This is a genomic window from Gottfriedia acidiceleris (genome assembly GCF_004138285.1).
Classification (GTDB): domain Bacteria; phylum Bacillota; class Bacilli; order Bacillales; family Bacillaceae_G; genus Gottfriedia; species Gottfriedia acidiceleris_A.
In genome coordinates, this window is sequence record NZ_SCFN01000005.1 from 634,385 (window position 1) to 692,055 (window position 57,671).

At 33.0% G+C, this 57,671-nt stretch carries 58 protein-coding genes, 4 pseudogenes and 1 riboswitch (2 of these 63 running past the window's edge); of the genes and pseudogenes, 45 read left to right on the top strand and 17 right to left on the bottom strand.

Going from position 1 to position 57,671, the window contains the following annotated elements:
- The 7 genes from EP747_RS11470 to EP747_RS11500 all read left to right on the top strand — a co-directional run.
- Positions 1-335, top strand: the final stretch of a protein-coding gene (locus EP747_RS11470; protein WP_129690033.1) for an ABC transporter ATP-binding protein. It extends 550 nt beyond the left edge of the window; 335 of the gene's 885 nt are visible here — the last part of the coding sequence; its start codon lies off the left edge, out of view; the stop codon is at positions 333-335.
- A gap of 6 nt (positions 336-341) precedes the next feature.
- Positions 342-1,139, top strand: a complete 798-nt coding sequence (locus tag EP747_RS11475; protein ID WP_129690035.1) for an ABC transporter permease subunit — start codon at positions 342-344, stop codon at positions 1,137-1,139.
- A gap of 23 nt (positions 1,140-1,162) precedes the next feature.
- Positions 1,163-1,957 carry an ABC transporter permease subunit gene (locus EP747_RS11480; RefSeq protein ID WP_129690037.1) on the top strand — a complete coding sequence of 265 codons (795 nt, stop codon included), beginning with the start codon at positions 1,163-1,165 and terminating at the stop codon, positions 1,955-1,957.
- A 172-nt stretch (positions 1,958-2,129) separates the two neighbouring features.
- Positions 2,130-3,404, top strand: coding sequence for a kynureninase (gene kynU, locus EP747_RS11485; RefSeq protein ID WP_129690039.1), 1,275 nt, complete (start codon positions 2,130-2,132; stop codon positions 3,402-3,404).
- A 13-nt stretch (positions 3,405-3,417) separates the two neighbouring features.
- Positions 3,418-4,041, top strand: a complete 624-nt coding sequence (kynB, locus tag EP747_RS11490; protein ID WP_129690041.1) for an arylformamidase — start codon at positions 3,418-3,420, stop codon at positions 4,039-4,041.
- A 13-nt stretch (positions 4,042-4,054) separates the two neighbouring features.
- On the top strand, positions 4,055-4,753 hold the full coding sequence (locus EP747_RS11495; protein WP_129690043.1) for a tryptophan 2,3-dioxygenase family protein: 699 nt from the start codon (positions 4,055-4,057) through the stop codon (positions 4,751-4,753).
- A 126-nt stretch (positions 4,754-4,879) separates the two neighbouring features.
- Entirely contained in the window at positions 4,880-5,764 is an 885-nt protein-coding gene (locus tag EP747_RS11500) for a cation diffusion facilitator family transporter (RefSeq protein WP_129690045.1), read from the top strand.
- A gap of 61 nt (positions 5,765-5,825) precedes the next feature.
- On the opposite strand, the gene EP747_RS11505 is transcribed toward EP747_RS11500, so the two are convergent.
- The 4 genes from EP747_RS11505 to EP747_RS11520 all read right to left on the bottom strand — a co-directional run bounded on the left by EP747_RS11505 (position 5,826) and on the right by EP747_RS11520 (position 9,457).
- On the bottom strand, positions 5,826-6,785 hold the full coding sequence (locus tag EP747_RS11505; RefSeq protein WP_268895629.1) for an ABC transporter permease subunit: 960 nt from the start codon (positions 6,783-6,785) through the stop codon (positions 5,826-5,828).
- Positions 6,786-6,810: 25 nt separating this feature from the next.
- Positions 6,811-7,728, bottom strand: coding sequence for an ABC transporter ATP-binding protein (locus EP747_RS11510; RefSeq protein WP_129690049.1), 918 nt, complete (start codon positions 7,726-7,728; stop codon positions 6,811-6,813).
- A complete protein-coding gene (locus tag EP747_RS11515) occupies positions 7,721-8,539 on the bottom strand; it encodes a GDSL-type esterase/lipase family protein (protein ID WP_129690051.1) in 819 nt (272 codons plus the stop codon). The genes EP747_RS11510 and EP747_RS11515 overlap by 8 nt, the downstream gene beginning before the upstream one ends.
- A 114-nt stretch (positions 8,540-8,653) precedes the next feature.
- A complete protein-coding gene (locus tag EP747_RS11520; RefSeq protein ID WP_129690053.1) occupies positions 8,654-9,457 on the bottom strand; it encodes a formate/nitrite transporter family protein in 804 nt (267 codons plus the stop codon).
- A 264-nt stretch (positions 9,458-9,721) separates the two neighbouring features.
- On the opposite strand from EP747_RS11520, the gene EP747_RS11525 reads away from it, so the two are divergent.
- Together EP747_RS11525 and EP747_RS11530 are read left to right on the top strand one after the other, a co-directional pair.
- Positions 9,722-9,985 carry a DUF2573 family protein gene (locus EP747_RS11525; RefSeq protein ID WP_129690055.1) on the top strand — a complete coding sequence of 88 codons (264 nt, stop codon included), beginning with the start codon at positions 9,722-9,724 and terminating at the stop codon, positions 9,983-9,985.
- Positions 9,986-10,174: 189 nt separating this feature from the next.
- Positions 10,175-11,092 carry a proline dehydrogenase family protein gene (locus EP747_RS11530; RefSeq protein WP_129690058.1) on the top strand — a complete coding sequence of 306 codons (918 nt, stop codon included), beginning with the start codon at positions 10,175-10,177 and terminating at the stop codon, positions 11,090-11,092.
- Positions 11,093-11,268: 176 nt separating this feature from the next.
- Here the strand turns inward: EP747_RS11530 and EP747_RS11535 are convergent, their stop codons facing one another.
- On the bottom strand, positions 11,269-11,409 hold the full coding sequence (locus EP747_RS11535) for a YuzL family protein (protein ID WP_098232476.1): 141 nt from the start codon (positions 11,407-11,409) through the stop codon (positions 11,269-11,271).
- Between the two features lie 249 nt (positions 11,410-11,658).
- Between EP747_RS11535 and EP747_RS11540 the strand changes: the two genes are divergently transcribed.
- The 11 genes from EP747_RS11540 (at position 11,659) to metQ (ending at position 22,550) form a co-directional block, all read left to right on the top strand.
- Entirely contained in the window at positions 11,659-14,040 is a 2,382-nt protein-coding gene (locus EP747_RS11540) for a 3-hydroxyacyl-CoA dehydrogenase/enoyl-CoA hydratase family protein (RefSeq protein ID WP_205753824.1), read from the top strand.
- Positions 14,041-14,060: 20 nt separating this feature from the next.
- Positions 14,061-15,236, top strand: coding sequence for an acetyl-CoA C-acetyltransferase (locus EP747_RS11545; RefSeq protein ID WP_129690062.1), 1,176 nt, complete (start codon positions 14,061-14,063; stop codon positions 15,234-15,236).
- 86 nt (positions 15,237-15,322) lie between these two features.
- The gene (locus EP747_RS11550) at positions 15,323-17,107 is read left to right on the top strand and encodes an acyl-CoA dehydrogenase family protein (protein ID WP_129690064.1); all 1,785 of its coding nucleotides are present in this window, start codon (positions 15,323-15,325) and stop codon (positions 17,105-17,107) included.
- 330 nt (positions 17,108-17,437) lie between these two features.
- Entirely contained in the window at positions 17,438-17,794 is a 357-nt protein-coding gene (locus EP747_RS11555) for an arsenate reductase family protein (RefSeq protein ID WP_129690066.1), read from the top strand.
- 46 nt (positions 17,795-17,840) lie between these two features.
- Entirely contained in the window at positions 17,841-18,224 is a 384-nt protein-coding gene (gene gcvH, locus EP747_RS11560) for a glycine cleavage system protein GcvH (RefSeq protein ID WP_069034848.1), read from the top strand.
- A gap of 214 nt (positions 18,225-18,438) precedes the next feature.
- The gene (locus EP747_RS11565) at positions 18,439-18,789 is read left to right on the top strand and encodes a toprim domain-containing protein (protein WP_129690200.1); all 351 of its coding nucleotides are present in this window, start codon (positions 18,439-18,441) and stop codon (positions 18,787-18,789) included.
- Positions 18,790-18,804: 15 nt separating this feature from the next.
- The gene (locus EP747_RS11570) at positions 18,805-19,128 is read left to right on the top strand and encodes a thioredoxin family protein (protein WP_129690068.1); all 324 of its coding nucleotides are present in this window, start codon (positions 18,805-18,807) and stop codon (positions 19,126-19,128) included.
- Positions 19,129-19,330: 202 nt separating this feature from the next.
- Entirely contained in the window at positions 19,331-19,693 is a 363-nt protein-coding gene (locus tag EP747_RS11575; RefSeq protein ID WP_129690070.1) for a hypothetical protein, read from the top strand.
- Between the two features lie 79 nt (positions 19,694-19,772).
- Positions 19,773-19,883, top strand: a riboswitch (SAM riboswitch).
- 139 nt (positions 19,884-20,022) lie between these two features.
- Complete coding sequence (locus tag EP747_RS11580; protein WP_129690072.1) at positions 20,023-21,036, top strand: methionine ABC transporter ATP-binding protein; 1,014 nt, start codon at positions 20,023-20,025, stop codon at positions 21,034-21,036.
- A gap of 1 nt (position 21,037) precedes the next feature.
- Positions 21,038-21,706: a methionine ABC transporter permease gene (locus EP747_RS11585; RefSeq protein WP_129690074.1), complete on the top strand. Its 669-nt coding sequence runs from the start codon at positions 21,038-21,040 to the stop codon at positions 21,704-21,706.
- A 22-nt stretch (positions 21,707-21,728) separates the two neighbouring features.
- Positions 21,729-22,550: a methionine ABC transporter substrate-binding lipoprotein MetQ gene (gene metQ, locus EP747_RS11590; RefSeq protein WP_129690076.1), complete on the top strand. Its 822-nt coding sequence runs from the start codon at positions 21,729-21,731 to the stop codon at positions 22,548-22,550.
- Positions 22,551-22,674: 124 nt separating this feature from the next.
- On the opposite strand, the gene EP747_RS11595 is transcribed toward metQ, so the two are convergent.
- The 6 genes from EP747_RS11595 to dltX all read right to left on the bottom strand — a co-directional run bounded on the left by EP747_RS11595 (position 22,675) and on the right by dltX (position 28,573).
- Positions 22,675-23,646: a 2-hydroxyacid dehydrogenase family protein gene (locus tag EP747_RS11595; protein ID WP_129690078.1), complete on the bottom strand. Its 972-nt coding sequence runs from the start codon at positions 23,644-23,646 to the stop codon at positions 22,675-22,677.
- Between the two features lie 643 nt (positions 23,647-24,289).
- A complete protein-coding gene (gene dltD / locus EP747_RS11600; protein WP_235832823.1) occupies positions 24,290-25,504 on the bottom strand; it encodes a D-alanyl-lipoteichoic acid biosynthesis protein DltD in 1,215 nt (404 codons plus the stop codon).
- Complete coding sequence (gene dltC, locus EP747_RS11605) at positions 25,501-25,740, bottom strand: D-alanine--poly(phosphoribitol) ligase subunit 2 (protein WP_129690080.1); 240 nt, start codon at positions 25,738-25,740, stop codon at positions 25,501-25,503. The genes dltD and dltC overlap by 4 nt, the downstream gene beginning before the upstream one ends.
- A gap of 15 nt (positions 25,741-25,755) precedes the next feature.
- Positions 25,756-26,907 (bottom strand): D-alanyl-lipoteichoic acid biosynthesis protein DltB, encoded by a 1,152-nt coding sequence (dltB, locus tag EP747_RS11610; protein ID WP_129690082.1) that lies wholly within the window; start codon positions 26,905-26,907, stop codon positions 25,756-25,758.
- Positions 26,904-28,418, bottom strand: coding sequence for a D-alanine--poly(phosphoribitol) ligase subunit DltA (gene dltA / locus EP747_RS11615; RefSeq protein WP_129690084.1), 1,515 nt, complete (start codon positions 28,416-28,418; stop codon positions 26,904-26,906). The genes dltB and dltA overlap by 4 nt, the downstream gene beginning before the upstream one ends.
- A gap of 11 nt (positions 28,419-28,429) precedes the next feature.
- A complete protein-coding gene (gene dltX, locus EP747_RS11620) occupies positions 28,430-28,573 on the bottom strand; it encodes a teichoic acid D-Ala incorporation-associated protein DltX (protein WP_082459405.1) in 144 nt (47 codons plus the stop codon).
- Positions 28,574-28,923: 350 nt separating this feature from the next.
- On the opposite strand from dltX, the gene EP747_RS11625 reads away from it, so the two are divergent.
- On the top strand, positions 28,924-30,015 hold the full coding sequence (locus EP747_RS11625; RefSeq protein WP_129690086.1) for a serine hydrolase domain-containing protein: 1,092 nt from the start codon (positions 28,924-28,926) through the stop codon (positions 30,013-30,015).
- Between the two features lie 107 nt (positions 30,016-30,122).
- Positions 30,123-30,839, top strand: coding sequence for a DUF3298 and DUF4163 domain-containing protein (locus tag EP747_RS11630; RefSeq protein WP_129690088.1), 717 nt, complete (start codon positions 30,123-30,125; stop codon positions 30,837-30,839).
- Positions 30,840-31,757: 918 nt separating this feature from the next.
- Here the strand turns inward: EP747_RS11630 and EP747_RS11635 are convergent.
- The gene (locus EP747_RS11635) at positions 31,758-32,003 is read right to left on the bottom strand and encodes a DUF2164 domain-containing protein (RefSeq protein WP_129690090.1); all 246 of its coding nucleotides are present in this window, start codon (positions 32,001-32,003) and stop codon (positions 31,758-31,760) included.
- Positions 32,004-32,246: 243 nt separating this feature from the next.
- On the opposite strand from EP747_RS11635, the gene sufC reads away from it, so the two are divergent.
- The 19 genes and pseudogenes from sufC to yunB all read left to right on the top strand — a co-directional run bounded on the left by sufC (position 32,247) and on the right by yunB (position 51,722).
- The gene (gene sufC / locus EP747_RS11640; protein WP_056468759.1) at positions 32,247-33,032 is read left to right on the top strand and encodes a Fe-S cluster assembly ATPase SufC; all 786 of its coding nucleotides are present in this window, start codon (positions 32,247-32,249) and stop codon (positions 33,030-33,032) included.
- 19 nt (positions 33,033-33,051) lie between these two features.
- Entirely contained in the window at positions 33,052-34,359 is a 1,308-nt protein-coding gene (sufD, locus tag EP747_RS11645; protein WP_129690092.1) for a Fe-S cluster assembly protein SufD, read from the top strand.
- Positions 34,359-35,579 (top strand): cysteine desulfurase, encoded by a 1,221-nt coding sequence (locus EP747_RS11650; protein WP_098861061.1) that lies wholly within the window; start codon positions 34,359-34,361, stop codon positions 35,577-35,579. The genes sufD and EP747_RS11650 overlap by 1 nt, the downstream gene beginning before the upstream one ends.
- Positions 35,569-36,015, top strand: coding sequence for a Fe-S cluster assembly sulfur transfer protein SufU (gene sufU, locus EP747_RS11655; RefSeq protein WP_098428627.1), 447 nt, complete (start codon positions 35,569-35,571; stop codon positions 36,013-36,015). The genes EP747_RS11650 and sufU overlap by 11 nt, the downstream gene beginning before the upstream one ends.
- A gap of 46 nt (positions 36,016-36,061) precedes the next feature.
- Positions 36,062-37,459: a Fe-S cluster assembly protein SufB gene (gene sufB, locus EP747_RS11660; protein ID WP_098428628.1), complete on the top strand. Its 1,398-nt coding sequence runs from the start codon at positions 36,062-36,064 to the stop codon at positions 37,457-37,459.
- A gap of 189 nt (positions 37,460-37,648) precedes the next feature.
- On the top strand, positions 37,649-38,167 hold the full coding sequence (locus tag EP747_RS11665) for an AAA family ATPase (RefSeq protein WP_129690094.1): 519 nt from the start codon (positions 37,649-37,651) through the stop codon (positions 38,165-38,167).
- A 233-nt stretch (positions 38,168-38,400) separates the two neighbouring features.
- Positions 38,401-39,181, top strand: a pseudogene (gene rfbF, locus EP747_RS11670) (glucose-1-phosphate cytidylyltransferase).
- 78 nt (positions 39,182-39,259) lie between these two features.
- Complete coding sequence (locus EP747_RS11675; protein ID WP_235832824.1) at positions 39,260-40,360, top strand: NAD-dependent epimerase/dehydratase family protein; 1,101 nt, start codon at positions 39,260-39,262, stop codon at positions 40,358-40,360.
- Entirely contained in the window at positions 40,357-41,610 is a 1,254-nt protein-coding gene (locus tag EP747_RS11680; protein WP_129690098.1) for a UDP-glucose dehydrogenase family protein, read from the top strand. The genes EP747_RS11675 and EP747_RS11680 overlap by 4 nt, the downstream gene beginning before the upstream one ends.
- A gap of 63 nt (positions 41,611-41,673) precedes the next feature.
- The gene (locus EP747_RS11685) at positions 41,674-43,272 is read left to right on the top strand and encodes a glycosyltransferase (protein WP_129690100.1); all 1,599 of its coding nucleotides are present in this window, start codon (positions 41,674-41,676) and stop codon (positions 43,270-43,272) included.
- Positions 43,273-43,286: 14 nt separating this feature from the next.
- Entirely contained in the window at positions 43,287-44,258 is a 972-nt protein-coding gene (locus tag EP747_RS11690; RefSeq protein WP_235832825.1) for an NAD-dependent epimerase/dehydratase family protein, read from the top strand.
- Positions 44,259-44,294: 36 nt separating this feature from the next.
- Positions 44,295-44,702, top strand: coding sequence for a WxcM-like domain-containing protein (locus EP747_RS11695; protein WP_165347003.1), 408 nt, complete (start codon positions 44,295-44,297; stop codon positions 44,700-44,702).
- 565 nt (positions 44,703-45,267) lie between these two features.
- Positions 45,268-45,861, top strand: a pseudogene (locus EP747_RS11700) (histidinol dehydrogenase); the annotation flags it as partial.
- A gap of 216 nt (positions 45,862-46,077) precedes the next feature.
- Positions 46,078-46,602, top strand: a complete 525-nt coding sequence (locus tag EP747_RS11705; protein ID WP_129690104.1) for a DinB family protein — start codon at positions 46,078-46,080, stop codon at positions 46,600-46,602.
- Between the two features lie 130 nt (positions 46,603-46,732).
- Entirely contained in the window at positions 46,733-47,554 is an 822-nt protein-coding gene (locus EP747_RS11710; RefSeq protein WP_129690204.1) for a sulfite exporter TauE/SafE family protein, read from the top strand.
- A gap of 16 nt (positions 47,555-47,570) precedes the next feature.
- Complete coding sequence (locus EP747_RS11715) at positions 47,571-48,974, top strand: bifunctional metallophosphatase/5'-nucleotidase (protein ID WP_129690106.1); 1,404 nt, start codon at positions 47,571-47,573, stop codon at positions 48,972-48,974.
- Between the two features lie 72 nt (positions 48,975-49,046).
- Positions 49,047-49,349, top strand: a complete 303-nt coding sequence (locus tag EP747_RS11720; RefSeq protein WP_129690108.1) for a YunC family protein — start codon at positions 49,047-49,049, stop codon at positions 49,347-49,349.
- Between the two features lie 167 nt (positions 49,350-49,516).
- Complete coding sequence (locus tag EP747_RS11725; protein ID WP_129690110.1) at positions 49,517-50,647, top strand: HD-GYP domain-containing protein; 1,131 nt, start codon at positions 49,517-49,519, stop codon at positions 50,645-50,647.
- A gap of 238 nt (positions 50,648-50,885) precedes the next feature.
- On the top strand, positions 50,886-51,722 hold the full coding sequence (yunB, locus tag EP747_RS11730) for a sporulation protein YunB (protein WP_165347005.1): 837 nt from the start codon (positions 50,886-50,888) through the stop codon (positions 51,720-51,722).
- A 108-nt stretch (positions 51,723-51,830) separates the two neighbouring features.
- Here the strand turns inward: yunB and EP747_RS11735 are convergent, their stop codons facing one another.
- Positions 51,831-52,820: a M23 family metallopeptidase gene (locus EP747_RS11735; RefSeq protein ID WP_129690114.1), complete on the bottom strand. Its 990-nt coding sequence runs from the start codon at positions 52,818-52,820 to the stop codon at positions 51,831-51,833.
- A 186-nt stretch (positions 52,821-53,006) separates the two neighbouring features.
- On the opposite strand from EP747_RS11735, the gene lipA reads away from it, so the two are divergent.
- Entirely contained in the window at positions 53,007-53,891 is an 885-nt protein-coding gene (gene lipA, locus EP747_RS11740) for a lipoyl synthase (protein ID WP_088014947.1), read from the top strand.
- 570 nt (positions 53,892-54,461) lie between these two features.
- On the opposite strand, the gene EP747_RS24230 is transcribed toward lipA, so the two are convergent.
- Positions 54,462-55,073 (bottom strand): YhcN/YlaJ family sporulation lipoprotein, encoded by a 612-nt coding sequence (locus EP747_RS24230; RefSeq protein WP_165347006.1) that lies wholly within the window; start codon positions 55,071-55,073, stop codon positions 54,462-54,464.
- Between the two features lie 91 nt (positions 55,074-55,164).
- On the opposite strand from EP747_RS24230, the gene EP747_RS11750 reads away from it, so the two are divergent.
- Entirely contained in the window at positions 55,165-55,440 is a 276-nt protein-coding gene (locus EP747_RS11750; protein WP_056468720.1) for a YutD family protein, read from the top strand.
- Positions 55,441-55,686: 246 nt separating this feature from the next.
- Here the strand turns inward: EP747_RS11750 and EP747_RS11755 are convergent, their stop codons facing one another.
- The 3 genes and pseudogenes from EP747_RS11755 to glpX form a co-directional block, all read right to left on the bottom strand.
- On the bottom strand, positions 55,687-55,956 hold the full coding sequence (locus EP747_RS11755) for a DUF3055 domain-containing protein (protein WP_025672291.1): 270 nt from the start codon (positions 55,954-55,956) through the stop codon (positions 55,687-55,689).
- Between the two features lie 14 nt (positions 55,957-55,970).
- A pseudogene (locus EP747_RS11760) lies at positions 55,971-56,213 on the bottom strand (fructose-bisphosphatase class II); the annotation flags it as partial.
- A gap of 2 nt (positions 56,214-56,215) precedes the next feature.
- Positions 56,216-56,320, bottom strand: a pseudogene (glpX, locus tag EP747_RS25360) (fructose-bisphosphatase class II); the annotation flags it as partial.
- Between the two features lie 160 nt (positions 56,321-56,480).
- Between glpX and EP747_RS11770 the strand changes: the two are divergent.
- Together EP747_RS11770 and EP747_RS11775 are read left to right on the top strand one after the other, a co-directional pair.
- A complete protein-coding gene (locus tag EP747_RS11770; protein WP_129690116.1) occupies positions 56,481-56,930 on the top strand; it encodes a DUF86 domain-containing protein in 450 nt (149 codons plus the stop codon).
- A 123-nt stretch (positions 56,931-57,053) separates the two neighbouring features.
- On the top strand, positions 57,054-57,671 hold the 5' portion of the coding sequence (locus tag EP747_RS11775) for a TIGR01457 family HAD-type hydrolase (RefSeq protein WP_098861050.1). It continues 153 nt past the right edge of the window; 618 of the gene's 771 nt are visible here — the first part of the coding sequence; its start codon is at positions 57,054-57,056; its stop codon lies beyond the right edge, outside the window.

Genomic DNA, 57,671 nt, shown 5'->3' on the forward strand with positions numbered 1-57,671 from the left:
TTTCATCTCACATTTTAAGTGAAGTTCAGCGTTTATGTGATCGAGTTGCAATAATTAAAGAAGGTAAGATTGTTACAGTAGAAAAAATAAGCACATTACAAGAAAACAATTACAAACGATTTAAAATTGATATTCAAAACGGAGTAGATCCAAATTTCTTCAATATGCCAGGTGTAAATAATATTGAAATCAAAGGTAAAACGATTAGCTTTATTTTTAAAGGCAATATAAATATAGTTTTAAAGAAAATAGCGGAAATAGAAATTGAAAATTTATGGATTGAAGAGCCTGACCTGGAGGAAATTTTCTTACATTATTATGAAAAGGAGGCCTAATAAGCAATGAATATTTTTTTACACGAATTAAAGGCTTATCGGAAATCCACCTTTATTTGGACGGCTTCTTTAATGGCAATCGTCGTTTTTTTCTTATCTTTATTCCCGGCTATTGCAAAGGACTATGTAGAATTCTCAAAAGTGTTGGAAGGTTATCCTGAAGGAGTAAGAAAAGCACTTGGACTTGAAATTGAGAGCTTTGGGAATGTTTTAGGATTTTATTCCTATGTATTTATTTATATTTCTCTTTGTGGAGCGATTCAAGCCATGATTTTAGGTACTTCAATTATTTCAAAAGAAGTACGTGAGAAAACAGCGGATTTTCTTTTAACAAAACCAGTAACTAGAACAAAAGTTATGACTTCAAAGATTTTTGCAGGTGTTGTTTCTTTAGCGATTACAAATGTATTTTATTTTGTAGCAACTATTATAATGGCTCAGCATGTAAGAACGGGGGATTATAGTAGTAAGACAATTATATTACTCTCTATTTCGTTGTTTATTACACAGCTACTATTTTTTGGAATAGGCATTTTATTATCAGTTGTATTTCCAAAGATCAAAGCAGTACTATCAATTTCACTTGCTATTGTATTTGGATTTTTTGTAATTGGAATGGTAGTGGCTACAGATGAAAGCAATGCAAAACGTTTTCTTTCACCTTTTAAATATTTTGAACCGAAATATATAATTGCTCATTCAAAATTTGAAGCTCAATTTTTGATTGTGTCGGTTGGAATTATCTTCGCTTCAATCATTGCGAGCTACGTGATTTATAAGAAAAGGGATGTTCACGCGGTATAACTTATAGGAAAGGTAGGTTGGAAATGAATATATTTTTAAGAGAAATGAAGACATATCGTAAATCGATTATTTTTTGGTGTATCGGAATTGTTTTTTTAGTAGGTAGTGGAATGGCAAAATATAAAGCTACAGCTTCGAATGGTCAAATAACTGAACTTTTTAATCAAATGCCGAAATCTCTTCAAGCTATAATGGGCTCAGGAGCACTAGATTTATCAAAGGCAAGCGGATATTTTGGCATCTTAGTTTTATATTTATATTTAATGGCAACGATTCATGCGGCAATGCTAGGCGCTAATATAATTGCTAAAGAAGAGCGAGATAAAACAGCAGAGTTTTTATTTGTAAAACCTATTTCTAGAATTAAGATCATAACTTTTAAATTAATGAGTGCTCTAGTAAACATCCTTATTTTTAACGGTATTACTTGGATATCCAGTGTACTAATAGTAGGAAAGTATAGTAAAGGTGAAAATGTAAATGGTGATATAGGTGTGGTAATGGTCGGGATGTTTATTTTACAGCTATTATTTTTAGTAATAGGTTCGGCTATAGCTGCAGTTTGTAAAAATTCGAAAAAGGCTGCCTCTTATGCAACTGGTATTCTATTAATCACATTTATAATATCAATTGCAATTGATTTGAATGATCAGATTGAAGGGTTGAAATATCTTACACCGTTTAAGTACTTTGAGGCGAAGGATATTATGTATGGTGGAGGATTTAATGGTATTTATACAACTATTTCGATCGGATTAATCATGATATTAACTATTGTCACGTATGTTTCGTTTAAGAAACGGGACTTACATTTGTAAGGAAAAGCAATTAAATAGAAGAATAAATTGTGTCAAAATCTAAGATAGGGATATTTTGGATTTGTTGACACTTTTTTTATTAAATATTATATTCAGAAAATATTGACATATATTATTAATCGCAATACCTTTAATATAGTAGGTTATTTCTTGCAAGGGGGAAAAAAAGGGGATGTTTCAACCAACAAAAGAATTTGCAGAATTTCTAGATCAAAAAGATTCATTATCAAATTATCGTAGTGAGTTCTACTTACAACCAGGTACAATCTATTTAGATGGAAATTCTTTAGGACTGCTTTCAAAAAGAGCAGAACAAAGTTTACTAGATTTATTAGATTCATGGAAGACACTTGCAATCGATGGATGGATGCAGGGCGATCATCCATGGTATTATTTTGCAGAAAAATTGGGAGCATTAAGTGCACCGTTAGTAGGGGCAAAAGAGAATGAAGTCATTGTAACTGGTTCAACAACTACAAATCTTCATCAATTAATTGCATCTTTTTATCACCCAAATGGTCAAAAAACGAAAATATTAGCGGATGAATTAAACTTTCCGTCAGATATTTATGCTATTCAAAGTCAATTAAAATTAAAGGGCTTTGATCCAGCAACTCACTTAATTCAAGTTAAAAGCCGTGATGGTCGAACAATTAGAGAAGAAGATATTATTGAAGCAATGACTGATGAAATTGCCTTAATTATTCTTCCAACTGTTTTATACCGAAGCGGTCAATTATTAGATATAGAGAGATTAACAAAAGCTGCACATGAGCGTGGAATAACAATTGGTTTTGATGGATGCCATTCTGTTGGCGCAATCCCTCATCAGTTCCATGAATGGGACGTGGATTTTGCTTATTGGTGTAATTATAAGTATTTAAATAGTGGACCAGGTGGAGTGGGAAGCCTATTCGTTCACGAAAAGCATTTTGGAACTATGCCTGGATTAGCTGGTTGGTTCGGCTCAAATAAAGAAAAGCAGTTTGATATGAAGCATGATTTTGTCCCGTCTGATACAGTTGGTGCTTATCAAATCGGTACCCCGCATATTTTAAGCATGGCACCGCTTGTTGGCTCACTTGAAATGTATAAAGAAGCTACAATTGAGAGAATTCGCGAAAAGTCTTTACACAGTACAGCTTATTTAATGAGCTTAATCAATGAAGAATTAAGTGACTTTGATTTTACAATTGGTAATCCACTCGAGGATTCATATCGAGGTGGACATGTTTGTCTTGAACACGATGATGCAGCAAGGATTTGTAAAGCATTAAAGTTAAATGGAATTGTTCCTGACTTTAGAGCACCAAACGTAATCAGATTAGCACCAATCGCATTTTATACTTCTTATGTTGATGTTTGGAATAGTGTACAAATCTTAAAGAAAATCATGGTTGAGAAACAATATGAACAGTTTAAGAATGAACGAGAAATCATCGCTTAGGAGTTGTAAGCCAATGACGTTAATCGATATATCAAGAAGACTTGAAGATGGTATGCCTGTATGGCCAGGTGATACGAGTTTTTCATTCCAATTGAGTTGGACAAAAGAAGAAAGTGGCTCTGTTAATGTTGGTAAGTTAACTTTAAGTACTCACACAGGAACGCATATTGATGCGCCATTTCATTTTGATGAAAATGGTAAGAGAGTCATAGATTTAGATCCTAATTTATATGTAGGGAATGCAAAAGTAATCGAGCTGATTGAAGTAGATAGCATTAAAAAGTCGGATTTAGAAACTTTTCAATTCGATGGTGTAGAACGTTTGTTAATTAAAACAAATTCATGGAAAAATGATAGCGTTTTCCCAGAGAGAATTCCACATATTGAAAAGGATGCAGCAGAGTTCTTACATGAAAAAGGCGTTAAATTAGTTGGAGTAGATGTACCTTCAGTAGACCCACTTGATAGTAAGGAACTAGAAGCACATCATGCTCTTCATCATGCCGGTATTCATATTCTCGAATCGATTGATTTAAGAAATGTAACTCCAGGTGAATATGAACTTATTGCATTACCGCTACCATTAACAGATGCAGATGGTAGTCCAGTACGAGCAGTTTTACGTAAATTAGTTTAGGGGGAAAATGGAAATGACACAAGAGCAAAAAAAACTGACAGATTACGAGAAGTATATTCGAACAGAAGAATTATTAAGTTTACAAAAAGCTGACGAAGAATTATTTTGTCCAGATGAATTAACGTTTCAAACGGTTCATCAAATTGCTGAGTTACATTTTAAATTAATCATCCAATCTATTCATTTTGCAGATAAACATATGCGTGCAAAAGAGATTACGAAAGCATCACATCACTTACAACGCATTAATAATCACCTAGTACATTTACCAGCAGTTTTTGATATGGTGAAACTAGTAAGTCCAAGTGACTATCATATAATTCGTTTAGCTTTAGGAAGAGGTAGCGGCCAAGATTCTCCAGGATTTAATGAAATCTTAAAATTAGGTCCAACACTTTGGCAGCCTTTTAAAGAATTATTAGATGAAAATTTACTTACACCTGTTCAATTACATCAAGATGCAGCTAAAAACTTTGAGTTATTCCAATTAATGCAAGAATTGACTTGCTTCGATGAAAGATTCCAATCATTCCGCAGACAACATATTCAACTTGTTCGTCGCATGATTGGTATGAATACAAAGAGCTTAAAAGGAGTACCAGCAGAAGCATTAGAACGTGCTGTACGATTTGAATTTTATCCTGAATTATGGCAAACGGTTTGTGATTTAACAGATTTAACGGGATCAAGCTATAATCCAAAGCCACTTTAATTAAAGTGGTATAATAGGAAAAAAACAGATTCGATTATTCGGATCTGTTTTTTTTTACTTAAAATGGAAAAATTGCATTATGGGTATGATAAGCCCATAGATTTTTTATTAGAGCGGGGTGAGTTCATGGAGAAAAATCTTCAAAAGCAATTAGACTTTGCTGCTTTTTTAAGTGTTATTTCCTACTTAGTTCTTGCGACAGTAAAAGTACTTGTTAGTTTTTATACAAATTCTAGTGCTCTTTTAGCAGATGGACTTAACAATGTGACTGATATTGGTGCGACTTTGGCTGTATTTATCGGAATAAGAATCGCAAGAAAACCGAGAGATTTAGACCATCCTTATGGACATTCAAGAGCAGAGCAAATAGCTACTCTAATTGCGTCTTTTATAATGATGTCAGTTGGTTTACAGGTTATTATTGAAAATATTCGATCACTTTTCGTTGGAGAATTTGAGACTCCAAATAGACTAGCAGCTGTAGTGGCATTTGCTTCTGGAATTTTTATGTTTGGCATTTACTTTTACAATAATAAAGTTGCCAAGAGAACGAAGAGTAAAGGGCTTGAGGCATCAGCAAAAGATAATTTTTCCGATGCATTAGTTAGCTTCGGAACGACGATTGGTGTTCTGGGTGCTTCGATTGGTTTTCCTATTATCGATCCAATCGTGGCTATTTTAGTAGGTGTTATTATTTGCAAAACAGCATGGGAGATTTTTTATGATGCAACCCTCCTATTAACGGATGGATTCGATCCAGAAGAAATGAATCTCTTTACTGAAACAGTTGATAAAGTACCAGGTGTACATAAAGTTGTAGATTTAAGAGCAAGAATGTATGGAAATACAACAATCGCAGATGTAGTCATTGAAGTAGACGGTGGAATAGATGTGAGTAAAAGTCACGGCATCACAGACCAAATTGAAATGATTTTAAGCGAACAACATGGAATTCAATATACACATATTCATGTTGAGCCATTAAGGTCAGGGAGAGCAGGAAAGGATTAAGACTGATAAAACGGGAAAGGGGATCGGAAAAGAATTTAAACTTTTTCGATCCTCTTTCTATTTAATTCATATCTTGCTTAATAAATACGATGAAAGAGATTAGTAAAGCTGATATTCCCCATATTGATAAATTCATAAGAGAGAAGTGCATGTTTAATCCCTCAATGGAAGGGAGTTGACCGGCTAAGTAGTCAGTTAGGCCAAGGTTTACACTAAAGAAGTATTTTGCTCCTGACCATGATGTAGCTAGTCCGCTTAGAACGCTTCCTGTTATTAAAGCGGCTAGCATAATTCCCATTGCAGCGGGTGTAGTTCGAACTAATACGGATACCATAAATGAAAGAGTACCAATTATAATACATACAAACCAAGCAAGTCCAAATGCCATTATGATGTATTGCCATTGGGGAATCAGTTGAACTGAATCAGTTATTAGCTGGTTATTTTTGATGACAAATCCTGTTAACACAGGTACTGTCCAGCCTTTAAAGCTGAAAACAAATCCTGAAACGACATAAGCCAATACGCCGTATAGAACGAGAAGAAAAGAGATTAATAAACAAATCGATATGTATTTACTAAGTAAGACCTTCCATCTTTTAATGGGGCGGGTTAGTAGTATTTTTATCGTACCATCGCTTCGCTCACCAGATATAATATCGATTGTGATGACCATGACCAATAAAGGTAGAAGTAGCCACCCAATACTTTGTTCAATTAATTTTCGTATAAACGTAGGAGCACCAGGCGTAGTAGGATTTATGTCGTTATCCAAATAATATTGCTCTTGATCAATTTGAACCTTTAACCAACTTTTCCATTCTTCAGGTATTCCTGATGAATTTAATCTATTTTGTTGGTCGACTATTTTTTGTTGAAGTGCTACTTTCCAATTGTCGGTCCCAAGTCTTTTAATTGTTTCTTCAGTTTGCTGCAGTTGAGCATAAACAAAAATAGGGATTAGCACTGCTAAAATGAAAAAGATAACAAATATTCTTCTTTTCCTTACCATTTTTTCAATTTCGTTAAAGACGAGTCTAATTAGTTCAGCCACGAACTTCGCCTCCAGTCATTTCCATGAATAAATCTTCCAATGTTTCAGACATTGTTTTAACGCCATTCACTTGCACATCTTCTGCTACGAATTGTTGAATGACCTCATTAATTTTGAGAGGCGACATTCGGCACAGTATAAGCTCATCCTTTACTAAGATATCTTGAATCGTAGAATCCTTTTTTAATAAATCTAGCGCTTTTTGTATTGGAGAAACTCGCCACTCAACTCTCTCAGCAGCTTCCTTTACTAATTCTTTTACTGTTGAAACTCTAACCATTTTCCCTTTATTTATAATTCCTACTCGGTCACAAATCATTTCGATTTCACTTAATAAATGACTTGAAATAAATACACTTATATTTTGTTCTTTTACAAGCAAATGAATAAATTCACGTAATTCACGAATACCTGCTGGGTCTAATCCATTAGTTGGTTCATCTAAAATAAGAAGTTTTGGGCTTCCAAGTAATGCTTGAGCAATCCCCAATCTTTGTTTCATTCCGAGTGAATACGTTTTTACTTTTTCATGAATTCGATCAGTTAATTTTACTAAATTTACAACTTCACTTATTTTTTTATCATCTTTTATTCCTAACATTCTCGCAAATTGATTTAGATTTTCCCATCCGGTTAAATAACCGTATAATTCTGGATTCTCTACAATACATCCAATTTGTCGCATCGCTTCTTTGAAATGAGTTTTAACAGGATAACCGGCGATTTCGATTGTTCCTTTTGTTGGTTTAATTAATCCGACTAGCATTCGAATTGTTGTTGTTTTTCCAGCTCCATTTGGACCTAGAAAGCCAAACACTTCACCTTCATGAACTTCAAATGAAATTTTATCGACTAGTACTTTTCCTTTGATGCTTTTTGTAACGCCATCTAATTTAAGAACTTTATTCATTCGACTCACCTCGAAGCTGACTTCCTATTTTACTATTTAAGCGATTTGCCATTTCAATATAACCGTCTTTGTTCGGATGAAAATGGTCAGTGTACAAATATTTCTTTTCTTCGTTAAAAAATAAATCGAATGTTGGAATGACGTATGCATTATTAGTTTGAAGAACCGATAATTCGAGTAGATTGTTCCATCTAGATATAAAGCTTGATGATTCATCTAAACCTTGAACATTATGAAATGGATTATAATAACCAAACGCATAAATAGATGCTGTAGCATTTTTTTGACGTATTAGTTTAAAAATTGATTGTAGATTATTTTTAAACGTTTTTTCATCTGGTCGATATGTCTTTAAATATTGTTCGTTTAATTGATTAGCGCCAGGAAATAAATCATTACTTCCAATGGAAAGGACGATTATGTCCGCAGAGCCAATCGTTTCTTGTATATTTTTTTTCTTTAAATCGTTAAGTAAATTTGATGTTTTTGCCCCACTAACAGCTAAATTAGTGATCGTTGTTGATTGTTTATATTCTTTTTGAAGAGTGGTTTTTAATCTTCCTACATAACCTGTTCCTTCATCATCACCGACACCACGTGTAAGTGAGTCTCCTAATGCAACAATCTTCAGTTTATTGTTTTTGTGAATACTGTCATTTTGATTATTTTTCTGTGCATTATTATTCACGATTAGTTTGCTTTTTTGTGGATTTAAAACGGTATAAGCACCTTTCACGAAGCCATATGATAATAAAAGGAAACATAGTAATGAAATGAACATGATAAACCGAACAAAATTATTGTATTTCAAATTTCACACCACCAAAAAAGGAAAAATTTTCATTATAAAATCATTATTACCATAATAAAATTAGATTTGCACGAAAAAACCTGTCCTCAAAAAAAGAAGACAGGTAGATTAAGTTTACGAAACGCGTTTTAATTCTTTTACTTCTAATTTACGTTCATTATTCAAGAAGTAATATGTCATTCCGACACCAAGAGAACCACCTACAATATTTCCGAATGTAACTGGAATTAAATTATGCAATACATCACTAAACGTAAAGCCTACATTATGTGGCATAATATAAGATAATGTAAAGACGGCAATATTTGCGATACTATGTTCATAACCAGAGAAGAAGAAAGCGAATACTAATAAAAAGATGAGTAGCATCTTTGCTAGATCATCTTTAAATCTAGTTGGTAAAAAACAAGCAAGACAGACAAGCCAATTACATAAAACACCTTTAAAAAATAAGTGGAAAAATGATGCGTGAATTTTATGGTCAACTACACCAGTTAAAAAATGATCGGCAGGAAAATCTTTTGCTAAACCTGTTAAAAAATAAATAATCGCAAAAATAAATGCTCCAATAATATTGCCTGAGTAACATGCAATCCAGTTTTTTACTAAATCTAGTTTTGAAGTTCTTTTAGCTAATGTTGAGAAGGTAAAATACATCGTATTACTAGTAAATAACTCTCCACCACCATAGATAATCATAATTAATGCTGTAGAGAAAATGAGTGGATATGCTACAGATGAAAATGGTGAATTTTGCAATCTAAATAATTCTGCTAATTTTAAGCAGACGATCAGAATAAAGCTTATATAAATAGAAGCTAAGGCAGCACGAGTTAAATATTTAATTAAGCTTTGATCTAGTATTTTCTTTTTTTTAAGAGCTAAATCAATACAATATTGGATACTATCTCGTTCCAAATGAGTTCACTCCTTAGTCGAACTTTATAAACACATACATAGTATACAAACAAAAAATGAATAAAAGTTTGTGAAAATATGAACAAATTATGAAATTGAATTAGTTATATACTATTTATTATTTTTACTTTACATTTTTTAATAATCATCTTAATACTGGTTGAAGATATAATATAATTTCATAGTAAACAGGTTTAGGTAAAAAAAGGAAAGATTCAAATTGGATTTTGAAAACTTAATAATAAAATGGAGAGGTGATTTCGTTTGGAAAATGAATTTGAAGCAAAATTTGATGCGTTACTAAAAAAATACACAGAATTGTTATTAGGAGATTGGTCAGAGGAAAAACAAGAAAAAGTGGAAAAGTGGGTTATGTATACATACATATCAAAATCAATGCCCGCATTAGTAAAACATTGGAATGATACTTATCCTCAAGCTAAAGAAGAAATGGTAAATCTCATAAAAGAAATTAAAGTATTAAATGACCAACATAGAGAGAATATAGCGAACAAAAATAAGCAATAATAATTATCCATAAATTTCAAAGATGACTATAGTCACAAATTATGATAATATAATATTTAGTAAGGGCATACATTTCTCAATAAACAAAATTCGACAAATTATTAAAAAATTGTTTTAACAAAATTCATTAAATGATACATTTATTATAGATAGAGAGAAAAGTAAAGTTTAAATTTTGGGGGTTAGGTAATGGAACAAGTTATGAAGAATGCTTTTTTATTTATGTCTAAAAATAAGTTTTTAACTAAAATGGCTAAAAAATATGGCCTAAGATTTGGTGCAGCTCGTTTTGTTGCAGGCGAAACAATCGATTTAGCTACAAAAGTTATTAAGGATTTAAATAAAAAGAATTTAAAAGTAACAATTGATTATCTTGGAGAGTTCGTAGACACTGTTGAAGAAGCAAATGAAATGGCTGATCACTGTATCGAAGCAATTGAGGCGATTGGAAAAGAAAAATTAAATTCACAATGTTCTCTTAAAATGACTTCAATGGGTCTTGATATTTCTGACGAGTTAGTTTTAGCAAATATGCGTCGTATTTTAGAGGCAGCTAAAAAGAGTGGCGTATTCGTTACAATCGATATGGAAGATTTCACTCGTTGTGAAAAAACGATTCGTATCTTTAAGCAATTAAAATCTGAGTACGATAATATCGGGACAGTTATTCAAGCATATTTATACAGAACTGAAGCCGATATCACAGATTTAAATAGCTTAAAACCTAACTTACGTTTAGTAAAAGGTGCTTATAAAGAGCCAGCAGAAGTAGCATTCCCAGAAAAAAAAGATGTGGATGAAAACTTCAAAAAAATTATTAAAATGCACTTATTAAACGGTAACTTTACTGCAATCGCTTCTCATGATGAAGCAATGATTGAGTATACAAAGCAATTAGTAAAAGAGCATAATATTCCAAATGATCAATTTGAATTCCAAATGTTATACGGAATTCGTACAGAGCGTCAATTAGAGCTTGTTAAAGAAGGATACAATATGCGAGTTTATGTTCCTTATGGTACTGACTGGTACGGATACTTCATGCGTCGTCTAGCAGAACGTCCTGCTAACGTTGCATTCGTATTAAAAGGTATGTTCAGTAAATAATTTTAAAATTAAAGAGGCTAACTAAAAAGGATTGAGTGAGGATCCTTTTTAGTCAGCCTTTTTCTCTTTATACAGGATTTTTTGTGATAAGTAGTTATTAGTAAAACAACATTATTCATTTAATTGCTTAAATCAGTAAGGTCCTAGTTATGCTATTGATTTTGAGTGAAAAAAGCTTACTGACCCATATTTTTTTTACCGTACTGCTGATTGTTACTTTGTCTACCTTTTTCTTCTCTTTGATCTCCATGACTTGCATTACCTTGAACACTTGCTGCACTAACGCCACCCTTTGATGGATTTCTTTCACGTTTCATATCTTATCACCTCCATTTCTTAGACTAACCTATTTAAATAAACTTATTAGTAAAAAATGGAGTGTGATAAAAAAAGCAGAGGGAGGAATTTAGATCATAAATAAAATTTTATTAATTTGAACTTTTTGTTTATTGCGAAAAATAAGAATTTATCATATAGTGGAAGAAGAGGGCTCATTGATAATGGATTGTTTTATCCAGAAAGTGAATGAGTATTCATTCAAGATACGAGGAGGAGAAATGCATATGATCCAAAAAATTAAAAAAGCCGCTGTACTCGGCTCTGGTGTGATGGGATCTGGTATCGCTGCACACTTGGCAAATATAGGTATTCCAACATTACTACTTGATATTGTCCCAAGAGAACTTTCTAAGGAAGATGCTGCAAAAGGTCTTTCTACTGACTCCAAAGAATTTCGTAATCGATTTAGTCAAACGGCTATTCAGAAATTATTGAAACAAAAACCAGCTCCTCTTGCATCTAAGAAAAACTTAACGTTAATCAGGCCAGGTAACTTTGAAGATGACATGAGTCGTTTAAGCGAAGTTGACTGGATTATTGAAGTAGTTGTTGAAAATTTAGCAATTAAAAAACAAGTATTAGCAAAGGTAGATGCATACCGCAAACCAGGCTCAATCGTGAGCTCAAATACATCTGGTATTTCAATTGAAGCAATGTCTGAAGACTGTTCAGATGACTTCAAGAAACATTTCTTAGGTACTCACTTTTTTAACCCACCACGTTATTTAAAATTATTAGAAGTTATTCCTACAAAACATACATCTGAAGAAGTACTTACATTTATGAAAAATTTTGGAGAAGACGTTTTAGGTAAAGGCGTTGTATTAGCAAAAGATACTCCAAACTTTATTGGAAACCGTATCGGAACTTATGGATTACTTGTAACTGTACAAGAAATGCTAAAAGGCGGATACAGTGTTGGAGAAGTTGATTCAATTACTGGTCCAATGATTGGGCGCCCTTCTAGTGCTACATTCCGTACATTGGACGTAGTTGGATTAGATACATTTATCCATGTTGCAAACAATGTTTATGAGCTAGTAGAAGGCGAAGAGAAAGAAGTATTTAAAGTTCCAGAATTTATGAAGGAAATGGCTAATCGTAATTGGCTTGGAAGTAAGTCTGGGCAAGGATTCTTCTTAAAGCAAGGTAAAGAAATCTTGGAATTAGATCCAAGCACATTTGAATATGGAGAAAGAAAAAGCTTGAAAACGGCTTCAACTGAAAGCATCAAACAAGTTAAAGGCTTAGCGAATAAGTTGAAAGCGCTTGTATACGCTGATGATCGTGCAGGTAATTTCTTATGGAGCATTATTAGCCCAGTATTAGTCTATTCAGCTGAATTGTCTGGTGAAATTTCTGATAACATTGTCGGAATTGACCAAGCAATGAAATGGGGATTTGGCTGGGATTTAGGACCATTTGAAATTTGGGATGCAATAGGTGTATCTAAATCGGTCGTACGAATGGAAAGCGAAGGCCAATCGGTACCAAATTGGGTTAAGAATATGATCGATAGTGGTAACGAAACATTCTATAAGCAAGACAATGGGGTTACTAGTTTCTATCATAATGGTCAATATGAAGAATTAGTAAGAAATGATAAAGAAGTTAAATTAAGTGTTTTAAAAGAACAAGGCCGAATTATTAAACAAAATTCAGGTGCGAGTTTAATTGACCTTGGAGATGGCGTTGCATGTTTAGAATTCCATACAAAGAGCAATGCAATTGGTATGGATATTACGCAAATGATTAACTTCGCAGTTGATGAAGTTTCAAAAAATTATAAAGGTTTAGTTATTGGTAACCAAGCTAAAAACTTCTGCGTTGGTGCTAATTTAGCAATGATTTTAATGGAAGCGCAAGATGACAACTATTTTGAAATTGAAATGGTTGTTAAAGGATTCCAGCAAGCAATGATGAAAATTAAGTACTCTGATAAACCAGTAGTTGTAGCTCCTTATGGAATGACACTAGGTGGCGGTACTGAAATTTGTTTACCAGCGGCTAGCGTAGTTGCTTCTTCTGAAACTTATATGGGCTTAGTAGAAGTTGGGGTAGGCCTAATACCAGGCGGGGGCGGTAGTAAAGAGCTTTATATTAAACAATTAAAACAGTTCCCAGAAGGTGTTGAATTTGACCTGCAAGGTCTTGCAAATCGAGTATTTGAGACAGTTGCAATGGCAAAAGTATCGACTTCTGCTCAAGAAGCATTTGAAAATGGTTTCTTAAATCATGATGATCGCAAAGTATTTAATGCAGATCACTTAATTTATGAAGCAAAACAACGAGTACTTGAGTTATATGAAGCAGGTTATAGCGCTCCAATTCGTGAAAAAGTACCAGTAGTTGGTGAGTCTGGTTATGCAACTTTATTAGCTGGTGCAAACTCAATGTACTATTCTGGCTATATTAGTGAGCATGATTTAACAATTGCTAAGAAATTAGCGTATGTAATTGCAGGTGGAAAAGTACCATTCGGAACGTTAGTAGACGAAGAGTATTTATTAAATATTGAACGTGAAGCATTTTTAGGCTTAATTTCTGAAATGAAATCTCAAGCACGTATGCAACATATGCTTGTTAAAGGAAAACCGTTACGTAATTAATGGGAGATGGAGGGAAGAACATGAGAGAAGCTGTTATTGTAGCGGGTGCGAGAACACCTGTAGGTAAATCGAAAAAAGGATCACTAGCAACAGTTCGTCCAGATGATTTAGGAGCATTAGTTGTAAAGGAAACATTAAAGCGTGCGGGTAATTACGATGGTCCAATTGATGATATCATTTTTGGTTGCTCTTCACCGGAAGCAGAGCAAGGATTTAATATGGCGCGTAATATTGGTGCACTAGCTGGATTACCACATTCAGTTCCAGGAATTACAGTGAACCGTTATTGTTCTTCAGGTCTACAAAGTATTGCTTATGCAAGTGAACGAATTATGTTAGGTCACTCTGAAGCTATTATTGCAGGCGGGGCAGAATCAATGAGTTTACTTCCGATGGGAGGGCATGTTGCTCGTTTAAATAGTAGATTAGTAGAAACTGCACCTGAATATTATATGGGCATGGGGCATACTGCTGAGCAAGTTGCTAATCGCTATGGTATTTCAAGAGAAGATCAAGATGCTTTTGCGGTACGCAGTCATCAACGCGCGGCAGCGGCAATTAAGGAAGGGCGTTTTGTTGACGAAATCGTTCCAGTTGATGTAACGCTACGTTCAGTTAACTCAAACAATAAATTAGAAGAAAAGAATTTTACTTTCTCTCAAGATGAGGGTGTTCGTGAAGGTACATCTTCTGAAATATTAGCTAAATTAAGACCAGCATTTAATGTCAGAGGTTCAGTAACAGCTGGAAACTCTTCACAAACAAGTGACGGGGCTGCAGCAGTATTAGTAATGGATCGCGAAAAAGCTGAAGCTGAAGGACTAAGTCCATTATTAAAATTCCGTTCTTTTGCAGTAGCTGGAGTAGCTCCTGAAGTTATGGGAATTGGACCTGTTGAAGCAATTCCAAAAGCTCTTAAATTAGCAGGATTAAGCTTATCTGACATTGGAATATTTGAATTAAATGAAGCATTTGCTTCTCAATCAATTCAAATTATTCGTCACTTAGGTCTTGATGAAGACCGTGTAAATGTAAACGGTGGGGCGATTGCATTAGGGCATCCACTTGGTTGTACTGGTACTAAACTAACTTTATCTTTATTACATGAGATGAAGCGTCGCGGAGAGCAGTTCGGTATCGTAACGATGTGCGTTGGTGGCGGAATGGGTGCTGCCGGAGTATTTGAATTAGTTTAATAGATGTACTGGGATAGATTGTTAGAATCATGTATTTGTTGTAGAGAATATTCAAACTAGTAAATAGAAAATAGGAGGAATTTTCGATGGAAAAAACAATCGGTAACTTACTTAAAGGCGGAAGCTTTTTAACAACTGAAGTAACTTTTGATAAAGTTTTTACACCAGAGGATTTTACAGATGAGCATAAATTAATTGCAAAAACAACTGAAGATTTTGTAGTTAATGAAGTTTTACCTGAATTAGAATATTTAGAGCAACACGAATTTGACCGCACTGTTAGATTATTAAAACAAGCTGGAGAGCTAGGATTATTAGCTGCAGATGTGCCAGAAGAATATGGTGGAATCGCACTAGATAAAATTAGCTCAGCATTAATCACAGAAAAAATTTCACGTGGTGGCGGATTCTCACTTTCCCAAGGAGCGCACGTAGGGATCGGTACACTTCCAATCGTATTATTTGGAAATCATGATCAAAAGCAACGTTATTTACCAGGTTTAGCATCTGGTGAAAAATTTGCGGCTTATGCATTAACTGAGCCAGGTTCAGGATCAGATGCATTAGGAGCAAAAACTGTTGCTAAATTAAATGCTGAAGGAACTCACTATATTTTAAATGGTGAAAAACAATGGATTACAAACTCCGCGTTCGCAGATGTATTTGTTGTATATGCAAAAATTGATGGGGAGCACTTCTCAGCATTTATCGTTGAGAGAGATTATGAAGGTGTTTCGACTGGTCCAGAAGAAAAGAAAATGGGTATTAAATCATCTTCAACTCGTACATTGATATTAGAAGATGTAAAAGTTCCAGTAGAAAATCTTTTAGGTGAAATTGGTAAGGGTCACGTTATTGCGTTTAATATTTTAAATATTGGTCGTTATAAATTAGCAGTAGGTACAGTAGGTGGATCAAAACGTGCTTTAGAATTATCAGCGACGTATGCTAACCAACGCCAACAATTCAAAACGCCAATTGCTAAATTTAGTTTAATTCAAGAAAAATTAGCAAGTATGGCTACAAAAATTTATGCAAGTGAAAGTTCAGCGTATCGTACTGTAGGACTTTTTGAAGATCGCTTTAGTCAATTAACTGAAGAGCAGTCAAAAGATCCAAAAGCAGTAGCAGCTGCTGTAGCAGAGTATGCGATTGAATGTTCATTAAATAAATTCTTCTGTTCAGAAGTATTAGACTATGTAGCTGATGAAGGAGTACAAATCCACGGTGGGTATGGCTTCATGGCTGAATATGAAATTGAGCGTATTTACCGCGATTCACGTATAAACCGTATCTTCGAAGGAACAAACGAAATCAATCGTTTAATTGTACCAAGCACTTACCTTCGAAAAGCAATGAGCGGAGAGCTTCCATTACTTCAACAAGCACAACAAATTCAAGAAGAATTAATGATGTTAATGCCTGAAGAAGTGGGAGACGCTCCTTTAGAGCAAGAAAAATATTTAGTTCGTAATGCGAAAAAAATCGCAATCATGATTGCTGGATTAGCAGTTCAAAAATTCGGTAAAGGATTAAGTACTGAACAAGAAATTCTAGTAAATATTGCTGATATCGTAAGCAATATTTACGCAATGGAATCTACAGTTCTACGTACCGAAAAAGCGATCAATAAAGTAGGTTTAGAAAAATCAAACCAAAAATTACTTTATACTCAAGTATTCTGCCAAGAAGCATTCAATGAGATTGAAGCTCATGCGAAAGAAACACTTGTTGCTGTTGAGTCAGGTGACACTTTAAGAATGATGACTTCAGCTCTTCGTAAATTTACACGTCATACGCCAATTAATGTAATTGCGAAGAAGCGTGAAATTGCAGCTAATGTTTTAGCTGAAGAGCGTTATACTGTTTAATCTTACAAAAAACTGCCAATTTTATGATTGGCAGTTTTTAAATTTCATAAGTTTTAAAAGGATAATTTTCCCATGATTTGTGCCATACTAGTATAAGTTGAGTTATATTTGAGTGATTACTCGGAAAGTTTTAGGGAATTACTTTAGAAAATTTAAATTATCCATATATTTTAGTGGGAAATACAGAAAAACACGAACGTTCTACTAGTTTAGTGTGATTAATATTGCTATAATGTTGTTGTGCGACAATTTATTACAGAATTTTCGAACGGAACTATTTTAACTCGTATATTCCCTGTGATAAAATAGAATTTGGGAGGAGTTGCTAAAATGAGTATCATTTTTTATACATATCCAAAATGTGGAACTTGTCGAAAAGCTGCTTCGTGGCTGAAAAACCATAATATTCCAGTTGAAGCAATTGATATTACATTAAATCCACCTTCAAAGGAGTTACTTGCTGATATTTATAAAGCAAGCGGAATTTCTATAAATAAATTGTTTAATACAAGTGGCGTTAAATATCGCGAGCTTGGATTGAAGGATGTTATTCCAACGAAAACAGAGGACGAGCTACTAGAACTACTAAGTTCGGATGGTAAATTAATTAAAAGACCTCTACTTTTTAATGGAGATCAAGCGACAGTTGGTTTTAATGAAGAAGTTTTTGAAAAAGTTTGGTTATAAAATAACTATATAATTTAAGGTAATTAATCAGAGGAGGATTTTCACAATGTCAATTCCAAATGAACTACGTTATTCAGAAGAACATGAGTGGGTAAAAGTTGAAGGTAATAAATACTATATCGGTATTACTCATTTCGCTCAATCAGAGCTTGGAGATATCGTATTTGTTGAGCTACCAGAAGTAGGCGATGAACTTACTATAAATGAGCCATTCGGTAGCGTTGAGTCTGTAAAAACAGTATCTGAACTATATGCTCCAATCAGTGGTAAAGTAATTGAAGTAAATTCTGATCTAGATGAAAATCCTGAATTCGTAAACGAATCTCCTTACGAAAAAGCATGGATGGTAGTTGTTGAAGCTACAAATGCTTCTGAACTTGATGAGTTAATGACTGCTGGTCAATACGAAGAAATGATCAATCAAGATTAATTATCTAAAAAAGTGTCCTTTTTGGGCGCTTTTTTATTTTATGTGTATAATAAAAGTAATAAAGCTTAACTTATTTACATAAAACATAATTTAAAGGGACATTTTCATTTAGGGAAAAAAAGGAAACAACAAAGGGAAAATCGAATATACTATATACAAAAGATTTTTAGTCAAAAGTTTTTGAGTCCTATACATTAGGTGATGCCCAGTGAATATTGATGATCAAAGAAAAGTTATCATTGTCGAAGGTACTACTGATAAGAGAAAAATACAGACGATTATAAAGGAGCCTGTAGATATTATCTGTACGAATGGTACAGTTGGTACTTCAAAGCTAGATGAGCTTGCTGAAATGTTAGATTTAAGAGAAATTTATGTGTTAGTTGATGCAGATGAAGCCGGTGAAAAGCTTAGAAGATTGTTAAAAAGAGAATTTCCACAGGCAGAGCATCTGTACATTGACAGAAGTTATCGAGAAGTGGCAACAGCTCCGAGTCAACATTTAGCCAGTGTATTATTAGGGGCGGATATTTTGGTATTTACAGATTATTTACGTACAAATTAAAGAGGAATTAAGATCATGCAGCAATGGACAAAGAATGAAATAATGCAAAGAATTCAATCGAAAGAGACTACAGTAATTTATATATATACCGCAATGTGTGGTACATGCCAAGTAGCATCTAAAATGCTAGAAGTTGTAAATGAGATTCTGCCAAATTTACCTATAAGTAAGGTAAATATTAATGAAATAGTGGAAGAAGCTCAAAGCTGGAAGGTTGAAAGTGTACCTTGTTTACTTATTTTTGAAAATGGGGAAATGAAACAAAAGATCTACGCTTTCCAATCTGTACCATATTTACATGAGTTGTTAAAAAAATATAATTTATATATTAAACGATGAGTGCATACTGTATGTTGCACTCTTTTTATATGGCTAAAAATATTTCCTGATTTTAGACATATTTCTCGGGAAATGAGTTGAATGCTGTAGAAATAAAATTAAAATATAGATTTTTATCAAAGTAAATGTCGAGCGAAATATAAAGAATACACCTCTTATCTATGAGAAAATAAGATTAAAGAATTCGGAAGAGGTGTTTATTATGGAAATCAAGGAGTGGATTGGACAAGCAAGAAACTTATTTATAAAAAAGGAATATTTACAAATCATTTTGCCGATTGAAGAAAGAATTGTAGAGTTTAACTGTCTAAATGAAAAAGTTTTTATAAAGTTAAGTAAAAAGGCTCCTTTTATCGATGTAATTGATCGTTCAATTCCGCAACTTAGAGTTAATTTTTCAAAAGATGGTTGGGAATATTTAAATTCAGGTTCGCAAAGGTTAGGACTTTTATTAAAACTAAATGATGCTTCTTTTGAAGGAAACTATCGGTTATTACTGCTAATGGAAACGATTTTTCAATATACGAGTGTTGAAAATGAAAAAAAACTTTTAGAAAATTGTTGACAACTTATGTCTAAGTTTGTAGAATGAGAATTACGTTAAAGAAAACGTGTTGAAAACAACTTTATATATCGTAAGTTAACTCTTATCGAGAGAGGTGGAGGGACTGTGCCCTGTGAAACCCAGCAACCGTCAATGTTCGTCATTGAAATGGTGCTAATTCCTGCAAAGCATATGCTTTGAGAGATGAGAGAAAGGAATACTTTTTGTATGTAAAACCTTTCTGCTCATGTGAGTTGAAAGGTTTTTTTGTTTTATGCGACTAAAAAAGTACTTACTTACAAAAAATTGAAAGATAAGTTGTTAGAATGTTTTGAAAGGAGAACAGGTGTATGATTCAAATAAATAATGTAAGTAAAACATACAAAGGTAAAAAGGGCACAGTTACCGCAGTACAAAATGTTTCGTTAAATATCGAAGCAGGTGAAATTTTTGGCATGATCGGATATAGCGGCGCAGGGAAAAGTACGCTATTACGTATGCTAAATGGACTTGAGTCACCTACATCGGGTGAAGTGATTATTAATGGTCAATCGATTTCGAAATGCTCATCTAGTCAGTTAAGAAAAGCAAGACAGAAAATAGGAATGATTTTTCAGCATTTTAATTTATTGTGGTCGAGAACTGTATTAGAAAATATACTTTTCCCACTTGAAATTGCTAAAGTTCCCAAAAAGGAAAGCATTAATCGTGCGAAAGAATTAATCAAACTTGTAGGTCTTGAAGGAAGAGAAAATGCTTATCCTTCTGAACTTAGTGGAGGTCAAAAGCAACGTGTCGGAATTGCAAGAGCACTTGCTAATAACCCAGATGTTCTTTTATGTGATGAAGCAACTTCTGCATTAGATCCAGAAACAACGGATTCAATTTTAGCTTTACTGACAAATATTAATAGACAGCTTGGTATTACGATCATCCTAATTACTCATGAAATGCATGTTATTCAAAAAATTTGCCAACGAGTAGCTGTTATGGAAAACGGAAATGTAGTAGAAGAAGGCCATGTTGTTGATGTATTTACTCGTCCTAAACAAGCAATTACAAAGAAATTTGTGACGCAAATCAAAGGCAATGATGAAGAATTAGACAATGAAGTAATTTCTAGCGGAGATGGGAAGGATAATACTTACAAGCTAACCTTTAAAAATGGTCAAGCAGATCAGCCGCACATTTCTGAAGTAGTTAAGCACTTTGATATTGAGATTAACATTTTGCAAGGAAAAATTGTTCAAACTGCTGAAGGCTCTTATGGGACAATGAAGATTCAACTTGTTGGAGACATAAATAACATCAAAGAGGCAATCGCTTATTTAGAATCAAAACAAGTTGAAGTGGAGGTAGCATAAGATGACACAACTTTTTCCGAATGTTGATTGGGATGCAATGCTTTTAGCTTCTCAAGAAACATTATTCATGACAGTAATAGCTGCGCTTGCAACGTTCATTTTTGGACTAATAATAGGTTTATTCTTATTTTTAACTAGTAAAGATCAGCTTCTTGAAAATAAATTTTTTAATACAATCCTAGCAGCGTTTGTAAATATTTTTCGTTCTATACCGTTTATCATTTTAATTATTTTATTAATTCCATTTACGATCTTTATACTTGGCTCTATGCTTGGAGCAAAAGCAGCATTACCTGCATTAATTATTGGTGCTGCACCATTCTATGCAAGGATGGTCGAAATCGGATTACGTGAAATTGATAAAGGTGTTATCGAAGCTGCAAGAGCAATGGGAGCTAGCACATTTACAATCATCGTAAAAGTATTAATACCAGAAGCATTACCAGCAATTATTTCAGGTTTAACTGTTACTACAATTGCAATTGTTGGTTATACAGCAATGGCTGGTGTAGTAGGTGGTGGTGGACTTGGTAACTTAGCATTTATGGAAGGATACCAACGTTCTAATAACCAAGTAACTCTTGTTGCGACAGTAATTATTTTATTAATCGTATTCATTCTTCAATTTATTGGTGATCTAGTAACAACAAAAATAGATAAAAGAGCTTAATCATATAAGGGAGGAACTGACAATGAAATTTAAAAAAATCGTAGGAATTTTAGGAGCAGGTGTTTTAGCATTATCTTTAGCAGCATGTAATAAAAGTGGAGAAGATAAAAATAAAGAATTAGTTGTTGGTGCATCAAATGTACCTCACGCAGTAATTTTAGAACAAGCTAAACCAATCCTTAAAAAAGAAGGAATTAACTTAAAAATTGTTAAATTCCAAGATTATGTATTACCAAATAAAGCATTAGCTTCAAAAGAATTAGATGCAAACTATTTCCAACACATTCCATATTTAGAGTCTCAAATGAAAGAAAATGGCTATAAATTTGAAAACGCTGGTGGAATCCACATCGAGCCAATCGGAGTTTACTCTAAAAAATATAAGAGCTTAGATGATCTACCAAATGGTGCTAAAATTATCATGAGTAGCTCAGTAGCTGACCATGGTCGTATGTTAAGCTTATTACAACATGAAGGATTAATTAAACTTAAAGCTGGAGTAGATCCAACTACTGCTCAAATTAAAGACATTGCTGAGAATCCAAAAAACTTAAAATTCCAAGCTGATGTAGACGCTGGAATGCTTCCAAAAGTTTATCAAAACAATGAAGGCGATGCAGTTTTAATTAACACAAACTACGCGATTGATGCTGGATTAAACCCAATGAAAGATGCTATTGCCTTAGAAGGTAAAGAATCTCCATACGTAAACATTATCGCTGTTCGTAAAGGTGATAAAGATAAAAAAGAAATTAAAGAGCTTGTAAAAGTATTACACTCTAAAGAAATTCAAGATTTCATCATTAAAAAATATAAAGGTGCTGTAGTACCTGTAAGTCAATAATAAAAAAGAGAGGATGTCCCAAGTGTTTTATGGGAATCCTCTTCTTTTATATGTAAAAAAGATGCTTAAAAAAGGGATGCACATAAGTCAGTTAATCTAACTTATGAAACAGCCCTTTTCACTTTTAATTCTTCACAAGAATTTGATTAACAGGTGAGATTGGTAGTCGTTCAGCCATAACCTCAATAATATTTTTAGCTGCTATTTCTGACATGGCTTCACGAGTTTCATATGTTGCATTCCCAATATGAGGTGTTAATACAACGTTTGTAAGTGATTTTAGTTCTTCTGTTATTCTTGGTTCGAATTCAAATACATCTAGAGCCGCACCCGCAATAACACCATTCTTTAATGCATCTACTAATTCCTGTTCGTTCGCTAAAGGACCTCTAGCTGCATTGATAAAAAACGCAGTATCTTTCATCTTGTAAAACTCTTCTTTTCCAAATAAATGGTGTAGCTCGGGTTTGTAAGGGCAATGAAGGGTAATATAGTCTGAAGTCTGTAAAAATTCATCCATTGATACGTAAGTGGCATTTAATTCTTTTTCAAGTTCATTACTTACTCTTCTTGGTTGATGATAAATAATATTCATATTAAACGCCCTAGCTCGTTTAGCCACTGCTTGTCCGATATTTCCAAAACCAAAAATACCTAAAGTTTTTCCAGATACTTCTGTTCCTCTAAAGAATAATGGAGCCCACCCTCCAAATCCTTTTGTACGGCAAAGTTCGTCTCCTTCGACTATTCTTCTGGAAACAGCTAAGAGAATTCCAAAAGTTAACTCAGCAGTTGCGTCTGTAGAAACAAGTGGAGTATTTGTAACATGAATTCCCTTACTAGTTGCATAATCTACATCGATATTATTAAATCCTGCTCCGTAATTAGCAATAATTTTTACATTTTTAGCAGCATCAATTACTCTTTTTGTGATTGGAGTGGATAGTAAACTTAAAATTGCATCTACCCCACCAACAAGTTCACACAATTCATCTTCTGTAATTAATTGCTCATTTTCATAAACAATGACATGATGATCTTTTAATAATTGCTCAGCTTTTTCTGGGACTTTTCCCGCTACTAAGATATGTGCCAAATTAGAAACCTTCTTTCAACAGTTTAATAATGAATGTTAACCTATTTATTATAAATGAAGTTATAAGTTTTTGTTTATTTTAGTATTTGGCAGTTTAAAGAATATATTTATTTTAAAGTCTGTCAGCAACATAAAAAGCAGACACTAGTCTGCTTCAGAGTGTTGAAATATATTGTAGTCAATATTGAAAAATACTAACATTAAATTAATTTCTATGAAAAAATAGTCTTTTTATTCTTGTTTTATCTATCATTTTATTGATAAACAAGTGATTTTGCCTGATATATAAATGTTTTAACTAACTTACAAAAATTAAAATATCTTCTTTTTTGACGATCAATATTTGTAAAGATGTGTAAGTCGTTATCTTAAGTTAAAATTTGATTAATAAAGGGTAATTCATTCGTCCAATTGACTAGTCTATTGTTTTTTAGATTATTATTTTTTATCTAGAGCTCGATTGGAACGAAAGGGTGCTCGACTCCTATGGGATTAGCGGGAAGGCTGAGACCTTAGCAGGCGGCGCCGAGGAGGCTCAAGAATCTCGCCCCATGGAAAGCGAGCACCCTGTAGTGGAAATCAATATGATACAACTTACTTATCAATGATTAATCCAACAATTTTTTGACAAATTCTTTTTTCATTAATATCTATGATTTAAACTTGCGGTAGGGGGAGTAGGGTTTACTGAATAAAACTTATTTAAAGATTGATCTACATATACCCAGCCCTTCCAGCCTAAGTGAATTGTATCTTTTAGGAAAAACTCATCGTATTCATGTGAAGAAAAATCAGCTACTTGGAATCCAGAATCTTCAATTTGTTTTTTTACTTTTTTGTAATATACTTCTCTACCTTCTTTAGGGAATCCAGCGTAATCATACCATGGTCCATTTACTGGAACGGAAATAAACAACGCTTTTGTGTGCTCTTTTTTTAATAATGCTAATACCATTTGAAGGTCATCATATTCTGGCGATACACCATAGTTACTATTTCGTTTATAATTTTTTAATGCGAGAAGACGGTTTTGAATGTGCTTTTTATAGTATTTATTAATAATACCAAAATGGTTTGAAGTTGATTCACGTTGGCCTATTTTATCGGCAACTTGAGCTACTCGATCCCAGGATAAATCTTCATATTTTGATTTTTTTAATCGGAAGTTTTTATCTGGATCCATTATAACGGTCTCAAAAAGATCTTTCTTCTCAAGTATCTTTAAATATGTGTAAGCTAACGGTTTTTCAGCCATAGCTTCGAACTTAACTTTTTTGCTATTTGAAATAAAAGCATTTAATTGGGTTACTAATAAAGAGTCTTTTTTGATAATTGATAGCGTTAAAAGTCTCTTTGCAATTTGTCTTTTTACTGAAATATCAATTGTATTATTAAAAACAAATGAATAAGTTTGAAGCGCAGAATAATTTGGTGAAAAATGAGTATCGTCAATTCCATGTGGAATAAACCACTGTGGAGATAACACAAACACAATTTTTCTATTTTTTATACCATCACCTAAAGATGCTAAATCAAGAAAATGAACGAGACTTTGTGATCCCCCTCGACCAATTAGATAGGGAGTAAATTCATTTTTTTCTCCCATAAAAAACCTAGAAGGATGGAAGGGGTCTCTTCTAGCGAGTTCTGAAGACCCAAAAATTGGTAGAAATTTTGGGTCTTTTAACATTTTATTTTGAAGTAAAGTCCCTTGAAATGTATCAGGATTTAAAGATGCTGCTGTATTATTTAATCGTTCTTTTGTAACAAATAGTTCATAAAAAGAATTTGGAAGATACAAAGCTAATAAAAAAATGAAAATAGCTGTTATCATCCCAAAAAATTGAACTTGTTTCATTTTCTAGCCTCTAAAATCGAAATGATTTTATTTGGCGTAGCCCACTCCTCGCGATCGAAGTCAGAAATCGTCACGTTGATACCGATTTGTTCTTCGATTTCAACTAATAAGCTAACTGTACCAAATGAATCTAATAATCCTTCTTCAAAAATTAGAATATCTGGGTTTTCAATCACTTCGTCTGTATTACATAAATCTACTAAAATTTTTAAAACTTCTTCTCTTAAATTTACCATTATACTAATGCTCCTTTAGTTAACTAGATGTCCTGAAAATATTAAAAATCCGAAACAAATAAAATGGAATGTAATAATAACCGCTAATACATGTGTTAGTTTATTATTTTTCCAAATCTTTTTTTTCTTATTGAATTGTTCAAACCAGTCAAAACTACACATCAATATAGCTTGGTATAAACCATAAAGTAGGTAATTTATTTGGATCCCGTGCCATGCACCCATTAGTAAAAATAAAGTAGTGTAACCTATATATGAAATATTCCTTCTATTTTTAATCATTTTTTTCTTAGTCAATAAGAATACGATTCTCATATATACATAGTCGCGAAACCAAAATGATAAGCTCATATGCCAGCGATTCCAAAAGTCTTTTATATTCCGACTAATGAATGGCATATTAAAGTTTTCAGGTGTTTTAATGCCTACTAAATAACTAACGCCGATTGCAAATGCACTATAACCAGCAAAATCAAAAAATAAGTACAGACTATATGCATACATATACGTTAGATTTGAAACAAATGTATGCCCTAATACAAACTGTGTTTCAAGTATATGAACGTTAATTAAATAACCAATTATATATTTATAGAGAAAACCAATAAAAATTTTATGAACACCAATTTGAAAATACTCCTTGTATTCACTAGCTGTTAGCTTTTTTTGACAATCCTGTTGAAATCTCCTAAAACGATCAATTGGTCCAGAAGAGATCGTTGGAAAAAATAATAAAAACTTCAAGAAATCAACAATCTTTATTTCCTTTATACTGTGGTCGCGAATTTCAATAATGATTTGTGTTGCTTTAAAAGTTAAATAGGAAATTCCTAAAAAGCCTACAAGTGTAGTACTTTCAAAAATCGGTGAAACTTTAACAATCATTAAAGGTAAAATTGATAGAAAAACACTTAAGTAATAAACAGCTGAATGGTTCGCATTCTTCCGATAAACACTATAACCTTTTATTAAAATTACTACCCAAATTATATAAACAACTAGATAGAAGGTTTGTATTTTAGAAGAGGAAAAGACTAATAATAAAAACACAAAAGAAAGAAATGTTGTGTAGTTAGTTGATCTTTTACCTAAAAACCCTAATATGACTGCTGGGATTAATAGAACAAATAAAATACCGAAAAACGTAAAACTACTGTATGGAATCATTGGTAAGCTTGCTCCAATAATTTTTTTCGATCAACTTTACCATTCGTTGTCATTGGTAAACTTTGCATGAAACTAAATTTTCTTGGAATCATATAAGTCGGCATATATTTATTTAATTCTTGTTTTAAAAAACGTGTTAAATGATATTCCTTTTCGAAATCGTGTTCTTTAACGACTACTAAGCAATGTAAATCTATACACTTACCATCCTTCATCTCTGGTAATATAACTGCAGAATGGACTAATGGTAATCTTCTAATGTTATTTTCAATGTCCTCAATTTCAATCCGATACCCGTGTAGCTTTACTTGAAAATCGATCCTACCTTTATAGAACAATAGCCCATGATCAAAGTAACCAGAATCACCTGTTTTATAAGCGCGCGTGCCATTTATTTGATAGTAGGCTGCATCAGTTTTTAATTGATTATTAAGATACCCTTTACCAACGCTTGGACCAGCTATAATAATTTCCCCTGTTTCACCATCTGGAAGTGGGTTCCCCAATTCATCCATAATGTAAATGATTGTATCGGCTTTTGGAGTTCCAATCGGTAATGGGGAATATTGGTTTATGACTTCCTCGGTAATCCGGACGAATGTTACAGCAACTGTTCCTTCAGTTGGACCGTAAGTATTATAAATCTCTGCATTAGGAAATCTAGATAAAAGCTGTTTAGCACTATTATTCGATAGTACTTCACCACAGAAAAGAAAAGTCTTTAAGTTTCGTAGTAAGTATTCGCTGAAATTCGGATTCATCATACACATCTCTAGAAATGATGGTGTAGAAGTCCAAATCTCAATATCACTTTTCATTAAATAATCGAATAATGCTTTTGGTCGCTCAATCAAAGATTTTTCAACAGCAATAAGTGTGCCACCCGATAATAACGATGGATATAAATCCATTACTGATAAATCAAAAGAGAATGGAGCTTGGTTCAAAAAGCGTTGACCATTGTGTATATTAAAATCCTTCAATATCCAATCGGTAAAACTACGTAAGTTTTTTTCTGTAATTTGTACACCTTTTGGATCTCCGGTACTGCCCGAAGTATAGATAATATAAAATGTTTCATCGTCTTTAACATTGAAATCAGTTAAAGATTTGACTAGATTTGTAGAATCAATAATCTCCTGTAGTTCTTGAAAATTTATGATTTTAATGGATTCAAACTCTAAAGTAATTTCTTTTGGTGTAATTAGTAAAGTTGCTCCAGAATTAGTAATCATCTTTTTGAGTCTTTCTAAAGGGATAGACTCATCAACGGGAATATAGGCACAACCTGCCTTTACACTTCCTAAGAAAATGGAAATCATTTCTGTCTGCATATGACCATACACAATAATAGGCTTATTCGTAAAATTATTTTTAATCATCCAGCTAGCAATCGCATCTGATTGTTGTTTTAAAGTTTTATATGTTAACGAATAATCACTATTTTGAAATGCGATAGTGTCTGGGGTGTTAATTGCCCAATAATCTATTTGTTCAATAATTGATTTCATCAGTTCACGTCCTAAAAATCGTTATATATAAAGGTCCCTGTAAATGAATCTTTAAATCCATATAAGTAGAGTAGTGCAAGTAAAATTGATAAGTAAAACGCAGTATAAAATAAAAATCTTAAAGTCTTTGAACGGAAAATATGGATTTTACCCATTTGTTTTCACCTTTCTTAATTTTTAGCTAGACGTATTATAACACCGAAAAAAAGATGAAAAATTAACCAAACACCTTTTAAAATTACAGACAGATAATAAATTATTAAAGGTTTAGTAAATTTTTTCTAATTCAAATCTAAAGATTAATGGACAAGATTGCTAATACAATTAGGATAAGTAAATGAAGTGTACTTTTGTTCTTAGTTCCTATATAAAAGGTTTAGCTAGTAGAACTTTAAGATAGTAGGTGATTGGAACTTAAATAATGAACAGTAAAATAAGGGGTAAGGTAAAGATATTGGAGAGTAGGGAATTAGGAAAATCCTTTTGGCCTATGGGAGAATGGTGAATGATGAAAAAAATTTATTTGTTATTGATACCTAGTTTCTTAACTGTTTTAATAATGTCTCCTTTTTGTAGTTTTATTAGGAATAAAAGCTCTTCGAAAGTGACAGTTTCGAATCACTTTAATATGAATATTAAATATCAAAATAAGAATGCTAGAGAGATTGATCGCTATTTACAGCAAATTCATTTTAACGGAGTTGTTCTTGTAAGGAAGAATGAAGAAAATATTCTTAATAAAGGATACGGTTATCGAGATATCTCAAATCAGTTACCAAACACACCAAATACGTATTATCCAATTGGCTCAATTTCTAAATTTTTTGTTTCCACATCGTTAATGCAATTAAACGAAGAAGGCAAAATATCGTTTAACGATCTGATTTCAAAATATATACCGGAATTTCCAAATGGATCAAAATTAACATTATTTCATTTAATTTCACATACTTCAGGGATTAAGAGACAAAAAGAGTTATTTAATCCAATTTCATCAACTGATCTAATAAAGAAAATAGTTAAATCAAATGCTCACTATAAGCCGTTAGACAAATGGGAGTACAATGACACGAATTATATTTTACTTGCTTACGTTATTGAAAAAGTAACTGGAATTTCCTATGGAGAATATATAAAAACACATATTTTCGATAAAGCGAATATGACTGAAATTGGACAAGGTAATGATTTTTATAAAAAAAAGAATCATGCATTAGGTTATTTATTAATTCAATCCAAAAATGAACCGAAACAATTAAGAATACCAAATTTTAACTATTTATTAGGCTGCGGAGATATTTATTCAACTGTTTCAGGAATACAAAAAATGGACGAGGCACTTATTTCAAATAAACTTATTTTGGGGAAAAGCTTTACTCAATTTATTAAGCCATATCAAAATCATTATGCATATGGAATTTATAATAAAGGAAAGTATTTATACAATCGTGGGGTAGTACCAGGAATTAATTGTATGAATGTCTTCGATCCAGTTTCAAAAACATATGTAATTGTGTTTTCTAATAGTCAAAAGGTGAAACCAAACACTTTTGACATAGCAATGAACTTATTTAAAATAGTTAACAAATTGAGTTGAGAACAGTTTATTGTTTGATTGTTAGAAACTAGACTCTTATAAAATATTTCATAAATAATTTAAAAGATACTCATACTATTTTTTATAAAGAAAATAGGAGGAGTCTAGTGAAAAAGTTTCTATTTTATTTCTTATTAATCATAATGACTAGCAGTATTAATTTGGGGTCTATTAAATTTGTTAATGCGGAAACTAAAGCTCAAATCAATGAAAACTCATTAACGAGACATATTAAAATTACTGAACAAAAACTAAATGATGCACCGATTAAGTATCCACAAATAAGTGGAGCATCTAATTCAACTGCACAACAAAAGATCAATAGTATCTTAAAACAAGGTGCTGATTTAGCGAATAGTAATCGTTTGAAGCTATTAGAAGACGAGAAGGAAGCTAAGTCAAAATGGGATGCTAGCCAAGGGCCGTGGAGACCTTATGAATATGTTTTTACTTATAAAGTACTCTACAATAATCTTGATAAATTAAGTGTTATTTATAATGAATATTCATATACAGGTGGAGCACATGGGATGACAATGGGAACTACATTTAATTTTGACGTGAAAACAGGTGAAGTAGTTCCACTATCTAAGTTAATAAACGAAAATACAAAATCCGTACAAGAATATGCTTATCAGCAATTACAAAAGAAATATAAAGGATATGTATTAATAAAATCTCCTAACGAGATTGACCTAAGTGACAAAAATCGATTATGGGCATTTGACCATGCGGGAATTAAATTAATTTTTAAAGAATATGAAGTAGCTGCATATGCTGCTGGCATGCCTGAGGTCTTTATACCTGTTCAGGTCTATCAATAATTCATTCGTTTTTCTTATGTTTAAATTCATACTTGAGCAAATATTTGAAAGATGAATAAATTCCTTTTACAAAAGCAGATAGAACCTACAATAAATAAAAGGTGCTAGGAGTGTAGAGAAACCCCTAAAAATTTCTCTACACTCTTTTTTATGTCCAATTGATCTATTCATATTGATAAAATCTAATGTTTTTCTAAAAAAATAATACAACTATACTGTACGTGCTAGATGCATTGTGATCTTTTTGTATTTATTGAACTACAGCTGTTTGAAGAAGATTTTTTTTAGGAATTAATTCCTAAAGGCATACAATTTTAACTTCATTTTGGTGTTCTATCGAATTCGTTAACATCAGATTACCTCAGCTATTTAATGATTTAAAAATATCAAGAGATCTAATCGTTTGAAATGTGATATTAAAGTAGTCAATTTTTTAATAGATTGTTGGTTTAATAAAATTTAACAGTAATCTTTCGGTAATGATTGGAACGTAAGGTGCGAGACTCCTGTGGGAAAAGAGGGAAGGGTGAGACCCCGCAGGCGCGCCGAGGAGGCTCACCTCTCTCCCCACGGAAAGGGAGCATCCTGAAGTGGAAATCGACGTAGTACTTATTTTAGTAGAACAATGTTTACGGAAATAGACAAAATAAAAAGCTGTCGACTTTTTCGACAGCATTAGAACCTTCATTTTATAAAAGGTTCTTTTTCTTTATTTATTTGATAATTTGATAAATGAAATAAAGCATTTTCGTAAATAATGGTAGAGTCTGCATGAAAACATTCATTTGTTTTAACAATATAAGAATAAGTTGAACAACTATATAAATATTGAATAATCTAAAAGTGAGTATGTACGATTAATAAAGTGTGAGCTAAAGGCCGCTAAGAACTAAAAGCAAAGAAGTTTACTAAAACAATTTAATCTTCAATCTGTTCTTTTAATAATAAAGCATAAAGATCTTCAACTCGTTCGGACATAAATCTTTGTGAGTCCTCAACTCCCTTATTGTAAAACATAGGTCCAAGTTTTTGTGATATAAAGTCTAATAGCAACATTGCACTTAATTCACTTAATTCTTCGTCTTTTTCCTGTAAGAAATACGTTTGTAGTTGATTAATCGCAAATTTTTGTTGATCTGGTGAAAGCTTAGTTGTTTTAGACATTAAATTCGCCTCTTTTTTAGTTGTGATATTAGATTTTTAATTTCCTATATATATAGTATCTCTATTTATTCTTTTTTTGCGAAAAAAAGTTACACGTAATAAAACTTTTTTGGTAAAATAGTGCACGGCTTGAAAATACTTTTTAATTGCTTTAAGATTAGAATGAGAATAAAATGAGAATGAACTTAAAATAGCCATTTTCTATTTTATAGAATTTTTATGTAATATTATGGAGGGTGTAAAATGGGAGCTTCTACATTAAAAATAAAAGACCTTCAAGTAGCAATTGAAGGAAAGCAAATTTTAAAAGGTGTAAACCTTGAAGTAAAAGGTGGAGAAATTCACGCAATCATGGGACCAAATGGTACAGGTAAATCAACTTTATCTTCTGCTATTATGGGTCATCCAAAATATGAAGTAATCGGTGGTAGCATCGAGCTAGATGGCAACGATGTTTTAGAAATGGAAGTTGATGAGCGCGCTCAAGCTGGTCTTTTCCTTGCTATGCAATACCCAAGTGAAATTAGCGGTGTAACAAACGCAGATTTCTTACGTTCTGCGATGAATGCACGTCGCGAAGAAGGCGATGAAATTTCATTAATGAAATTTATCCGTACATTAGATAAAAACATGGAATTCTTAGAAATGGATCCAGAAATGGCTCAACGTTACTTAAATGAAGGCTTCTCAGGTGGAGAGAAAAAACGTAATGAGATTCTTCAAATGATGATGATCCAACCTAAAATTGCTATTCTTGACGAAATTGACTCAGGTTTAGATATCGATGCATTAAAAGTAGTTTCTAAAGGTGTTAACGAAATGCGTGGAGAAGAGTTTGGTTGCTTAATCATCACTCACTACCAACGTTTATTAAACTACATTACTCCTGACTTCGTTCACGTAATGATGCAAGGTCGTATTGTAAAATCAGGTGGTCCTGAATTAGCTGCACGTTTAGAAGCTGAAGGATATGACTGGATTAAACAAGAGTTAGGTATCGAAGACGAGACTGTTGGGCAAGAAGCTTAATCGGATAGGAGGGATTCTCATGACAACTGGTACTACAATTCCATTTAGTCAAGAAACAGTTAAGCAGCTTTCTGCACTGCTAAATGAACCTGCATATTTCACAGAGTTCCGTTTAAATGCACTAGCAAAAGCTGAATCACTTTCTCTTCCAAAGCCAGATAAAACAAATATCTCTAAATGGGATTTCTTTGGAAAAGAATTTAATGTTACAGCTGGAAATGTTCCTACAAAAGATCAATTACCAGAGTCAGTAACATCTTTAATGAATGAAGACACTGATCAATCAGTTTATGTACAATATAATGGTTCTGCTGTATACCACTCTCTTTCTTCTGAAGCAAAAGAAAAAGGTGTAGTATTCGTAGATTTACACACGGCGATTAAAGATCACGAAGATCTTGTGAAAAAATATTTTATGACAGAGGCTGTAAAAGTCGATGAAAATAAATTAATCGCATTACATGCAGCATTAGTAAATGGTGGAGCTTTCTTATACATTCCTAAAAATGTTGTGTTAGAGAAACCAATCCAATCTATTTTTGTTGTAGATGGTGAAAACGTACCTGCATATAACCACGTTCTTGTTGTTGCAGATGCATTCAGTGAAGTTACTTATGTTGAAAACTATATTTCTACATCTGCTGATTTAGATGCGGCTGTTGTTAACGTTATTACTGAAGTAATTACATTAGATAATGCAAAAGTTCGTTATGGTGCTGTTGATACTTTAGCAAAAGGTGTTACTGCTTATGTTGTTCGTCGTGGTCACGCTGGTCGCGATAGCAAAATCGAGTGGGCACTTGGACTTATGAACGATGGAAACTCAGTTTTCGAAAATGTTACAAACCTAGTTGGTGACGGTTCGTTCGGTGACATGAAAATGGTTACTGTAGGCCGTGGTGAGCAAACGCAAAACTTTACAACAAATATTACTCACTTTGGAAAAGGATCTGAAGGTTGGATCTTAAAACATGGTGTATCAATTGATTCTGCTACTTCAATCTTTAATGGTATTGGTAAAATTGAACACGGCGCTTCTAAGTCTAATGCACAACAAACTTCACGTGTATTAATGCTTAGTGAAAAAGCTCGTGGAGATGCGAACCCAATTCTATTAATTGATGAAAATGATGTAATGGCAGGTCACGCTGCTTCTGTTGGTAAAGTAGATCCAACTCAACTGTACTACTTAATGAGTCGCGGTATTCCGAAGAAAGAAGCAGAGCGCTTAGTTATTCACGGATTCTTAGCACCTGTAGTTTCGGAACTACCAATTGAAGAAGTTAAAAAAATGCTTGTAGATGTAATTGAGAGGAAGGTTAAGTAATGGATGTTAAAGCAATCCGTGAAGCCTTTCCGATATTAAATCAAGAAGTAAATGGACATCCTTTAGTATATCTGGATAGTGCTGCAACTTCACAAAAACCTGTTCAAGTAATAGAAGCTGTTGCTAACTACTATAAAGAATATAATTCTAATGTTCATAGAGGTGTACACACTCTAGGAACAAAAGCTACTGATGCATACGAGGGAGCTCGTGATAAAGTACGTAAATTTATTAATGCATCATCAATTGAAGAGATTATTTTTACTAGAGGTACAACTACTGCAATTAATACAGTTGCTGCTAGTTACGGAAGAACGAACTTAAAAGCTGGAGATGAAATTGTGATTTCTTATATGGAACATCACAGTAACATCATTCCTTGGCAACAGGTTGCTAAAGCTACTGGCGCAACATTAAAATATATACCATTAGAAGAAGATGGTTCAATCAGCGTTGAGCAAGCAAAAGCTACAATTAACTCAAATACAAAAATAGTTGCGATTATGTACGTTTCAAATGTACTTGGTTCAATTAACCCTGTTAAAGAGATTGCAGCAATTGCTCATCAAAATGGAGCAATCATGCTTGTTGATGGTGCACAAAGTACTCCACATATGAAGGTCGACGTTCAAGACTTGGATTGCGATTTTTACGCATTTTCTGGTCATAAAATGTGTGCTCCTACTGGTATTGGTGTACTTTATGGTAAAAAACATCTTCTTGAAAACATGGAACCTATTGAATTTGGTGGGGAAATGATTGATTTCGTTGACTTACAAGATTCTACTTGGAAAGAACTGCCATGGAAATTTGAAGGTGGTACTCCAATCATTGCTGGTGCAGTTGGTTTAGGCGCTGCTATTGATTTCTTAACTGAAATCGGTATGGATAATATCGAAAAGCATGAACATGAGATTGCGAATTATGCACTTGAACAGTTATCTACTGTAAAAGGAGTAACAATCTATGGTCCTAAGCATCGTGCAGGGCTAGTAACGTTTAATGTGGAAGATGTTCATCCACATGATGTTGCAACTGTACTAGATGTAGAAGGAATTGCTGTTCGAGCTGGCCATCATTGTGCTCAGCCATTAATGAGATGGTTAAAGGTATCTGCTACTGCTCGTGCAAGTTTTTATCTGTATAATACAAAAGAAGATGTAGATGCTTTTGTAAGAGGATTAGTTAAAACGAAGGAGTATTTCAGCGATGTCTATTAATCGAAACATTGATCTAGATGCATTATATCGTCGCGTGATTATGGACCATTATAAAAACCCTCGTAACAAAGGGGTAGGGGCAATATCAGAAAACGATGTAACAATAAACATGAATAACCCTACTTGTGGTGATCGCATTGAACTCCGTTTAAAGGTTGATGATGGAATTGTATCAGATGCTCGTTTTGACGGTGAAGGATGTTCAATTTCAATGGCGTCAGCTTCAATGATGACTCACGCAATTAAAGGTAAAAAAATAGAGGAAGCCCTACAGCTTGCTCAAATATTTTCAGATATGATGCTTGGAAAAGAATATGATGAATCAATCGATTTAGATGATATTGAAGCACTTCAAGGTGTTTCAAAGTTTCCAGCACGAATTAAATGTGCAACACTTGCATGGAAAGCGATGGAGAAGGGGTTAAAATCAGAATAACTTCTGAGCTTTAATCCTCCTCTTCTATTAGAAGGGAGCAAGAATAATGTCTACTAATTTGCCAGATATTAGTGATTATAAATATGGTTTTCATGATCGTGACGTATCGATTTTCCGTTCTGAACGTGGATTAACAAAAGAAATCGTTGAAGAAATTTCACGCATGAAAAATGAACCACAATGGATGTTAGATTTCCGTTTAAAATCTTTACAACATTTTTATGATATGCCAATGCCTCAATGGGGTGGAGACATGTCTGATTTACGCTTTGATGAAATTACTTATTATGTAAAGCCATCAGAGAAAACAGAAAAGTCTTGGGATGAAGTACCTGAAGAAATCAAAAATACTTTTGATAAATTAGGTATTCCTGAAGCTGAACAAAAGTATTTAGCGGGTGTTTCTGCTCAGTACGAATCTGAAGTAGTTTATCATAGTATGAAGCAAGACTTAACGGACCTTGGAATTCTGTTTACTGATACAGATACTGCATTACGTGAACACGAAGACATCTTCAAAGAACACTTTGGTAAAGTAATTCCACCAACAGATAACAAATTCTCTGCATTAAACTCTGCAGTTTGGTCTGGTGGATCATTCATTTACGTGCCAAAAGGTGTTAAAGTTGACACGCCACTTCAAGCGTATTTCCGTATTAACTCTGAAAATATGGGTCAATTTGAACGTACATTAATCATCGCTGACGAAGGTGCACATGTACATTACGTTGAAGGATGTACAGCTCCTGTATATACAACAAACTCACTTCACTCTGCAGTAGTAGAAATCATCATTAAGAAGGATGCATACTGCCGATATACAACAATTCAGAACTGGGCGAATAACGTATTCAACCTAGTTACGAAACGTGCCGTTTGTGAAGCGAACGCAACAATGGAATGGATCGATGGAAACATTGGTTCAAAATTAACAATGAAATACCCAGCAGTTATCCTTAAAGGTGAAGGTGCTCGTGGCCTTACACTTTCTATTGCAATTGCTGGTAAAGGACAACACCAAGATGCTGGTGCTAAAATGATTCACTTAGCTCCAAATACTTCTTCTACAATTGTTTCGAAATCTATTTCTAAACATGGTGGTAAAGTAACGTACCGTGGTATCGTACACTTCGGTCGTAAAGCAACTGGATCACGCTCAAATATCGAGTGTGATACGTTAATTATGGATAATGCATCAACTTCTGATACAATTCCATACAACGAAATTTTAAATGACAATATTTCTCTTGAGCATGAAGCGAAAGTTTCAAAAGTATCTGAAGAGCAATTATTCTACTTAATGAGCCGTGGTATTTCTGAGCAAGAAGCTACAGAAATGATCGTAATGGGCTTCATTGAGCCATTTACAAAAGAATTACCAATGGAATACGCAGTTGAAATGAACCGTCTGATTAAATTCGAGATGGAAGGTTCAATTGGTTAAAACTCTACAAATGTTGTTGAACAAACATTTGAGGCGTTTTAAGGGCTCTCAACCAATTTGGTTGGGGGTCTTTTTTTATACAAAACTTGAATTTGTCTACATAGCATAGCACAAGAAGATATGTATACGCATAATCTTTATAGAAATCCTTAATTCCCTATTAACTAGGTTCTGGAAAGGAAACTTAATATGAATAATAGAAACAATAGCTCCATTTACATTATTTCAGGTCCATATGGTGTAGGTAAATCGACAGTTACAAAGGCACTTGCCCAGGAGTTAGAAAATGCTGCAGTAATAGAAGGTGACTTAATCAAATTAATGTTCGGAGGAAAAAAACTACCTCCGTGGGAAGAAATGTTAGCTATTATATGGAAAAATATTCTCTCATTAACAAAGAACTTTCTTGAAAATAACATTAATGTAATTATCGATTATGTTGTTGAAAGTGAGTTAGAGTGGTTAGATAAGCACTTATCGGATTTAAATGTAAAAATTCATTATGTGGTATTACGGGCAGATGATGATATGATTATTAGTCGATTAAATCAAAGGGGGGATGATTATTTAATAGAAGGATCTTTATATTTAAAAAACAAACTTGAAAACTTTTTGCCAAACAAAAAATATCTCTATGATACAACAAATAAACAGCCCGTTGAAATTATTCATGATTTAAAAAAGCGCTTTGATCAATTTTGTCTATAACTTTGACTACACTAACATTGTTTGTCAGTTTACCCTAGCCCTCTCCTGTACTTCTTAAATACTTTTTCCCGTTTCAAGTAAGTCTCATTTTAACTTTCCTTTCTAAAATGCGTTTTTGAATGTTGGATACGCCTAAACAATTCTGAAAATTAAGAATATGTTATTAAGAAATTGACATAGCAACTAATAGATGTTTATTCAAGAAGCAGAATGTCAGGATAGGAGAGAAAAATGTGAAGGTCTTAATTTTAGCTGGAGGGTTTGGCACAAGAATAAGTGAAGAAACCCATTTAAAGCCGAAACCTATGATAGAGATTGGTGACAAACCCATTTTATGGCATATCATGAAGCTTTACTCTAGTTATGGTTATAACGACTTTATTATCTGTTTAGGGTATAAGAGCCATGTAATCAAGGAGTATTTTTTAAATTATTACCTATATAATTCTGATTTAACATTTGATTTTCAGAAGGGAAATGAATTTATTATTCACCAGAATTCGGTTGAACCTTGGAGGGTTACCTTGGTTGACACTGGCTTAAATACAATGACTGGTGGCCGAATTAAGAAAGTGCAGGATTATGTTGGTAATGAATCTTTTATGTTGACCTACGGTGACGGAGTAGGTGATGTAAATATTAAGGAATTAGTAGAATTCCATCACTTACATGGGAAGCTGGCTACATTAACAACTACACAGCCTCAAGGCAGGTTTGGAGTTTTATCCTTGTCCAATGATCAGAACGTAGAGAAGTTTCAAGAGAAAATACCAGAAAATGGCAGTTGGATAAATGCTGGCTTTTTTGTATTGCAGCCAGAAGTATTTAATTACCTGAACAACGGTGAACAAACCATATTTGAAAAGGAGCCCTTAGAAAACCTGGCTAAAGATGGTCAATTAATGGCATATAAACATAATAGTTTTTGGCATCCAATGGATACATAAGACATATTTACAAGAAATGTGGGAGTCCAATAAAGCTCCATGGAATATATGGGATAAAAATAATTAAGAACAACAGTTTTTAATGTATGCCTCTGTAATTAGTGCAATCGTTTTATTAAAAAGAGTGAATGTGGAGGTAGATAACTTGGATTTATATGAAAAACACAATATCTATCAGTCAGATCTTCAATATATATTTAATAATCTTGATCAGACAGAAATAGAAAAACTTAAGGATTCATCAATCCTCATAACGGGTTGCGCCGGATTCTTAGGCTATTATTTCATGTCATTTTTATCTAATTATTCAGCGCAACTTGGTATTAAAAAGATTATTGGAATTGACAATTTTAAACTAGGAAAACCCAAATGGATTACAGATTTAAGGAAATTAAATCCAAAGATTGAATTATACATTTTTGATATTACTGAGTTTTCATTATTTGATACTAATAAAATTAACGATGTTGATTTTATTATCCACATGGCTTCGATTGCCTCGCCAACCTTTTATAGAAAATATCCTCTTGAAACCTTAGATGCTAATGTATTTGGACTAAGAGCTTTGTTAGACTTTTATAAGGATAAAAGCATTAAAGGGTTTTTGTTTTTCTCCAGCAGTGAAGTTTATGGTGATCCATTTCCGAGTTACATTCCAACTTCCGAGGAGTATAGAGGAAATGTGGCAATGATAGGACCACGCGCATGCTATGATGAGGCAAAACGATTCGGAGAGACGCTATGTTACTTATACGCCGAAAAATTTGGTATGCCCATTTCAATTGTCAGACCATTTAATAATTATGGTCCCGGAATGAGACTTGATGATAAAAGGGTGCCTGCTGACTTTGCAAAAGCTATTATTGAGAATAAAAAACTGATTATGCACTCCGACGGAAAACCAACTCGAACATTTTGTTATGTTACAGATGCAATCACTGGTTATTTAAAGGCGCTACTATATGAACCATTTGACTACTTTAATATAGGAATAGATACACCTGAAATTTCAATTAAAGAATTAGCTCAGATTTATAAGGATGCAGGCTCAGCAATTTTTGGTTTTAATCAGTCTATAGAATTTAAAGAATCGGAAGAAAAGAGCTATCTAACACATAATCCATTAAGAAGATGTCCTGATATTTCAAAGGCAAGAAAATTTTTAAACTATTCACCAACAATATCAATTGTTGAAGGTATCGATCGCTTTCTAACCTTTTTGAAGGAAGAGGGTGAAATTCATTGATTACTGTAATTGGCCTTGGATTTGTTGGATTGACCACGGCTTTAGGATTTAGCGAGAAAGGGTATCATGTTTACGGTTTTGATATTGATCAAAAGAAGAAGGAGCAATTAAGAAATGGTAAGATTCCCTTTTATGAACCTAATCTTAATGAAAAATTAAATAAGCACTTTAATAAAGGTTTTACGATTACAGATGATTTACAGGAAGCTGTAATCAACAGTGAAGTTATCTTCCTTTGTGTGGGAACCCCGAGCAAAAAAGATGGTAGTGCGGATTTGGGATATATCTTCGAAGCTATTAAAAATGTAGCAGGCTATATAAAAAAGCCTGAGTTTAAAGTATTAGTGATCAAATCGACTATTCCTCCATCCACAACAAGTGAAAAGATTAAACCATATCTGGAAAATTTAGGTTTTAAGGTTGGAGTTGAAATTGGCCTAACCAATAATCCTGAATTTTTAAGAGAAGGATATGCTTGGGACGATTTTATGAATCCTGATCGTATTGTTGTTGGCCAGGAGGATGATAAAAGTGGACGGATACTCGAAACGATATACCAAATTTTTAATGCCCCGATTTACCAGGTTTCTTTAAATACTGCTGAATATATTAAGTATTTATCTAACACGATGCTGGCTACTCTTATCAGTTTCGCAAATGAACAGTCACTAATCGCTAGGTCTATCGGAAATATTGATATAAAAAGAGCCTTTCAGGTCTTACATCTTGATAGAAGGTGGAGTGGCGCACCAGCTAATATGTCATCTTATGTATTCCCGGGTTGTGGATTTGGCGGCTACTGCCTTCCTAAAGATACGATGGCTTTAGTTAGTCAGTCCTTAAAGAATTCTTACACACCAGAACTATTAACAAGTACCCTAAAAGTAAATGAAGCCATTAAAGAATTTGTTGTCATTGATATAGAAAGAAAAGTTGAAAAGAATGAAAATATAGGAATCCTCGGGTTAGCATTTAAGCCAAATTCAAATGACATTAGGGATACACCGGCAAAAGCTATAATTCAAGGTTTACTTCAAAAAGGATACACAAATATCATCGCCTATGATCCTATGGCAAACGAAGAGTTTAAAGAGGCAAATGGCTTTCCTATTCAATATTCTCCTAACTTATCATCACTGCTTTCAATGGTTGATCATGTTGTAATTTTAACAGCTTGGGATGAATTTACTAAAAATGAAGAGTCGATAAAGAAAAAGAACGTTTTCGATTACCGTTATATTTACCACTAGTTAACAATTAAAGGGATACCTAAGCTGCAGACTAAAATTTAAACTTGAAAGGAGTTTGAACAGTTGAAACATTATTACTGCTCAACGTTTAGTAAGGATTACGCCTATAAAGGTTTATTATTATACAACTCAATTGAACAACATGATAAAGATTTTCATTTTTTTATGATATGTCTTCATGAAGAAGCAAAAAAATTATTTGAGAAAATGAATCTAACTCATGCAACTATAATAAGTTTGGAAGAGATTGAAAAGGAAGACAAAGAATTACTTTCGGTAAAAGGCTCTCGAAATGACAAGGAATATATTTGGACCTCTAAAGCGACGGTATGTATATATCTATTAAAACAATTCGAAGAAATCGATCATATTGTATGGCTGGACGGTGATACCTTCTTTTTTTCGAATCCAGAACCTATTTTTACCGAATGGGGAGAATACTCTGTTACGTTAACAGCTGAAAAATGGCTAAAGGAACATAGTATATTAGGCGATACGAACGGCATCTATAATACCGGTTATATGGGTTTTAAAAGAGATGAATATTCGATGGTATGCCTTCATTGGTTTAGAAAGAAGCTTATAGAATGGTGTTTTGACAGATGGGAAAAAGGACGTTGGAGCGACCAGGTATATGCAAATGATTGGCCTATGAGATTTCAGAATATTGGTATTATTGAGAATGTAGGTGTCAATCTTACTCCTTATATCATAAATTACAGGTTAATAGAAAGTCCAGTTATTAAAAAAGACAAAGATATATTTATAAATAATGAAAAAATAATATTTTTCCATTTTTATGGGTTTAAATACTATGATGGTAATGTCTTTGATATTTGTAATTATGTAATGAACTGCAGAGATGACGTCACTAAGCATATTTATATTCCCTATATAAATGCCTCAATAGCAATGATGAATAAAATAAAAGAAGTGGACAGTAACTTCGTTCAAGAAAAGAGTATAAAAGATAATCATATAAGAAATTATTTTAACCTTGAAATAAATTTGTCAGCTGATAAAGGAAAAAATAACCTATGTACAATTATTGGGAAAGAATCTCTTGAACAAGGTTTAGCACTTTTTAACTCCCTTAAGATGAATACACCCAATTTTCAACTATGGATTTGCTGTCTAGATGAGAGCACCTATTCCTTCTTTTACAAATTGAGTTTAGATCATGTCCTTCTTATAAATTTAAAAAATCTTGAAGGCAACGAGTTATTAAGCATCAAAGATACTCGAAGCCCTGAGGAATATATCCGGACATTAAAACCTTCCTTTATTTCATATATATTTAAAAATAATTATCAAGTAAATTCTCTTGTTTATACCGACGTTGATAACAGCCTTTATACAGATTTTAATAACTTATTTGATGAATTGAAGCGTGGGAACTCTCTTTTAATTTTCACGAGGCCAGTTACTACTGAAGAAGAAAAGAATTATGGTGTGTATGATGCTGGACTAATAGGATTTAACAGAGATGAAATCGCACTAGAATGCCTGTACAAATGGAAGAAGGATTGTATTAATTGGTGTTTTAACAAAGTGGAAGTAGAGCTATGGTTAGACCAAAAGTATTTAGACCAATGGCCGAATCAGTATACAGGTTTAAAAGTCATGGAGAGTCCCACTAGAACTCTTGATTCAGAAAAATAACAATGGAGGAATTTATGGCAGAGACTAATTATTTTTATAATCAAAAGGTTTTAATTACTGGAGCAAATGGATTCATTGGATCTCATGTCGTGCAAAAAATGGTAAATGAAAAAGCCGATGTATCCATTATAGTTAGGGAATCATCCGATTTATGGAGAATTGAAGAATTAAAAAAGCATATTGACATCCATCTGATTGATTTAAGAGATTCCGTTTCAATAGACAATTGCGTAAAACAGATTAAGCCAGAATATATTTTTCATGTTGGTGCATATGGTGTAGATTCTAGACAAAAGGATTATTTAACTGCAGTTAACACCAACATCATAGGGACAATGAATATGTTAAATTCTTTAAAAGATGTAGGATGCAAGAAATTTATTAATGTAGGTACTTGTATGGAATACGGTGACAAAAAGGAAATAATTAAAGAGAGTTCTCATTTAGAGCCCGATAGTATTTACGGAAGTACTAAAGCCTCATCCTCCATTATTTCCCATCAAATCGCTTCAGAAAATAACATAGATATTGTAACTCTAAGGCCTTTTGGTGTATTTGGAGAGAAAGAGGGAAGCCATAAATTTTTTCCTTATATTATTTTATCTAATTTAGATGGCAAAGAAGTTAATTTAACTCCGTGTGAACAATACCGGGATTATTGTTATATAGAAAATATTATTGAAGGTTTTATTTTGGCTGCCCAAAATGAAACTATTAAAAACGAAATATTTAATATCGGCAGTGGTACTATTTATAAGTTAAAGCACTATGTTGACATGATTTACAAGGAAATGAGCCCAAATAAAGAACCAAATTATGGTGCACTTACTTATAGGGAAAATGAAGTTTGGAGACAACAGCCTGATACCACTAAAATAAAAAACGTTTTAAAATGGGAACCTAAAATAAGCCTCCATGATGGCATAAAACGAACTATTGATTGGTATACAAGAAATAAAGAAAAATTTATAGGAACAGGTAGATAAAAGAAGACGGTAATGGGGTGGGAAGGAGTTGTTATAATGGAGAAAGGATTTGAATTAATTTCCATTCAACCTTTTGAAGATAAGCGAGGAAGTCTAAAAAAAATTGTAATGAAAAGTCAGTTAGAGGAAGATATCCAAATTGAAGAGGTGTACTTACTGTATTCTGAAAAGGGAAGTGTTAGAGGGAACCACTATCATAAAAAAACTTTAGAGTATTTTGTGATTGTTAGTGGGAAGGCGAAGGTTGCACTGAAGAATCTTGATACAGGAACATTGGAAGAAATCAATATTTCATCAAGTGATAATTTGATTTTAAAAGTTACACCTTATGTAGTGCATGCTTTTAAAAACGAAGGGGATCTGCCGTTAGTCATGCTTGCCGTTTCATCCAAGGAATATAATAAACTTGATACAGATACATTCAATATGGAAATCATACAATAAATAATTTTCATCTAATAGCCTAGAAATTACAAAAACTACCATCACCAGTGGTTGGGAATCTTTTTTTATGTGTCTAAAAATAGCTTGTAAATTTTTTGAATACATTTGACCAGAAATTAATCTTAATGTACTTTTGAAATTTTAGCAGCTGTTTGTTCTTTGAGTTAAGAAGGTGTAGATATTCAAAATCAATGGTTTTATTAATAAATCTTTTTCTATTTTATTTTGTCTGCGAATTTGTTTATTTTTATAGGTGAGTGACTTTCGTGCCGATTACATGCCGATTTCGGTTTAGTTTATAATATCGAATATTGACGAGTGTATTTTTGAAACATTGATTTAAAGCCATTATTTGTATTATATTTAATTCTACTTTATTTATAATTAATTAAATTCGAGATGGAAGGTTCAATTGGTTTATAGAGTTTTTAGTGGAGACGAACTTTTAAAGTTCGTCTCTTTTTCTTTATAATTCACTTTAAGATAAGTGTTCAGTGTTAAAAGAGTATAACCTAGTTTAAATAATTTTATTTTTTATAAAATGTTATCTTGACAATATGGCAGTATTGCCGATGAAACGGCTGATGCAGAAATGATCGCAACAGACCTTTTAGGACAAGCCGAGCACGGACCTACTTCACCTTGTGCTTTAATTACTACTTCTGAAAAACTAGCACAAGAAACTTTAGTAGAAATAGAGCGTCAATTAAAACTACTACCAACTGGTGAAATAGCACGTGTTGGATGGGAGGACAATGGAATCATCATTCTAGTTGATAGTTTAGAAGAAGCAGTCGTAGAAGGCGACAAACTCGCTTACGAGCATGTTCAAATCCTTACTGAAGATCCTGAATACTTCCGTCAAAATCTATCAAACTTCGGCGCATTGTTCCTTGGAAAAGAAACAAATGTGGCCTATGGCGATAAAGTAATTGGCACGAACCATACTCTACCTACAAAAGGCGCTGCTCGTTATACTGGTGGATTATGGGTTGGTAAATTTATTAAAACTTGTACATACCAAAAAGTTGCAACAGAAGCAACTGCTATGATTGGTGAATATTGCTCACGTCTATGCAACCTTGAAAATTTTGCTGGCCATGCAGAACAAGCTAACTTGCGCGTTCGTCGTTACAGTAAGATCGCAGTAATACAATAAGTAAATGCGCACTACAAAAAACCATTCCTAAAAAATAGTGAGGAATGGTTTTTATGTGAATCAGGAGATATGGTAAAATCCTTCAACTTTACACCTCGTTAATTGTTCAGATAAATAAAGGTTTTTATAAAATAAGATATATCAATTTGTGGTAAAATTTAACTTGAAAGTAAACGAGATGTAAGAGGAATTTATATCTAAGTGGGAGGGTTTTTTATGAATTTTAACCTTAAAGAAGCAATTGAAGTTTTAGAAAGAACACCCAAATCATTAGAGTCCCTTCTATCGGGTTTATCAGAATCTTGGTTAAACTGTAATGAAGGTGAAGGAACTTGGAATGCTTCTGAAGTAATCGACCATCTAATTGAGTGTGAAAAAACAAATTGGATTCCAAGGTTGAACTGCATGCTTAACAAAGAAGGAAACAATTATTTCCCCCCATTCGATCGTTTTTCGCATTTAAATGAAAAACACGAGAAATCAATAGAAGAAAGACTGCTTGATTTTAAGAATTTAAGAACGGAAAATATTAAAAAACTACAATTATTAGTGGACCCTAATAACCATTTGGAATTAGAAGGGATTCATCCTGACTTTGGCTCCGTTAAATTAAAAGAATTATTATCCACTTGGGTCGTACATGATCTAACCCATGTAACTCAAATTACAAGAGTGATGGCAAAAAGATATAAAACTGACGTAGGACCTTGGATTGCAAATTTAAGTATATTAAAACAATAGTCACTGTTTATAAAAGGTATTATTCATACTCGGGGAATTCCGAGTTTTTTTATGTTAAACTATTATTTAAACTATAGAGAAAATAGATTTTTAGTGTATTTAAAAAGGAGAGAAATTTAGGTTGGATATCATTCTACAAATTCTTATACTCATCAGTATAGGACTTGCTGCAGGAACAGTCGGATCATTGATTGGATTAGGCGGAGGAATTATTATTGTTCCAATGTTACTTAATATTGATCACTTTTTATCCGCTTTTACGACTGTACCAATTCATGTTGCAGTTGGAACTTCATTGATTACAATTGTGTTTTCTTCGCTTTCATCCACCCTTTCGTATCATAAGCAAAAACGAATTGATTATAAGAGTGGTATTTTATTTTTAATAGGTAGTGTTCCTGGTAGCTTACTAGGTACATACATCAATTCGCTTTTAAATACAGAGCGGTTTACTTTATTTTTTGGTATATTTTTAATCTGTATATCAGTCTTTCTATTAGTTTCTTCAAAATTAAATAAAAAAATAAAGGAAGTACATAAAGGTATTATACGAATATATACAAATGATGAAGGCGAAGCATATACATATAGCTATAGTCTTCCATTGGCGATTTCATTATCTATTTGTATCGGGATCATCTCAGGATTATTTGGAATTGGTGGAGGAATATTATTAGTACCAATGATGGCGTTTTTATTTGGTTTTCCACCTCAGTTAGCTGTTGCGACTTCAATGTTTGTCGTTATGTTTACGACTCTTGGGAGCTCAATTTCATACATAGCATTAGGAGAAGTAAATTTCTATTACATTCTTTTACTTATTCCCGGTGCATGGTTTGGTGGGAAAATTGGTGCGTATATTAATCAAAAATTAAAAACTGAAACAATCGCATTAATTTTAAGATTAGTCGTGCTATTTTACGGCATAAAATTAATTATAGAAAATATTTAAAAAGGATGGTGGAACAATGGAAACAAATCAAACTATTAATATTCGGTTGTTCCATACAAATGACATTCACAGCCACTTTGAAACGTGGCCAACAATTGTTGGTTTGTTGAAGTCTAAAAGAGAGTTAGCTAAGGGGAAAGGTGAGGCCACACTTACTTTTGATATTGGCGATTTCGTTGATCGATTTCATCCAATTTCGGAGGCTACTTTAGGAAAGGGTAATGTAGAACTCTTAAACGATGCCCAATTTGATGCAGTTACAATAGGAAATAATGAAGGAATTACCCTATCAAAAGGTGAGTTGTTAAACCTTTACGAAGATGCAAAGTTTGATGTATTAGTTGGTAATTTAGCCAATTCAGATGAAGGTAGTCAGAGTTTCAGCAAGCCTTTTGAAATATATGAAAAAAATGGAGTAAAACTAGGTGTAATTGGATTAACAGTCGCTTATCCAGTGTTTTATGAAACTTTAGGATGGAGTATAAAAGATCCGTTTGAAATGTTAAATAACATTCTCCCAATTGTCAAAGCGCAATCAGACATTGTCATTATACTTTCTCACTTAGGTATGAGAGACGATCAGAGAATTGCTGAACAATTCTCAGGAGTCGATATTATCTTAGGCGCACATACTCATCATTTATTTCCAAATGGAGAGTATGCTGGTGAAACTTTACTTTGTGGAACAGGTAAACATGGTAACTATTTAGGCGAGGTATTAATTACTGTAAATAAAGAAACGAAAATTATAATAAATACTGAAGCTTCAGTTACTGAAGTACATACAATTCCTAAATATTACCAAGATGAAGTAACGAAACTCATGCTGGCTAATTTAATGAGACTAAGTGAAGAAATTTTAAGTGAACCGGTGACTCAACTACCGAGTAACATGAGTGTGAATTGGTTTAAAGAAAGTCCATTGCCGAAATTATTAGCAAATGCACTTCGCCAATGGACAAAATCAGATATCAGTATACTAAATTCGGGTATTTTACTTGACGGCTTAACGCATGGACTTGTTACAAAGGGTGACATTCATCGAATATGCCCACATCCTATTAATCCTTGTGTCATTAATTTGTCTGGCAAGGAATTACTAGATGTTTTAAATCGTTGTGAAGATAAAGAATTGACTCATTTGAAGATGAAAGGTTTTGGATTTAGAGGAAAGGTAATCGGAAAAATGGTTTACGATGGAATCACTATTGTTAATAGGGATAAGAAAAGGCGTTTTTATCAAGAAGAATTATTTATTAATGGAGAAATGTTAGATTTAAATCGAACGTATGAGATCGGAACTTTGGATTTATTTACGTTTGGCCATTTTATTCCTACAATTCGTGATGCTGGCCATAAAAGATTTTTTATGCCTGAATTTATTCGTGATGTGTTATTTTGGGCTTTAAAAAGTGTATAAAATTTATCAAGATTAGACAGGTTTCACTTTTGTTTTTTTCTCATATTTTAGAATGAGAAAGGAGCGTTGAACTTGATCAATTTAAGCCCAATTAAAATAGATAATCATACATTTAATGCTGTTACGGTTTTACTTCCAAAAACTACATTATTGGTCGTTATGAATGACAAAGGATATATTATGTGCGGAGCATTAGATGTAGCTTTATTGAATGAAAGATTGCGCGATCGTCAAATTATTGCAGGCCGAGCAGTTGGAGTAAAAACAATAGAAGAATTATTAAATGCGCCTTTAGAATCAATTACAGTTGAAGCAGAAAAGTTAGGTATTCAAAAAGGAATGATTGGAAGAGACGCATTATTAAAGATGATATAAAAAAAGCCACTAAATTTTTTTTAGTGGCTTTAGTTTATAGACAAAGTACATAAACCCTGATTTTCAGACTGTTGACAAACGAATGCCCCCAAAAATTGATGATTACAATGAATTAACTGTTATGAAAAGCCATATATTTAATAAAAAAATTGTTCAAGGAGAAAACAATGAGAGTTGTTGAAGCTTCAACACTTGTTCCAGGTACGATCTTAGGAATACCGGTTTATACTGAACATGGAAAAATGATCGTTAATGCAAATATTCCTTTAACAGAAGAGATGATTAAGCGAATACATAAATTAGCTGTTCCATTTGTTTTAGTACATGCTCAATTATCAGAACGCTTAACGGAAGAGACAATAATATCAGACGAACTTCGCATTGAAATCACAAAAAAAATAGAAGATACTTTTGTTAAATTAATTAGCGAAGATTTTTATTTAAGATGGCTATCTTTAGAAAAAAACGCATCTAGGCTTAAAGAAATAATAAAATCACTACAAAATGAATTATGGCAACAGAAAGATGTTTTATCTTTATTGATTGACTTAATACTATTTGATGAGTATATCTTTACACATTCACTGAATGTAGCTATGTATTCTTTAGGAATTGGAACGACATTAGATTTAAATAAAATCCAGCTTAATTTACTTGGATTAGGTGCACTTTTACATGATGTTGGGAAGATGGCCATTCCAAAAAAGATTTTAAATAAACGGGACCGTTTAACTGAAGATGAATATGCGTTCATTAAACAACATACAATTGCTGGATACGATATACTACGACAACAAGTACGTTCTATACATCCGGTTGTTACGGACTGTGCATTACAGCATCATGAAAGGATCAATGGGAGTGGCTATCCAAAAGGATTATTCGGTGAGGAAATGCATCTTTTCTCAAAGATTATTGGGATTGCCGACTTTTTTGATGCTGTTACTTCCAGCCGAGTATATCGACAAGCAATGCTCCCGCATGAAGGATTAACATTATTAATTAGTGAAAGTGATAAATTATTTGATGCCAAATTGATCAGCATATTTAGCGATCTACTAACTATTTATCCAACGGGATTACACGTAAAATTGAGTGATAGTAGACTGGGAATTATTTTTAGACAAAATGATGCTTCGACAGATCGTCCAGTTGTGCGGATAATTGAAGAAAACGGAAGAAAATTAAGTATTCCTTATGAAGTGAATTTATATAATGAGTTGAAATTAGAGATTATCGAGTGTGGTCAATCATTAAAACAAAGCATCAATAGTAAGATGTTCGAGTTAAATAATTGAAGCCTCTTTAGTGTGTAGACAAAATCCCAAAAACTTGATTTCAAACTGATTGCGAGGGCTTGACTTTCGAGGCGCGGAGTTACTCTAGACGGTAATGAGCAACCAGACAGGCGAAGCAACGAAGAAAGCGAGCGTTTTCGGGCAGTCTGAAAGGTATCTTTTTAGTGGTTTATTACAAATCCATTAAGAATGAACAGGCAATTACATGCATACCCATTAGTAAGGGGGCATGGATACGATGAAAAGATTTAAGTACAGACGTGTTCCAAAAAATAAATTTTTTGTTTCAAAAAGAAAATCTTTTGGAGGATTTAAAACTGGATCAACTCAAATAACCCAATCAATTCGTAATATATTTCCAAATAAATTCGTAGTTATTAGTATTGTCTTATTATTTTTTTCCTTATATGCATTTTGGGAAATTGATAAAATTTTCTCTCCAACGATCTTAAAATATTCTGAGAAACAAACAAGACGAATTGCATCTTTAGTTATCAACGAAGCATATGAATCTGCTTCTAAGGAATTACAAGGGCAGGATATTATCATTCGGGATGTAGATGAAAACGGTAAGGCGGTAATAAGTACGAATACATATTTAATCAATAAAATAATTGGTTCTACTACTCAGCACGTTGAAGAAAATATACGTAGAGTTGAAAATGGGGATATATCATTTTTATCTTTATCAAAAGCAGAAATGAAGAAAATGAAGGCAGATAATGATGGGTTTTATTTAAAAGTACCTATTGGAGTCGTTACAAATACAGTACTTTTAGGAAAACTTGGACCTACTATACCAGTTCGCTTTTCTGTAGTAGGTGATGCAGTGGCTAATGTTAAACAGGAAGTTAAGCCATTTGGATTTGATAATTCTGTAGTCGAAATTATTATGAATGTAGAAGTAAATATGAATGTAATTATCCCGTTTAGTACAAAATCAACAAAGGTGAAAGTAGAAGTCCCAATTGCTACTGAAATTATCGATGGAGAAGTTCCTAGTTATATTCCATTTACTCCAAATACTCAACAAACCACACCGCAAACTCCATCAACAACAAAAGGAAAAAAATAAATTTAAAAATAGAGCAGACTAACTTAGTACACTAGGCTAAATTAGTCTGCTTTTTTTCTCATTAATGGTTTTAATTTGACTAAAAGCTCGCCAATCGGTGAGTTTTTTTTATTTGCTTCTATCCTGACGCTCCCAAAGACGTAATTTTGGATAAGGATCAAAAGACCACTCTGCGTAACCATTGTCTTTGTAAATACCATAGTGCAAATGTGGAGGGAATTTTCCTGATGTCCCTGGAGGTCCGTAACCAGTACTTCCAACATAACCGATGAGTGTTCCTGGCTCTACTACTTGTCCTCTTTGAATTTCTTTATTAAAACCACCTAGGTGAGCGTAGTAATGATAATTATTATATAAGTCGCGAATTCCGATTCTCCATCCTCCAATTCGATTCCAGCCCTTTGTCTCAATAATTCCATAGCATGTAGCCATTACAGGAGTACCATAATTTGCAAAAATATCAGTACCTTCATGAACTCTTCGTCCACCAAAGCTTCGTGGTGCACCCCATGTACTTCGATAACTATGTGTACTGCGAATTGGTAATGGGAAGGCATTACCTTCTATATTTAACTTTCCGTAATATTGATACAATCTAGCATATTCATCGATAATATCAACAGTTATTGCTCTTTGGTAGTAATCCCATAGCATCATTCGAATATATTGCCTGGATGGGCCATAGAAATGTAATCGATGAATGAATGTGTACAGAATATCCTCATCATCTTCTAATGAAGCTTTTCCATCACTATTTCCATCTAAACCAATTCCGCTAAATAAATGGATAGTAGGAGCGTATGTGTCTTTCTTAACCGGATTTGATAGTCCGCTCCAATCCTCTGGTTTAATATAGATCGAAAGGACCCCATTTTCACGTTTTGGTATATCGTTCCTTACACTCCGTACATTTCGTTCATAAGTATCTATAGCTGCAAAGTAATACCAAGGTATAAAGGTTAGCGTTTCACCTTTTTTATATAAGGCCATACGTTCTTTATTAAGCTGAGCTTGACCATTTTCTTCTGCATTTGCAAATGATGGCATTATGAAGATAACCACCATACAAAAAAGTACAATTATTTTTTTCAAAACCATCATCCTTTAAATTGATTTACATCTATAGTTTGGTTAAAGGAGCGACTTTCATAAATGGAAATTATAGGGATAATGGATTTAATCAAACGAAAGTTTTTCATATCCGCGAAAAATGTAGTAATATATAAACTATTGGAAGAAAAAATGAAATATGTCGTAAACGAATAAACGTTGGAGGAATTTCAAATGGCATCAAAAAAAGAAGAATATTTGAGAAAGCCCGAGTGGCTAAAAATAAAATTAAACACAAATGAATCTTACACAGAATTAAAGAAAATGATGCGATCAAAAAATCTTCACACTGTTTGTGAAGAAGCTCGCTGTCCAAATATCCATGAATGTTGGGCAGTTAGAAAAACAGCTACATTTATGATTTTAGGTGCGGTTTGTACTCGTGCATGTCGTTTTTGTGCAGTTAAAACTGGTTTACCAACTGAGCTTGATCTACAAGAACCAGTTCGAGTTGCTGAATCAGTAACACAAATGAACTTAAAGCACGTAGTAATTACAGCGGTTGCTCGTGATGACTTAAGAGATGGTGGAGCAGCTGTATTTGCCGAAACTGTTAGAGAAGTTAGAAAAGCAAATCCATTTACTACAATTGAAGTTTTACCATCTGATATGGGTGGGAAATTTGAGAACCTTAAAATGCTAATGGATGCAAAACCAGATATTATGAATCATAATATTGAAACAGTTAGAGAGTTAACTCCACGTGTTCGTGCAAGAGCTACGTATGAAAGATCACTTGAATTTTTACGTAGAGCAAAAGAAATTAATCCTAGTATCCCTACAAAATCAAGCATCATGCTTGGATTAGGTGAAACAAATGAACAAATTTACGAAGCAATGGATGATTTACGTGCCGCAGGTGTAAATATCATTACATTAGGTCAATATTTACAACCAACGAAAACTCATTTATCTGTAAAAAAATACTATACTCCTGACGAGTTTGCAGCCCTAAAAGAAATTGCATTAGGAAAAGGTTTCTCACACTGTGAGGCTGGTCCTCTAGTTCGTTCATCATACCATGCTGACGAACAAGTAGAAGCTGCTAAACAAGCATAATAAAAAAGCACTAGCCTATGCTAGTGCTTTTTTCAGAGTGTTGAAATATATTGTAGTCAATATTGTACAATATTAACATTAAATGAATTTCTATGAAAAAATAATCTATTTATTATTGTTTTATCTGTCATCTTATTGATAAACAAGTGATTTTGGTTGATATATAAATGGTCTAACTAACTTGCAAAAATTAAAATATCTTCTTTTTTGACGATCAATCTTTGTAAAGATGTGTAAGTCGTCATCATAAGTTACAATTTGATTAATAAGGTTAGTTCAATCGTTCAATTGACTAGTCTATAGTTTTTAAGATTCTTCTTTTTTTATAAAGAACATGATTGGAACGAAAGGGGGATCGACTCCTATGGGAGAAGCGGGAAGGCTGAGACCTTAGCAGGCGGCGCCGAGGAGGCTCAAGAATCTCGCCCCATGGAAAGCGAGCACCCTGTAGTGGAAATCAATATGACACAACTTACTTATCAATGATCAATCCAACAATTTTAATTGACGAATTCTTTTTTTAACAGCATGAAAAAGCACTAGCCTATACTAGTGCTTTTATTTTGATTATTATTTTGAGATCTGATCAAAATGCATGCTTTGTTTATCCACATCAAAACCTTCAGCTAATTCTTTTATTTTTTGCTCTAATTGTCCATCGTTAAGCTGACCATATTTATTTAGGTCCTCAATATTATTAATATTTTGTATGGAATTTGAAGTAAAGATATGATAGTAACTAGGAAGGGCAGATTGAGCAGTTTTTTCAACTTGCTTTCTAGCTAGTTTTTTATCACCATCAGATCGATAAGCAATCAATACCTCTTGGTCTGTAACTAATGTAGCTGCATCGTCTATATCAGGAAGCTTTACAACTAAATAAGAAATGAATTTTGACACTTCTTGTTTATCAATTGTTAATGTATAATCACCATCTTTACCTAAAACATCTTGCTTTTGTAGTCTAGAAAAGCCATAATCTTTGTAAGAGTTATTTGACATTTTAGCATTTACATCACCTAAATCCATCGGCTTTGTATTTAATTGTTTAGGTGTTGGATTTGTTCGATGTTCATTTTTATATGTTACGTCCTCATAATCGAACTGTCTTGAATGACTTGGACCGAATGAACATCCTGTTAATAAAAATAAGGTTAATAAACAAACTAAATATTTACGCATATTAAATACCACCTTTTAATAATCAATGTAAAATTAGTATGCCAAAATATTGGTTACATATTTATGGGAGTAAAAGGAAGGAGAATACAAATTGGTTTGCATACAGAATATTTGCTATGAAGTAGTTGAAGATTACCGTGAAGGATTCAATGAAGAAGCCTTTAAAGCGAGATATGCAGAGATCCTTTCAAAGTATGATTACATTGTTGGGGATTGGGGCTATGAGCAACTAAGACTTAGAGGATTTTTTGATGATTCTCAAAAAAATGTTCCATATGATTCAAAAATAAGTACATTACGTGAATATATTTATGAGTATTGTAATTTTGGATGTAAATATTTTGTAGTTAAAAAAGTAAAAAATTAAATGATGGGGAAACCCATCTTTTTTTATTTTGAGGAAAGTTGTTTTTTTTAACATGAACAAAGTTTGTGGATAAAATATTTTTTGATTATTTGAAACAGTAAAAACCTTGTGGATAAGTTTGAATCTTTCAACAAAAATGTGAATAACTGAAGACTTAATCACAAAAATAGTGGACAACTTTTTAGTTATCCACTATTTTTCAGATTATTTAGTAAAAATAAATTATTTATCCACAGGAACGAAAAATTAGAAAATAATTTCACTAAGAAAATCTAATAATTCAGCAGCCTTTTCTTCAGAAATTCCGAAAGCAAATTCTAAGTAACCTTCTTCTTTTAAATCATCTGAACCAATAATTGCAAATCGATTACTTTGCATATCCATTATCATAACTTTGCCATAATGACGATCAGAATATACTAAAGCAAGATCATGTCTTTGCTCTTCTCCCATAAAGCTTACAAAACGAGTCTTTGCTTGAATAGTGTCATCATATAAGAAAAAACGTTCTGACATTTTTTATTCCTCCATTATACTAAAATAAGATTGGGCTTGTATCCTAAATGGTGATGAGCTTTAATATGTCGCACAGTTTTTGTTTTACTTCTTATAACAATTATGAGTTTCGACTAAGTCTCCACCTAAGAAAGTAACCCCTGTAGCAGCAAAAATTGCATCGTCACCTTTTACTAAATCATTTATTGTTGTTATGGGTTTTTTTAAGTCCCATATCCCATACAACGTTGTTCTTCTTCTTTATTCATTGGTACTAAGTGCTTGAAGTAGCAACGTCATCAGCTTCATTTTTCTTACCGCGTCCCATCCAATGAGCGAGAGGAAGGGTAGTTGCTTCAGTAGCTATTACAATCTCAAGTGCTATTCACGCTCCAAAAGTCCAACGTCCAGAAAAATATTCACCTATATAATATAACAAAAATCGGTAAGAAACGCTTTCATTTGTCGATTTTTTTCGAATTTAGCTATAAAATAAATATAAGTCCATAAAATGTAGAAGATAGAATTGAGAAGGAAGTGTACATATGTACTTTGTAAATCGTCAAAACATATTAGATCGAATTGAAATTTTAAATTCAATGCTTGAGTTTTATGCGTCAAACAGCCATCCCAAAAATAAAATAGAAGAATTAGCTTTGGAAAGAATGACACATCTTTTGATTGACAGTATGTTAGATATTGGAAATACAATGATTGATGGCTTTATAATGAGGGACCCAGGAAGTTATGATGACATTGTTGATATTCTAATGGATGAAAAAGTTATTACTGCATCAATTGGAGAATCAATAAAAAAATTAATTCCAATTCGAAAACATTTATTACAAGATTACACATCTTCAATTACAGAAAAAATAGTGATGACATTAAGCGAAAATATAGAAGCATATAAGGAATTCCCGGTTTCGGTTCAAGCTTTTCTTGATAAAGAACTAGGAGTAATAAATGCTTTTAGTAGTGATGAGGAAAAATAATCTATTTCAGACTAGACAAGCGCGCTTGCTTCGTCTGAATTATTTCTCTATAAAAAAATATTGAATATTAGACTGTTCGTTTGTTGTTCGAAGTAAACAGTCTGACTAGTAAGGAGTAGCAATATGAAACAATATAAAGGATACTTAATCGATCTAGATGGAACTATGTATCGTGGCGAGGAGCAAATAGAGGAAGCTAGTCTTTTTATAAAGGCTCTGAAGGAAAAAAATATTCCATATCTTTTTGTAACGAATAATTCTACACGTAGACCAGAACAAGTTGCTGATAAACTTAATTCCTTTAATATTCCAACTACAAAAGAACAGGTCTTTACAACAAGTAATGCCACAGCAAATTACATAAAAGAACAAAAGGCAGATGCTACTGTTTATATGATAGGTGAAGAGGGCTTACAATATGCCTTAGAGGAAGTTGGTTTAACAATTACAGATGAAAATCCTGACTTTGTAATTAGTGGTTTAGACCGTAGTATTAATTATGAGAAATTAGCAAAGGCTTGTATAGCTGTAAGAAATGGCGCGACATTTATTTCTACTAACGGCGACATAGCGATTCCGACTGAAAGAGGTTTATTACCTGGAAATGGTTCACTAACATCTGTAATAGCAGTATCTACAACAGTAAAACCAATTTTTATTGGAAAACCTGAATCAATTATAATGGAACAAGCATTAAAAGTTCTTGGTGTTGCAAAAGAGGATACATTAATGATTGGTGAT

What these genes read in the sequence shown, in the direction of transcription:
- EP747_RS11475 (WP_129690035.1), top strand. Translation starts at nt 342, where the DNA reads ATGAATATTTTTTTACACGAATTAAAGGCTTATCGGAAATCCACCTTT.
- EP747_RS11480 (WP_129690037.1), top strand. Translation starts at nt 1,163, where the DNA reads ATGAATATATTTTTAAGAGAAATGAAGACATATCGTAAATCGATTATT.
- kynU (WP_129690039.1), top strand. Translation starts at nt 2,130, where the DNA reads ATGTTTCAACCAACAAAAGAATTTGCAGAATTTCTAGATCAAAAAGAT.
- kynB (WP_129690041.1), top strand. Translation starts at nt 3,418, where the DNA reads ATGACGTTAATCGATATATCAAGAAGACTTGAAGATGGTATGCCTGTA.
- EP747_RS11495 (WP_129690043.1), top strand. Translation starts at nt 4,055, where the DNA reads ATGACACAAGAGCAAAAAAAACTGACAGATTACGAGAAGTATATTCGA.
- EP747_RS11500 (WP_129690045.1), top strand. Translation starts at nt 4,880, where the DNA reads ATGGAGAAAAATCTTCAAAAGCAATTAGACTTTGCTGCTTTTTTAAGT.
- EP747_RS11510 (WP_129690049.1), bottom strand. Translation starts at nt 7,728, where the DNA reads ATGAATAAAGTTCTTAAATTAGATGGCGTTACAAAAAGCATCAAAGGA.
- EP747_RS11530 (WP_129690058.1), top strand. Translation starts at nt 10,175, where the DNA reads ATGGAACAAGTTATGAAGAATGCTTTTTTATTTATGTCTAAAAATAAG.
- EP747_RS11535 (WP_098232476.1), bottom strand. Translation starts at nt 11,409, where the DNA reads ATGAAACGTGAAAGAAATCCATCAAAGGGTGGCGTTAGTGCAGCAAGT.
- EP747_RS11545 (WP_129690062.1), top strand. Translation starts at nt 14,061, where the DNA reads ATGAGAGAAGCTGTTATTGTAGCGGGTGCGAGAACACCTGTAGGTAAA.
- EP747_RS11550 (WP_129690064.1), top strand. Translation starts at nt 15,323, where the DNA reads ATGGAAAAAACAATCGGTAACTTACTTAAAGGCGGAAGCTTTTTAACA.
- EP747_RS11555 (WP_129690066.1), top strand. Translation starts at nt 17,438, where the DNA reads ATGAGTATCATTTTTTATACATATCCAAAATGTGGAACTTGTCGAAAA.
- gcvH (WP_069034848.1), top strand. Translation starts at nt 17,841, where the DNA reads ATGTCAATTCCAAATGAACTACGTTATTCAGAAGAACATGAGTGGGTA.
- EP747_RS11570 (WP_129690068.1), top strand. Translation starts at nt 18,805, where the DNA reads ATGCAGCAATGGACAAAGAATGAAATAATGCAAAGAATTCAATCGAAA.
- EP747_RS11575 (WP_129690070.1), top strand. Translation starts at nt 19,331, where the DNA reads ATGGAAATCAAGGAGTGGATTGGACAAGCAAGAAACTTATTTATAAAA.
- EP747_RS11580 (WP_129690072.1), top strand. Translation starts at nt 20,023, where the DNA reads ATGATTCAAATAAATAATGTAAGTAAAACATACAAAGGTAAAAAGGGC.
- EP747_RS11585 (WP_129690074.1), top strand. Translation starts at nt 21,038, where the DNA reads ATGACACAACTTTTTCCGAATGTTGATTGGGATGCAATGCTTTTAGCT.
- metQ (WP_129690076.1), top strand. Translation starts at nt 21,729, where the DNA reads ATGAAATTTAAAAAAATCGTAGGAATTTTAGGAGCAGGTGTTTTAGCA.
- dltD (WP_235832823.1), bottom strand. Translation starts at nt 25,504, where the DNA reads ATGAAACAAGTTCAATTTTTTGGGATGATAACAGCTATTTTCATTTTT.
- dltC (WP_129690080.1), bottom strand. Translation starts at nt 25,740, where the DNA reads ATGGTAAATTTAAGAGAAGAAGTTTTAAAAATTTTAGTAGATTTATGT.
- dltB (WP_129690082.1), bottom strand. Translation starts at nt 26,907, where the DNA reads ATGATTCCATACAGTAGTTTTACGTTTTTCGGTATTTTATTTGTTCTA.
- dltA (WP_129690084.1), bottom strand. Translation starts at nt 28,418, where the DNA reads ATGAAATCAATTATTGAACAAATAGATTATTGGGCAATTAACACCCCA.
- dltX (WP_082459405.1), bottom strand. Translation starts at nt 28,573, where the DNA reads ATGGGTAAAATCCATATTTTCCGTTCAAAGACTTTAAGATTTTTATTT.
- EP747_RS11625 (WP_129690086.1), top strand. Translation starts at nt 28,924, where the DNA reads ATGATGAAAAAAATTTATTTGTTATTGATACCTAGTTTCTTAACTGTT.
- EP747_RS11635 (WP_129690090.1), bottom strand. Translation starts at nt 32,003, where the DNA reads ATGTCTAAAACAACTAAGCTTTCACCAGATCAACAAAAATTTGCGATT.
- sufC (WP_056468759.1), top strand. Translation starts at nt 32,247, where the DNA reads ATGGGAGCTTCTACATTAAAAATAAAAGACCTTCAAGTAGCAATTGAA.
- sufD (WP_129690092.1), top strand. Translation starts at nt 33,052, where the DNA reads ATGACAACTGGTACTACAATTCCATTTAGTCAAGAAACAGTTAAGCAG.
- EP747_RS11650 (WP_098861061.1), top strand. Translation starts at nt 34,359, where the DNA reads ATGGATGTTAAAGCAATCCGTGAAGCCTTTCCGATATTAAATCAAGAA.
- sufU (WP_098428627.1), top strand. Translation starts at nt 35,569, where the DNA reads ATGTCTATTAATCGAAACATTGATCTAGATGCATTATATCGTCGCGTG.
- sufB (WP_098428628.1), top strand. Translation starts at nt 36,062, where the DNA reads ATGTCTACTAATTTGCCAGATATTAGTGATTATAAATATGGTTTTCAT.
- EP747_RS11665 (WP_129690094.1), top strand. Translation starts at nt 37,649, where the DNA reads ATGAATAATAGAAACAATAGCTCCATTTACATTATTTCAGGTCCATAT.
- EP747_RS11690 (WP_235832825.1), top strand. Translation starts at nt 43,287, where the DNA reads ATGGCAGAGACTAATTATTTTTATAATCAAAAGGTTTTAATTACTGGA.
- EP747_RS11695 (WP_165347003.1), top strand. Translation starts at nt 44,295, where the DNA reads ATGGAGAAAGGATTTGAATTAATTTCCATTCAACCTTTTGAAGATAAG.
- EP747_RS11705 (WP_129690104.1), top strand. Translation starts at nt 46,078, where the DNA reads ATGAATTTTAACCTTAAAGAAGCAATTGAAGTTTTAGAAAGAACACCC.
- EP747_RS11715 (WP_129690106.1), top strand. Translation starts at nt 47,571, where the DNA reads ATGGAAACAAATCAAACTATTAATATTCGGTTGTTCCATACAAATGAC.
- EP747_RS11725 (WP_129690110.1), top strand. Translation starts at nt 49,517, where the DNA reads ATGAGAGTTGTTGAAGCTTCAACACTTGTTCCAGGTACGATCTTAGGA.
- yunB (WP_165347005.1), top strand. Translation starts at nt 50,886, where the DNA reads ATGAAAAGATTTAAGTACAGACGTGTTCCAAAAAATAAATTTTTTGTT.
- EP747_RS11735 (WP_129690114.1), bottom strand. Translation starts at nt 52,820, where the DNA reads ATGGTTTTGAAAAAAATAATTGTACTTTTTTGTATGGTGGTTATCTTC.
- lipA (WP_088014947.1), top strand. Translation starts at nt 53,007, where the DNA reads ATGGCATCAAAAAAAGAAGAATATTTGAGAAAGCCCGAGTGGCTAAAA.
- EP747_RS24230 (WP_165347006.1), bottom strand. Translation starts at nt 55,073, where the DNA reads ATGCGTAAATATTTAGTTTGTTTATTAACCTTATTTTTATTAACAGGA.
- EP747_RS11755 (WP_025672291.1), bottom strand. Translation starts at nt 55,956, where the DNA reads ATGTCAGAACGTTTTTTCTTATATGATGACACTATTCAAGCAAAGACT.
- EP747_RS11770 (WP_129690116.1), top strand. Translation starts at nt 56,481, where the DNA reads ATGTACTTTGTAAATCGTCAAAACATATTAGATCGAATTGAAATTTTA.